39 protein-coding genes (1 of these 39 running past the window's edge) are annotated in these 57671 nt (G+C 66.8%); 12 read left to right on the forward strand and 27 right to left on the reverse strand.

Annotated elements, in window-relative coordinates:
* Nucleotides 1–291: 291 nt before the first annotated feature.
* The 3 genes from ACTOWK_RS11120 to ACTOWK_RS11130 form a co-directional block, all read right to left on the reverse strand.
* Nucleotides 292–483, reverse strand: a complete 192-nt coding sequence (locus tag ACTOWK_RS11120; protein ID WP_441330237.1) for a hypothetical protein — start codon at nucleotides 481–483, stop codon at nucleotides 292–294.
* A 478-nt stretch (nucleotides 484–961) separates the two neighbouring features.
* Nucleotides 962–4531 (reverse strand): ABC transporter permease/M1 family aminopeptidase, encoded by a 3570-nt coding sequence (locus ACTOWK_RS11125; protein ID WP_441330238.1) that lies wholly within the window; start codon nucleotides 4529–4531, stop codon nucleotides 962–964.
* A gap of 13 nt (nucleotides 4532–4544) precedes the next feature.
* Entirely contained in the window at nucleotides 4545–5441 is an 897-nt protein-coding gene (locus tag ACTOWK_RS11130; protein WP_441330239.1) for an ABC transporter ATP-binding protein, read from the reverse strand.
* A gap of 352 nt (nucleotides 5442–5793) precedes the next feature.
* Between ACTOWK_RS11130 and ACTOWK_RS11135 the strand changes: the two genes are divergently transcribed.
* The 3 genes from ACTOWK_RS11135 to ACTOWK_RS11145 all read left to right on the forward strand — a co-directional run bounded on the left by ACTOWK_RS11135 (nucleotide 5794) and on the right by ACTOWK_RS11145 (nucleotide 11045).
* Nucleotides 5794–6066: a hypothetical protein gene (locus ACTOWK_RS11135; RefSeq protein ID WP_441330240.1), complete on the forward strand. Its 273-nt coding sequence runs from the start codon at nucleotides 5794–5796 to the stop codon at nucleotides 6064–6066.
* Between the two features lie 28 nt (nucleotides 6067–6094).
* On the forward strand, nucleotides 6095–7303 hold the full coding sequence (locus tag ACTOWK_RS11140) for a low temperature requirement protein A (protein ID WP_441330241.1): 1209 nt from the start codon (nucleotides 6095–6097) through the stop codon (nucleotides 7301–7303).
* Between the two features lie 1360 nt (nucleotides 7304–8663).
* Nucleotides 8664–11045 (forward strand): prealbumin-like fold domain-containing protein, encoded by a 2382-nt coding sequence (locus ACTOWK_RS11145; RefSeq protein WP_441330242.1) that lies wholly within the window; start codon nucleotides 8664–8666, stop codon nucleotides 11043–11045.
* Between the two features lie 186 nt (nucleotides 11046–11231).
* On the opposite strand, the gene ACTOWK_RS11150 is transcribed toward ACTOWK_RS11145, so the two are convergent.
* From ACTOWK_RS11150 to ACTOWK_RS11165, 4 genes are all read right to left on the reverse strand, one after another.
* Nucleotides 11232–13598 carry a prealbumin-like fold domain-containing protein gene (locus ACTOWK_RS11150; protein ID WP_441330243.1) on the reverse strand — a complete coding sequence of 789 codons (2367 nt, stop codon included), beginning with the start codon at nucleotides 13596–13598 and terminating at the stop codon, nucleotides 11232–11234.
* Nucleotides 13599–14172: 574 nt separating this feature from the next.
* The gene (locus tag ACTOWK_RS11155) at nucleotides 14173–16407 is read right to left on the reverse strand and encodes a prealbumin-like fold domain-containing protein (protein WP_441330244.1); all 2235 of its coding nucleotides are present in this window, start codon (nucleotides 16405–16407) and stop codon (nucleotides 14173–14175) included.
* A 626-nt stretch (nucleotides 16408–17033) separates the two neighbouring features.
* A complete protein-coding gene (locus tag ACTOWK_RS11160; RefSeq protein WP_441330245.1) occupies nucleotides 17034–19433 on the reverse strand; it encodes a prealbumin-like fold domain-containing protein in 2400 nt (799 codons plus the stop codon).
* Between the two features lie 405 nt (nucleotides 19434–19838).
* The gene (locus ACTOWK_RS11165; RefSeq protein ID WP_441330246.1) at nucleotides 19839–21212 is read right to left on the reverse strand and encodes an MBL fold metallo-hydrolase; all 1374 of its coding nucleotides are present in this window, start codon (nucleotides 21210–21212) and stop codon (nucleotides 19839–19841) included.
* A 350-nt stretch (nucleotides 21213–21562) separates the two neighbouring features.
* Between ACTOWK_RS11165 and ACTOWK_RS11170 the strand changes: the two genes are divergently transcribed.
* Nucleotides 21563–23671 (forward strand): M13 family metallopeptidase, encoded by a 2109-nt coding sequence (locus ACTOWK_RS11170; RefSeq protein ID WP_441330247.1) that lies wholly within the window; start codon nucleotides 21563–21565, stop codon nucleotides 23669–23671.
* A gap of 371 nt (nucleotides 23672–24042) precedes the next feature.
* Nucleotides 24043–26058, forward strand: coding sequence for a M13 family metallopeptidase (locus ACTOWK_RS11175; RefSeq protein ID WP_441330248.1), 2016 nt, complete (start codon nucleotides 24043–24045; stop codon nucleotides 26056–26058).
* Nucleotides 26059–26176: 118 nt separating this feature from the next.
* On the opposite strand, the gene ACTOWK_RS11180 is transcribed toward ACTOWK_RS11175, so the two are convergent.
* From ACTOWK_RS11180 to ACTOWK_RS11195, 4 genes are read right to left on the reverse strand one after another with little or no spacing between them, the layout of a single operon-like run.
* Entirely contained in the window at nucleotides 26177–28909 is a 2733-nt protein-coding gene (locus ACTOWK_RS11180) for a bpX6 domain-containing protein (protein WP_441330249.1), read from the reverse strand.
* Nucleotides 28902–30722, reverse strand: a complete 1821-nt coding sequence (locus ACTOWK_RS11185; RefSeq protein ID WP_441330250.1) for a hypothetical protein — start codon at nucleotides 30720–30722, stop codon at nucleotides 28902–28904. The genes ACTOWK_RS11180 and ACTOWK_RS11185 overlap by 8 nt, the downstream gene beginning before the upstream one ends.
* 4 nt (nucleotides 30723–30726) lie before the next feature.
* The gene (locus ACTOWK_RS11190) at nucleotides 30727–31143 is read right to left on the reverse strand and encodes a bpX5 domain-containing protein (protein ID WP_441330251.1); all 417 of its coding nucleotides are present in this window, start codon (nucleotides 31141–31143) and stop codon (nucleotides 30727–30729) included.
* Complete coding sequence (locus tag ACTOWK_RS11195; protein ID WP_441330252.1) at nucleotides 31140–32282, reverse strand: AAA family ATPase; 1143 nt, start codon at nucleotides 32280–32282, stop codon at nucleotides 31140–31142. Before ACTOWK_RS11195 ends, ACTOWK_RS11190 begins: the two co-directional genes overlap by 4 nt.
* A 248-nt stretch (nucleotides 32283–32530) precedes the next feature.
* On the opposite strand from ACTOWK_RS11195, the gene ACTOWK_RS11200 reads away from it, so the two are divergent.
* Genes ACTOWK_RS11200 through ACTOWK_RS11210 form a run of 3 tightly spaced genes read left to right on the forward strand, consistent with a single transcriptional unit; the run spans nucleotide 32531 to nucleotide 35291 of the window.
* Nucleotides 32531–33886: an AAA family ATPase gene (locus ACTOWK_RS11200; RefSeq protein ID WP_441330253.1), complete on the forward strand. Its 1356-nt coding sequence runs from the start codon at nucleotides 32531–32533 to the stop codon at nucleotides 33884–33886.
* On the forward strand, nucleotides 33886–34362 hold the full coding sequence (locus tag ACTOWK_RS11205; protein ID WP_441330254.1) for a hypothetical protein: 477 nt from the start codon (nucleotides 33886–33888) through the stop codon (nucleotides 34360–34362). The genes ACTOWK_RS11200 and ACTOWK_RS11205 overlap by 1 nt, the downstream gene beginning before the upstream one ends.
* Nucleotides 34359–35291, forward strand: a complete 933-nt coding sequence (locus ACTOWK_RS11210) for a tetratricopeptide repeat protein (protein WP_441330255.1) — start codon at nucleotides 34359–34361, stop codon at nucleotides 35289–35291. The genes ACTOWK_RS11205 and ACTOWK_RS11210 overlap by 4 nt, the downstream gene beginning before the upstream one ends.
* A gap of 135 nt (nucleotides 35292–35426) precedes the next feature.
* On the opposite strand, the gene ACTOWK_RS11215 is transcribed toward ACTOWK_RS11210, so the two are convergent.
* Nucleotides 35427–36140 carry a rhomboid family intramembrane serine protease gene (locus ACTOWK_RS11215; protein WP_441330256.1) on the reverse strand — a complete coding sequence of 238 codons (714 nt, stop codon included), beginning with the start codon at nucleotides 36138–36140 and terminating at the stop codon, nucleotides 35427–35429.
* A gap of 92 nt (nucleotides 36141–36232) precedes the next feature.
* Nucleotides 36233–36568, reverse strand: a complete 336-nt coding sequence (locus tag ACTOWK_RS11220) for an MGMT family protein (protein WP_223619300.1) — start codon at nucleotides 36566–36568, stop codon at nucleotides 36233–36235.
* A 38-nt stretch (nucleotides 36569–36606) separates the two neighbouring features.
* Between ACTOWK_RS11220 and ACTOWK_RS11225 the strand changes: the two genes are divergently transcribed.
* Complete coding sequence (locus ACTOWK_RS11225; RefSeq protein WP_441330257.1) at nucleotides 36607–37014, forward strand: hypothetical protein; 408 nt, start codon at nucleotides 36607–36609, stop codon at nucleotides 37012–37014.
* Nucleotides 37015–37318: 304 nt separating this feature from the next.
* Here ACTOWK_RS11225 and ACTOWK_RS11230 read toward each other — a convergent pair whose 3' ends face one another.
* Together ACTOWK_RS11230 and ACTOWK_RS11235 are read right to left on the reverse strand one after the other, a co-directional pair.
* Nucleotides 37319–38446, reverse strand: coding sequence for an anion permease (locus ACTOWK_RS11230; protein WP_441330258.1), 1128 nt, complete (start codon nucleotides 38444–38446; stop codon nucleotides 37319–37321).
* Nucleotides 38447–38456: 10 nt separating this feature from the next.
* Nucleotides 38457–39083, reverse strand: a complete 627-nt coding sequence (locus tag ACTOWK_RS11235; RefSeq protein ID WP_441330259.1) for a DUF47 domain-containing protein — start codon at nucleotides 39081–39083, stop codon at nucleotides 38457–38459.
* 351 nt (nucleotides 39084–39434) lie between these two features.
* Between ACTOWK_RS11235 and ACTOWK_RS11240 the strand changes: the two genes are divergently transcribed.
* Nucleotides 39435–40775, forward strand: a complete 1341-nt coding sequence (locus ACTOWK_RS11240) for a hemolysin family protein (protein ID WP_441330260.1) — start codon at nucleotides 39435–39437, stop codon at nucleotides 40773–40775.
* Nucleotides 40759–41454, forward strand: a complete 696-nt coding sequence (locus ACTOWK_RS11245) for an exopolysaccharide biosynthesis protein (RefSeq protein WP_441330261.1) — start codon at nucleotides 40759–40761, stop codon at nucleotides 41452–41454. The genes ACTOWK_RS11240 and ACTOWK_RS11245 overlap by 17 nt, the downstream gene beginning before the upstream one ends.
* Before the next feature lie 238 nt (nucleotides 41455–41692).
* Here the strand turns inward: ACTOWK_RS11245 and ACTOWK_RS11250 are convergent, their stop codons facing one another.
* From ACTOWK_RS11250 to ACTOWK_RS11260, 3 genes are all read right to left on the reverse strand, one after another.
* A complete protein-coding gene (locus ACTOWK_RS11250) occupies nucleotides 41693–43828 on the reverse strand; it encodes a putative bifunctional diguanylate cyclase/phosphodiesterase (RefSeq protein WP_441330262.1) in 2136 nt (711 codons plus the stop codon).
* On the reverse strand, nucleotides 43825–44787 hold the full coding sequence (locus ACTOWK_RS11255; protein WP_441330263.1) for a phosphate/phosphite/phosphonate ABC transporter substrate-binding protein: 963 nt from the start codon (nucleotides 44785–44787) through the stop codon (nucleotides 43825–43827). Before ACTOWK_RS11255 ends, ACTOWK_RS11250 begins: the two co-directional genes overlap by 4 nt.
* Nucleotides 44788–44932: 145 nt before the next feature.
* Nucleotides 44933–45802, reverse strand: coding sequence for an RNA methyltransferase (locus ACTOWK_RS11260; RefSeq protein ID WP_441330264.1), 870 nt, complete (start codon nucleotides 45800–45802; stop codon nucleotides 44933–44935).
* A gap of 95 nt (nucleotides 45803–45897) precedes the next feature.
* Between ACTOWK_RS11260 and ACTOWK_RS11265 the strand changes: the two genes are divergently transcribed.
* Entirely contained in the window at nucleotides 45898–46716 is an 819-nt protein-coding gene (locus tag ACTOWK_RS11265; protein WP_031372947.1) for an inositol monophosphatase family protein, read from the forward strand.
* A gap of 129 nt (nucleotides 46717–46845) precedes the next feature.
* Here ACTOWK_RS11265 and asnB read toward each other — a convergent pair whose 3' ends face one another.
* The 9 genes from asnB to tgt all read right to left on the reverse strand — a co-directional run.
* The gene (asnB, locus tag ACTOWK_RS11270; RefSeq protein ID WP_441330265.1) at nucleotides 46846–48849 is read right to left on the reverse strand and encodes an asparagine synthase (glutamine-hydrolyzing); all 2004 of its coding nucleotides are present in this window, start codon (nucleotides 48847–48849) and stop codon (nucleotides 46846–46848) included.
* A gap of 165 nt (nucleotides 48850–49014) precedes the next feature.
* Nucleotides 49015–49632, reverse strand: coding sequence for a porin family protein (locus ACTOWK_RS11275; RefSeq protein WP_441330266.1), 618 nt, complete (start codon nucleotides 49630–49632; stop codon nucleotides 49015–49017).
* Between the two features lie 265 nt (nucleotides 49633–49897).
* Nucleotides 49898–51175, reverse strand: coding sequence for an ATP-binding protein (locus ACTOWK_RS11280; RefSeq protein WP_441330267.1), 1278 nt, complete (start codon nucleotides 51173–51175; stop codon nucleotides 49898–49900).
* A gap of 128 nt (nucleotides 51176–51303) precedes the next feature.
* Nucleotides 51304–51993: a winged helix-turn-helix domain-containing protein gene (locus ACTOWK_RS11285; protein ID WP_441330337.1), complete on the reverse strand. Its 690-nt coding sequence runs from the start codon at nucleotides 51991–51993 to the stop codon at nucleotides 51304–51306.
* Nucleotides 51994–52578: 585 nt separating this feature from the next.
* Nucleotides 52579–53436 carry a class I SAM-dependent methyltransferase gene (locus ACTOWK_RS11290; RefSeq protein WP_441330268.1) on the reverse strand — a complete coding sequence of 286 codons (858 nt, stop codon included), beginning with the start codon at nucleotides 53434–53436 and terminating at the stop codon, nucleotides 52579–52581.
* Nucleotides 53437–53597: 161 nt separating this feature from the next.
* Nucleotides 53598–54563 carry a protein translocase subunit SecF gene (gene secF / locus ACTOWK_RS11295; RefSeq protein WP_441330269.1) on the reverse strand — a complete coding sequence of 322 codons (966 nt, stop codon included), beginning with the start codon at nucleotides 54561–54563 and terminating at the stop codon, nucleotides 53598–53600.
* 15 nt (nucleotides 54564–54578) lie between these two features.
* Nucleotides 54579–56441 (reverse strand): protein translocase subunit SecD, encoded by a 1863-nt coding sequence (gene secD, locus ACTOWK_RS11300; protein ID WP_441330270.1) that lies wholly within the window; start codon nucleotides 56439–56441, stop codon nucleotides 54579–54581.
* A 63-nt stretch (nucleotides 56442–56504) separates the two neighbouring features.
* Nucleotides 56505–56855 carry a preprotein translocase subunit YajC gene (gene yajC, locus ACTOWK_RS11305; protein ID WP_031372943.1) on the reverse strand — a complete coding sequence of 117 codons (351 nt, stop codon included), beginning with the start codon at nucleotides 56853–56855 and terminating at the stop codon, nucleotides 56505–56507.
* Nucleotides 56856–57150: 295 nt separating this feature from the next.
* Nucleotides 57151–57671, reverse strand: partial view of a tRNA guanosine(34) transglycosylase Tgt gene (tgt, locus tag ACTOWK_RS11310; protein WP_441330271.1) — the 3' end only. 586 nt of this gene lie beyond the right edge of the window; 521 of the gene's 1107 nt are visible here — the last part of the coding sequence; its start codon lies off the right edge, out of view; the stop codon is at nucleotides 57151–57153.

Here is a 57671-nt window from a genome sequence, read left to right on the forward strand (position 1 = left end):
CGCGGGTAAGCCTGGACATCCGTATGCCGGCGGAGGTGTTTCTGGAGAAGCTTTACAGGCGGCCGGTGAACTTCTCTATTGAGGACGTGCTTGCGGTGGGGTGATGCACTTGGATGTTGACTCCGCCAACAAAAGAAAGCTAACCAAAGAAAAATGCTTTGTTTTGAATCACAGGCCCGCACGAGCGGTGCCGACGCAGGGATTTTTCATACGGGACATCCCTGTCCCGATGAAAAACGGCCCGCATCCCTGCGGGCCGCCCTCTGGGTCTTCTTTGGCCTTCGCTAGTGCTCAGCTACGCACAGCAACAGCAACAGCAACAGCAATGCCGCCGTTGCCGTTGCCGTTGCCGTTGCCGTTGCCGTTGCCGTTGCCGTTGCCGTTGCCGTTGCCGTGATGAGCTTGGCGCAGTACCGAACTCGCGATGCGATCGTAGACCCGGAGGGCGGCGCACAGGACGTGCGCCGTTTTTCGATAGGACATGGATGTCCTATCGAAAAATCCCGGCGACAGCTGCGACCTCGCAAGGGGGCTTCGTCAAGGAAGGCCTTTTCTTTGGTTAGCTTTCTTTTGGGCCAGCAAAAGAAAGTAACCCGGCCGCGTCAGCGGACGGAAGCTTTGCTCTTGCTGTGGCTTATGGCTTCTTGCTAAGCAAGATCAAGATCAAACGCTAAAAGCTTCCGCCACTAAAGCGGCGGGTTACTTTCTTTTGTCTAAAGCAACAAAAGAAAGCTAACCAAAGAAGTTGCTTTTCTTTGAATCACAGGCCCGCACGAGCGGTGCCAACGCAGGGATTTTTCATACGGGACATCCCTGTCCCGATGAAAAACGGCCCGCATCCCTGCGGGCCGCCCTCTGGGTCTTCTTTAGCCTTCGCTAGTGCTCGGCAACGCACAGCAACAACCAGGGCAAGGGCTCAGCAACACCAACGGCAACGGCAAAAACAATCCCCCTCGCCCACCTACAACCGCTGGCGATTGTCCGCCGACACCCGGTCGATCAACTTGTTGTAAGGATCGAACCCCACCTCGTACGGCGCTTCGCCGACGACGACCTTGATGGTCGATTCGCCTTCGGTGATGCGGCGACGCTCCAGCAGCAGCGGTTTTTCGTCGGCTTCCTCGCCCGAAGGGCCGCGCGCGAATACGCCGATCTCGATCCAGTCGTCGAGGCGGGCCGGGCTTTCCTTGCCTTTGCCGTCGACATAGACCTTGCCGGCGTGCAGCTGCATCGTCACTTCGTACTTGCCGTCGGCGCGCTCGGTGCTGCTCGCGCTGACCACGCGGTTGTCGTAGAAGGTGATCTTCTCGAACAGATCGGTGATCAGCGCCTGCTGCTCTGGCCTGGCTTCGGCGCGCAGGTAGTCGAGCAGTTCGGCCGAGGTCGTGTACGGCGGCGGCTGGAAGCCCTTGTCCTGCAGGAAGCGTTTCAGCGCGCGGTTGACCGCGGCTTCGCCTAGATCTTCGCGCAGGCGGTAGAACACCAGCGAACCCTTTCGGTAGTGCACGTAGGGTTGGTTCTCGACCCGGTACAACGGCAGTTCCTCGACCCGCTCGGCGCTGCGTTCGGACAGGTAGTTGTCCAGTTCGTACTTGAGGAAGCGGCGCATCTTGGCGCGTCCGTAGGCCTTCTCCATCACCATCAGCGCCGAGTACTGCGACAACGACTCCGACAGCATCGTAGAACCCTGCAGGTCGGCGCCGATCACCTGGTGCGCCCACCACTGGTGCGCGACTTCGTGCGCGGTCACGTAGAACACGTAGTCGATCGCGCTGGTGTCGCGCAGGTCGGCGATGAAGCCGATCGATTCGGAGAACGGAATCGTGTTGGCGAAGCTCTGGGCGAAGCGGGCATAGCCGGGGAACTCGATGATGCGCACCTGGCGATGCTGGTAGGGGGTGAACTGGGCCTGGAAGTAGTCCAGCGATTGCTTGACGCCGTCGATCATGCGGTCGACGTTGTAGGCATGCTTCGGGTCGTAATAAACCTCGACCGGGATGCCGTCGTGTTCGACGCGCTTGACCTGCCACTTCGCCGACAGATAGGCGTAGAACGGCAGCATCGGCTGGTCCATCGCATAGTCGAAGCAACGGCGGCCGTCGCGGCGGTACTCGCGCTTGAGGTAACCCGGGGCCAGCGCGATCTGGTCGGGCGCGGTGCACACCGTGGTCTTGAAGTCGATCCAGTCGGCATCGCCGCCGATGTAGTGGTTGGCGCGCGCCGTCCGGTCTTCGAGTTTCGCCATGCGCTGCACCTCGGCGACGCCGCGCTTGCGGCGCTCGTTGCGGTCGGCGAGCTGGCGGTTCTCGTTGTAGCCGAAGTGCGGGAACGCCGCGGAGTTGAAGAAACTGCCGTTGGCGACGATGGCCTTGTTGTCGGGCTCGTTGCTGAAACCGCGCTGCGCATACGACTGGGCGAAATGCAGTTCGCGCTGCTCGCCGGGCTGCATCGGCCGGTCCAGCGTGTAGATGCGATAGCCCAGGCGCTCGTCGTCGTGGCTCAGCTTGGCGCCGCCGAACTCCAGGGCGCTGATGCGCTGTTCGGGGTCGACGGTGATGTGGAACTCGCTGATCGGCTGCGCATGCGGGTTGACGATGCGATAGCGGCCCTTGCTGGCCACGCTCAGGGTTTCCGGATGCAGGTCGACGTCGACCTCGACGGCGAGGATGCGCGGCTGGGCCAGGCCCTTGTACTTGCGGTACTCCTTTTCGTAGCGCACCTGCTCGTCCATCGCCACGTCGGAGGGGACATATCGGTTGAGCAGATTGGTGTTCCAGAAGATGTAGCTGCCGGTGCCGACCCAGGCCAGCGCAAACGCCGCCAGGACGATGCCGGGCGCGCCGCGCAGGCGGCTGCGCGCCAGGGCGAGGCGATCGCGCAGGCTGGGCGACACGCCGCGCACCCACAAAGCCGCGGCGAGGGTCAGCAAAGCCGCGACGAACAAGCCCCAATACGCCTGGAACCACAGTCGTGCGCCGAGGAACTGGCCGTAACCGTTCATGTCCGAGTACGGCGCTTCGGAGGCGCGGCTGAAGTTGTACAGGTTGTGCTCGAAGTGCAACAGGCCGAATGCGGTCTGCAACACCACCACCAGGATCAGCGCGCCGTAGCCGATGAACTTGTTGTTGGTCAGGACCTGCAGCACCAGCGCCAGGCCGCCCATCAGCACGAACGGAATCGAATCGAGCAACAAGGCCTTGGCGTACAGCAGCGGTTCGAGCTGGTGATAGCCCTTGGCGAGCTGGTAGCCGATCGCGCCGAGGCTGCCGATGGCCTGGAAGATCACCACCACCAACACCAGGGTGGCGACCTTGCTCAACAGCGGCACCCAGTTCGGCACCGGCATGGCATCGGTGACCTCGGCCAGCTTGACCCCGCGTTCCTTGAACACCAGGTCGCCGGCGTAGAACATCACGATGAACACGACCATGAAGCCGAAGGTGTCCTGCAGCGCGCCGATCATCACCGAGGTGGTCGGATAGGTTTCGGTGCCGAACAGGCTGCGCATGGCGCCGGCGCTGCCGAGCAGGTTGGCGACCGCGAACGCCAGCATGATCAGGAACGGCACGCTCTTGAGCACGCCGACGGTGTCGAAGCGCAAGGCGTGCAGGAACTGGGCGACGGCGGTGCCGGCACCGAAGGCGGGCTGCACGCGCGGTGCGACCACGGTCGAGGGCGTGGTCGTGGCCGGCGCGGAACGTTTTTTACGCCGGAACCAGCCCTTGCCGGTGGCGGTGCGCTGCGGTTTGAACAGAGCGAACGCGGTCGCCGCCAGCGCCACGCCGATGCTGCTCCAGACCAGGCGATTGGCCAGCAGGAAACGGTCGAGGCTCGGGATCGCGGTATTGAGTTCGTTGGAAGACCAATAACGCAGGGTGCGCCGCAACGCGGTGATGCCGAACGGGTCCATCATCACCGCCAGCCACTCGTTGTCGAGGTCGGTGGCCAGGCCCCGGCCGACGCGGTACAGGATGAAGAATGCGATCACCCCGAGGTAGACCACCAGCAGGTTGCGCGCGGTCACCGCCAGCAAGGCCAGCAGCGCGCCGATGAACAGCAGGTTCGGCAGCACCACCACGCATAGGCCCCATACGTAGGGCACCAGCGAGAACGGCCCGAGCCGCTCGGGATCGATCCACGGCATCAGCGGAGCGATCATCAGCCCGGCCGCGACCATCGCGAACACCAGCAGACAGGCGACCAGGGCGGCGGAGAAGCGGCCGATCAGGAAATCGCGCTTGCGCATCGGGCTGGAGAAAAACAGATCTGCGGTGCCGAGCTCGAAGTCGCGCAGCAACGCACCGGCGATGAAACTGGCGATCGCGAACAGGCCGAGCAGGCTGAAGTAGCTCAGCGCCATGATCACGGTGGACGGCGCATTGCGATTGACGTTGCCGATGGCACCGCCGATCTGCACCGCGTCGGAGCTGGTCATCGCGAAGGCGAGCAGCCCGAACAACAGGGAAATAAGCCACAACAGCGGCGCACGCAGCTGTTGGCGCAACTCGAAACGAAAGAATTCGGCGATCATCGGCGCGCCCCGCTCAAGCCGCGACGCGCGCGTGCTGGCGCAGGCGCTGGAAGTACACGTCTTCCAAATCCGGCGCCACCGGCTCGAAGCCCTCCTCCGGGCGATCCTTGCTGAACACATGGATCACCGGCTGGCTGGCGACCAGGCGCGTGGACAACACGATGTAGCGCGTTTCGTAGCTGGCCAAGGTGGCCTTGGTCACCTGCTTGCGCCAGACCTGATCGCTCAGCGCGGCGATCGCCGCATTCGGCTCGCCGGTCAGCAAGACCTTGCCCTTGTTGACGATCGCCATGGTCGGGCAGAGGTCGGTCACGTCGGCGACGATATGGGTCGACAGGATCACCGCGACGTTCTCGCCGATTTCGGCCAACAGATTCAGGAAACGATTGCGCTCCTCGGGGTCGAGGCCGGCGGTGGGCTCGTCGACGATCACCAGGCGCGGGTCGCCGAGCAGGGCCTGGGCGATGCCGAAACGCTGGCGCATGCCGCCGGAAAAGGTGCCGAGCTTCTGCTTGCGCGCGTTCCACAGATTGACCTGATGCAGCAGACCGTCGACCACCTCGCGCCGCTGCTTGCGCTGGGTCAGACCCTTGAGCACGGCGAAATGTTCGAGCAGGTCCTCGGCGCTGACCTTCGGGTACACGCCGAAGTCCTGCGGCAGATAGCCCAGTTGGCGCCGCACCGTGTCCTTGTCGCGCAGCACGTCGATCGGGCGGCCATCGGCGCCCTCGAGCGTGGCGCTGCCGGCGTCGGCCTCCTGCAGGGTCGCCAGGGTGCGCATCAGCGAGGACTTGCCGGCGCCGTTCGGGCCGAGCAGGCCGAACATGCCGCGCGGGATATCCAGCGAGATGCCGTCCAGCGCACGCACGCCATTGGCATAGGTCTTGGTGAGGTCGCGAATGGTGAGCATCGATGGGGTCCCGTGCGGAGGGAAGACGGCGCGACGCGGATCGCCGGGCCTTTCCTGACAGGATCGATGCTAGCGGTCGCGACGCTTACACCCATGGGCGTTTCGTCGTCATGACCGATGGCAGGGGCGGCGGCACGGGCGCGAATGCCCGGCCATCGACCGCGAGTGGTCAGCGGCCGGCCCCTCCGCCAGCGTCGGCAGCCTCATCCGCCGAGACCCGCGGCGCAACGCCTGCACGTTGCCTGCACGCGCCGCCGCGAACCATGGGCCGACACAGCCTGTCGTGGGCCTTCGCGGAGGCGGCGACGGGGACGGGACGGCACTTTCGGGCAGCACTTTCAGAGGGAATACGATGCATACGGTCATGGTGATACTCGGCGGCCTGATGGTGTTGGTGCTGTGCCTGCTCGCCGCACGGGTGATCGGCGGCGCCGGGCCGGGGCCGATGCTGACCGCAGTCAAGCTGTTCCTGCCGCTGTGGTTCGTCGGTGCTGCGATCAACCTGTGGATCGGCGTCGCGCGCGCCGGCTACAGCGTGGCCGAAGAGCTGCCCATCTTCCTGGTGGTGTTCGGCGGCCCGGCCGCGGTCGCGCTGTTGCTATGGTGGAAGCTGTCGCGCGGCTAAGCTGCACGCCCGAATCGCAGACGCCGCCATGACTCCTGCCCGCACCACCCTGCTGCGCATCCGCGAAGGCCACGCCAAGGTCGGCTTCAGCGAGCTGTTCTTCGACTTGGTGTTCGTGTTCGCGATCACCCAGCTGTCCCACACCTTGCTCGAAAACCTCACCGCGCTCGGCGCGCTGCGCACCGGCCTGCTGTTCCTGGGCGTGTGGTGGCTGTGGATCTTCACCTCCTGGGTCACCAATTGGCTCGACCCGGACAAGGTGCCGGTGCGGTTGATGATCTTCGCCCTGATGTTCGGCGGCCTGCTGTTGTCGTCGTCGCTGCCGCAGGCCTTCGCCGAACGCGGGCTCGCCTACGGCCTCGTGTTCGCGGCGATGCAGGTCGGGCGCACCGCGTTCATGCTGTGGGCGCTGCGCGGCGGGCGCAGCCCGGGCAATTTCCGCAACTTCGTGCGCATCCTGATCTGGCTGTCGGTATCGGCGCTGTTCTGGGTGCACGGCGGCCTGGCCGAACCGGAGTCGCGGATCGGCTGGTGGCTGGTCGCGGTGGCAATCGAATACCTCGGCCCGCTCGCCTATTTCCGCGTGCCCGGCCTGGGCCGGTCCTCGCTGTCGGACTGGGACGTCGAAGGCGCGCACCTGTCCGAACGCTGCGGCTTGTTCATCATCATCGCCCTCGGCGAATCCATCCTCATCACCGGCGCCACCTTCGCCAAGCTCGACTGGAACCCGACCACCGTGGCCGCGTTCTGCGTCGCCTTCCTCGGCAGCGTGGCGATGTGGTGGATCTATTTCGACAGCGGCGCCGAACGTGCGACCCACCGCATGCTGCAGCAGACCGACCAGACCCGGCAGGCCCGGCAAGCGCGCAACGCCTACACCTACCTGCACCTGCCGATCGTCGGCGGGATCGTGGTGTGCGCGGTCGCCGACGAACTGGTACTGGTCCATCCCGACCATGCCGACGGCGCCGGCATCGCCGCGATCATCGGTGGGCCGGCGCTGTACCTGCTCGGTTGTGCCCTGTTCAAATGGGTCACCAACAGCCGCGCGTTCCCGCCGTTCTCGCATTGCGCCGGCCTGCTGATGCTGGCGGCGCTGGCATTCGCAAGCGCGCCGTTGCATCTATCGCCGCTGGTCCTGGGCGCGGCGACCAGTGCGGTGCTGATGATCGTCGCGGGCTGGGAAACCATCGCGCTGCGCAAGTCGCCGCTGCCGGCCGCGCCGGCAGTGCATTGATCGCCGCGACCACGGGACGCGCAGCGGGCGCATCGTTGCCGTCATCGATTGAAGCGACGTGCTGTCGCGAAGGGTAGGAGCGGCGCGAGCCGCGACCGCGCTGCGTCGGTCTTGCGGCGTATCGATCAAGCAAGGTCTAGATCTAGATCTAGATCAAACGCCAAAAGCTTCCGCCACTAAAGCGGCGGGTTACTTTCTTTTATCTAAAGCAACAAAAGAAAGGTAACCAAAGAAGTTGCTTTTCTTTGAGTCAAGGGCCCGCACGAGCGATGCCTTCGCAAGGATTTTTCATACGGGACATCCCTGTCCCGATGAAAAACGGCCCGCATCCATGCGGGCCGCCCTCCGAGTCTTCTTTTGCCTTCGCTAGTGCTCGGCGACGCACAGCCAAAGCCACACCTACAGCGGGCATCGCAGTAGCAGCGACGCCATCCCCTGTAGGAGCGGCGTGAGCCGCGACCGCGGGACGCACGGAGTCAGCAAGGCCAATGCCGTCCATCGAAGCGGCGTGCTCGCGCCAGGGGTAGGAGCGGCGCAAGCCGCGACCGCGAATCTGCGGCCGCCGACGCGGGCGATCGGGGTTGCGCGGTCGCGGCTTGCGCCGCTCCTACCCAAGAGCAGGCGCGACCCGGCGACCGTTGCCGTTGCCGTTGCCGTTGCCGTTGCCGTGAGAGCTTGGCGCAGTGCCGATCTCGCGATGCGATCGTAGACCCGGAGGGTGGCGCACAGGACGTGCGCCCGGCTTCTAAATTGAATGCTCCGATAGGACAGGGACGTCTTATCGAAAAATCCCGGCGACAGCTGCGTACTCGCAGGGGAGCTTCGTCAAGGAAGGCCTCCCTTTGGTTAGCTTTGACCGAAGGAACTCCCTGTGGGACTTTTGGGCCAGCAAAAGAAAGTAACCCGGCCGCGTCAGCGGACGGAAGCTTTGCTCTTGATTTAAAAGCTTTGCTCTTCATCTAAAAGATACGCCGCGAGGCCGCCAAGACGCGGTCGCGGCTTACGCCGCTCCTACCAGCGGGCGCACGCGGCCTCGCTCGTTCACGACGACCCCGTAATCGCTGCGCGTCCGGTGACGCAACACCGAAGTCGCGACGGAATCGTTCGATCGAGCCGCCGACAGTGCCGTCGCCTACTCTCCGGCTGCCCCCGGGACCGGCCCACGCCAAACGGCTGCGATTCCGGCCACGGTCGCGCCGTGACCATCGTTTTGCGCAAAGACCGCACGAAAGCTTTGACTTCGTCGCCGCGTCCGGATAATTTGCGCCAGCCAGTGTGACTTGAGTCACATATATGACGAGAACCGGCGCCCGATCGACTCGGACGCTGGCTCATCGGCGATGACCATCCAGGGGACCGTATGCGAAGTCAGCAAAACACCGTGCCGCGTCAGCGGCTCGGTGAGCACGCTTATGCCACCGTTTTCGCTGCCGGCCAGGATGGCGCGATACTTTCCCCGATCGGGCGCCCGGCCATCGGCCCACCGCCCCGCCACCGCTACGCTGCGCGCGCACTGGCCTGGTTATCGGCCGTGTTGGTCCTGGGCAGCGGCTTGCCGGTGTCGGCATCGGAACAGAACGATGCCATCGACACCGCCTTGAACCGCGCGAGCTATGCCTCGCAGCTGACAGTCACCGCGGTGACCGCCGGCGGCACGCCGGGCTCGACCTCGACCAATATCGGCGCGGCCACGTTCGACGGCAATCCGCCGACCGCCTACGACCCGCGCATCAACCTCAGCTCGAACACCTTCAATTTCATGACCCCCTCGCCCTCGGGCTCCACGGTCAACGTGGTGGGCGGCGGACAGGAAGCGGCCGGCACGCTGACCTTCAATTTCAGCCGGCCGGTGGTCAACCCGCGCTTCCACTTCGCCCGCCTCGGCGGCACCGGCGGCAGCGCGGGCAACAGCACGACCTTTTTGACCGCCACCGGCGGCGCGACCTGGACGGTGATCGGCGGCGCGTTGTCGACGGCCCTGGGCAACACGCGCTTGCGCGCCTCGTCGACCGCGCCTTCGGTGACTTGTACCGACCCGGCCTCGACTTCGGGCTGCGGCACCGCGCAGCTCAACGGCAGCTTCACCTCGGCCGCCTTCAACATCGGTCTCGGCAATCCGACCACCTTCACCGGCACCATAACGGCGGATGGCTATGGGGTGTCCATCACCGTCGACGAAGATTTCAGCGATGCGCCGGTGAGCTACGGCATGGCCGGCCACGTCAACTCGGGCCTCACCCTGGGTGCGAGCCTGAGCATCGACCCCACTGCGCCGTTGACGATTCCGAACGGCACCGCCTACATCGCGCCGGCACCGGCGACCAGCCCGCGCGCCAGCACCAACGCCGCCGGCGATACCGACAATGCCTTCGCGTCCTTGCCGATCGTGGGCGTCGGCACCTACAGCCTGTCGGTGCCGGTGGCCGGCTTCCAGACCGTCGCCGGCGCGACACCGCAATTGTGCGGCTGGATCGACTTCAACCGCAACGGCACGTTCGAAACCGGCGAGCGCGCCTGCGCCAACGTCAGCGGTAACGGCAATGTGGCCTTGAACTGGACGATCCCGACCGGCGCGACTTATGTCGCCGGCGAAAGCTATGCGCGCCTACGCCTGGGTTACACGACGGCGCAAGTGCAGAGCGCGACCGGCCTGGCCGACAGCGGCGAGGTCGAGGACTACCCGATCACCCTGTTGCCGCGCGTGCGCCTGACCAAAGCCTTGGTGCCGACTTCGGACCCGGGCTTGTTCAATCTGTCGGTGGCGCCGGCGTCGGCAACCGCGGTGCAGACCAATAGCGGCACCGTCGCGAATGTCGGCAACGGCGGCACCACCGGCTGGGTGCCGGTGCCGCTCGGCACGCTCATCACCGTCAGCGAAACCGCCGGCACCGGCACCAGCCTGAGCAACTACACCTCGAGCATCGCCTGTACCGACCGTTCCGGCGCCGCGGTGACGCTCGGCGCCGCCGGCACTACGCGCACCTTTTTCAGCCTGATCGGCGCACCGGTCGGGCCGCCGACCACGCCGAACAGCGCCAACGCCGAGCTCAGCGAGGTCAGCTGCACCGCGACCAATGCGCGCTTGCCTACGTTGCAGGTCGTCAAGCTCACCCAGAACGGTGTCGGCACGTTTTCGTTCAGCGGCAGCAACGGCATCGCCAATCACGACATCACCACCGTCACCGCCGGCACCGGCGCCGCCGGGCCGGTGCAGTTGTTGACCGCCGCGGGCACCACGACCGCGGTCACCGAGGCGCCGTTGCCAGCGGGCTATCTGCTCGGCGGTATTTCCTGCAGCGGACTCGGCGCCGGCGGCAATGCCGTGGTCGATCTGCCGAACCGCAGCGTCAGCCTCGATGCGGCGGCGACCGCGGCCGGCAGTGCCATCGTCTGTACCTTCACCAATGTCGCCCAGGTCGCCGACCTGGCCATCACCAAGACCAACACGCCCTTGGCCGGCGACAACGACCAGGCCAACGACACCGTGGTGCGCGGCGCGACCACGCAATACACCTTGCGCGTCACCAACAACGGACCGGTGTCGGTCACCGGTGCGGTGGTGCGCGACACGCCCGGTGCCGGCTTGAATTGCCCGACCGGCAACCTGGTCAGCTGCAACAGCGTGCCCGCCGGCGCCTGCCCGGGCCCGATCCTGATGAGCGACCTGATCGCGGGCGTGCCGCTGGGCACGCTGTCGGTCGGAACCATAGCGACCCTGACCTTCTCGTGCACCGTGTTGTGAGGACACGCAGGAAGAGCTTCCGCCTCGTTCGATAAGCGCCGTTCGACAAACGCCGTTCGCACGGCATAGCGCGATCGGCTGCGGATTTCGCTATCGCGCAGTGCTCTCGCTGCGCTTATCTCATGGCCGTGCGCGGCCGCTGCCTACGATGACGCGATCGAAGCGGCGCATGGACACCCTGTTCGCTCACAACACCGTGCACGAGAAGCTCAGGGTTACCGCAGTGCCCAAGGGCATGGTGCCGAGGCTCACCCCGGCGCTCAGATCGCTCATCAGGATCGGGTTCGGCGCACCCGGGCAAGCGCCGACGGTCGCACTGCTGCAACTCACTACGTTGCCGCTCGGGCAATTCAGTCCGGTACCGGGCGTATCGCGCACCACCGCGCCGGTCACCGACACCGGTCCGTTGTTGATCACCCGCACGCTGTATTGCGTGGTCGCGCCGCGCACCACGGTGTCGTTGGCCTGATCGCTGTCGCCGGCCAGCGGTGTATTGGTCTTGGTGATGGCCAGGTCGGCGACCTGGGCGACATTGGTGAAGGTACAGACGATGGCACTGCCCGACGCCGTCGCCGCTGCATTCAAGCTCACGCTGCGGTTGGCCAGATCGTTGCTCGCGGCTCCGCCGGCACCCAGCCCCGTGCAGGAAATACTGCCGAGCAGATAGCCGGCCGGTAACGGCGCTTCGGCGACCGTGGTCGCGGTGCTCGCGACGGTCAGCACCTGCACCGGCCCGGCCACGCCGGTGCCCGCGGTGACGGTGGTGATGTCGTGATTGGCGATGCCGTTCGTGCCGCTGAACGAAAACGTGCCGACACCGTTCTGGGTGACCTTCACGACCTGCACGGTCGGTAGCCGCGCATTGGTCGCGGTGCAGTTGATCTCGCTGAGGTTCGCGTTGGCGCTGTTCGGCGTGGTCGGCGGCCCGACCGGCGCACTGACCAGGCTGAAGAAGGTTCGGGTGGTGCCGGCAGCGCCGAGCGTCACCGCAGCGCCTGAGCGGTCGGTACAGGCGATGCTCGAGGTGTAATTGCTCAGGCTGGTGCCGGTGCCGGCGGTTTCGCTGACGGTGATGAGCGTGCCGAGCGGCACCGGCACCCAATCGGTGGTGCCGCCGTTGCCGACATTCGCGACGGTGCCGCTATTGGTCTGCACCGCGGTCGCCGAGGCCGGCGCCACCGACAGATTGAACAGCCCCGGGTCGGAAGTAGGAACCAACGCTTTGGTCAGACGCACGCGCGGCAACAGAGTGATCGGGTAGTCCTCGACTTCGCCGCTGTCGGCCGAAGCGGTCGGAACCTGCACCTCCGCGGTGGTATAGCCCAGGCGCAGGCGCGCATAGCTTTCGCCAGCGACATAGGTCGCGCCGGTGGGAATGGTCCAGGCCAGCGCCAGAACGCCGCTGCCGCTCGGCGTCGCGCAGGCGCGCTCGGCCGTTTCGAAGGCACCGTTGCGATTGAAGTCGATCCAGCCGCACAACTGCGGCGACGCACCGGGCACGGTTTGGAAACCCGAAATCGGTACCGACAACGTATAGCTGCCGACACCGACCGCGGGTAAGGACGCAAACGCGTTGTCGCTGTCGCCGCCGGCATTCGCGCTGGTCAAGGGATTGGACGCATCCAGCAAGGCCGACGTCGTATGCACGGTATTCACCGCATCGGCCTCGGCGGCATGCGCGCCTGCCGCCGGTGTCGTGGTCGAACCGAGAAACAAGCCACCGACCGCATGTTGCGCAGCGCCGTAACTGCTCGGCGCATCGCTGACGTCCTCGTCGAGCGTGATCGACAGCCCATAGCCGTCGGGAGTCAGATTATTGCTGCCGCCGCCACCGACCTGGTTCATGCGGTTGGCGACGAAGAAGGTGATGACCCGGTAGCTGCCGTTGACCTGGAAGCTGCCGCAACCACTGGTCGCGCTCGTGCAATCGACGTTGCCGGCGTTGAAGCCGCCGCGCACGCGCGGCATGCCCGCACCGGGCACGCCGACCGGCGCGTTGGCGACGATGAGGCGGGTGCCGGCCCCGGCACCGAGCGCGGTCAGGGTCGCTCCTGGCGTTACCGCGGTATCGATGGTCCAAGCCGTGGTGTTGCGTGAGTTACCGGTGGCGGCCGCCCATTCGCTGACATGGAAGCGCGGGTTGGTCACCGGACGACTGAAGGTAAAAGTGAGCGTGCCCGCTGCCTGTTCGCCGCCGACCGCGACGACCGCCGAACCGGGCGTCAACAATCGATAAGTAACCTGGGCGATATTGATCGGCGGATCGAAGTAACTGTTGGTCGTAGCGACTTGCCCGCCGGTGCCGTTGAAGGTGGTCGGCCCGGTGCCGGCCGCGGTCAGGTTGACCGTGACGCCGGAAGGGAAGCTCGTATTGCTGCCGAAGCCGGTCGGCACGCCGTTGCTTTCCGCGGCGAGCACTGCTGTCGCCGAAACGCCCCACAGCAAGGCGCAAGCCAACAAGGCGACGACCTGGCGCATCCGACAGCGGCCGCGGGCGGCCGAGGATTCGCAGGGCCGAATCAATGCAGATCGTTCGTCCGTCGTCGTGTTCATGATCCACCTCGTTGCAACCGCATTCGCGTTGCGCGGATTCGGGATGCGACCTTCGGTGTTGCGGACGACGTCGCACGCCAATACTCGGCAGCGCTACGGTCTGGCGACCGGCGATTCGGGCAGTCGACGCCCGCAGTCGATCCCCGCGCGGTCGTTCACGGCCGCGTAGGCCTTACGCCAGGTTCATCCCCGAACGATGTCTCCCCTGCCCCGTGGAAGCGCCTGCTCCGGCCGTTGTCCATTTCCACATATATGTGAGTTACGTCACAAATACCGTGCCAAGAGCGAACCCAAACCAATACGGGGCCGATGGCTTGGCCGGGGGTTAGCGCGTTTGACGTGCAGGGCAGATCACTGACGTAAAGCGTCAGATATATGCATTCAGCTTGGGCAGCGAAACGGCAGGAATGGGGCGGGTCGCCCGCCCGGGGTCATCGAGAATCGAAGCCTTCGAACCCGCCGGTCGGCAGGTGGACGAACGCCGAGGCCGACAACCCGCCAGCGACGGCGACACGGCCTTGGGCCGCGGATCCTATTGCGCAGTTCCGCGCTATGCGGCGATGAGCAAACGCGCTTACGGCACCGTGCACGAGAAGCTGAGCGTCGCCACCGCACCGACCGGCAAGGTGCCCAAGGCCACGCCGGCCGTCAGATCGCTCATCAGGATCGGACTCGGAGCGGCCGGGCACGCGCCTGCGGTGGCACTGCTGCAGCTCACCACGTTGCCGGCCGGGCAGTTCAAGCCATTGACCGGCGTGTCCTGGACGATGGCACCCGTGACCGACACCGGCCCGTTGTTGGCGACGCGCAGGCTGTACAGGGTGGTCGCGCCGCGCACCACGGTGTCGTTGGCCTGGTCGCTGTCGCCGGCCAAGGGCGTGTTGGTCTTGGTGATGGCCAGGTCCGCGACCTGGGCGACGTTGGTGAAGGTGCAGACGATGACGCTGCCCGATGCGGTCGCCGCGGCATCGAGGGCCACGCTGCGGTTCGGCAGATCGACGCTGGCATTGCCGCCGGCGCCGAGTCCGCTGCAGGAAATGCCGCCGAGCAGATAGCCCGCTGGCAACGGCGCCTCGGTGACCGCGGTCGTGGTGCCCGCGGCGGTCAACAACTGCACCGGCCCGGCGGCGCCGGTGCCGGCGGTGACGGTGGTGATGTCGTGATTGGCGATGCCGTTGCTGCCGCTGAACGAAAACGTGCCGACACCGTTCTGGGTGAGCTTGACGACCTGCAACGTGGGCAAGCGCGCATTGGTCGCGGTACAGCTGACCTCGCTGAGGTTCGCGTTGGCGCTGTTCGGCGTGGTCGGCGGCCCGACCGGTGCGCTGATCAGGCTGAAAAAGGTGCGCGTAGTGCCGGCGGCGCCGAGCGTCACCGCGGCGCCGGAGCGGTCGGTACAGGCGATGCTCGAGGTGTAGTTGCTCAGGCTGGTGCCGGTGCCTGCAGTTTCGCTGACGGTGATGAGGGTGCCGAGCGGCACCGGCACCCAATCGGTGGTGCCGCCGTTGCCGACATTCGCGACCGTGCCACTGTTGGTCTGCACCGCGGTCGCCGACGCCGGCGCCACCGACAGATTGAACAGGCCCGGGTCGGAGGTCGGCACCAAGGCCTTGGTCAGGCGCACCCGCGGCAACAGCGTGATCGGGTAGTCCTCGACCTCGCCGCTGTCGGACAGGCCGGTCGCGCTCTGCACTTGCGCCGTCGTGTAACCCAGGCGCAGGCGCGCATAGCTTTCGCCGGCGACATAGGTCGCGCCGGTGGGGATCGTCCAGTTCAAGGCCACGTTGCCGTTGCCGGTCACCGCCGCGCAGGCGCGCTCGCCGGTTTCGAACGTGCCGTTGCGGTTGAAGTCGATCCAGCCGCACAACTGCGGCGTCGCGCCGGCGACGGTCTGGAAGCCGGCCACCGGCACCGACAAGCTGTAAGTACCGACGCCGATGATCGGCAAGGACGCGAAGGCATTGTCGGTATCGCCGGCGGCGTTGGTGCTGGCGCGCGGGCTGGTCGCCGGTGCCGGCGTGATATAGGCCGTGCCGTTCGGAATCGTCAACGGCAGGGTCGGGTCGATCGTCAGGCTGGCGCCGAGGGTAAGGCCCGAATTGACGTGGCCGGCCATGCCGTAGCTGGTCGGCGCGTCGCTGAAGTCTTCGTCGACGGTGATCGTAACGGTGTAGCCATCCGCTCCCAGATCGCCGGGCGTGGCCGCAGTGGGGTTGCCGATGCCGATTCCGAGCGGGATGGAAGTGAACGTGCCGTTGAGTTGCGCAGTGCCGCAACCCGAGGTGGTCGCCGGGTCGCCGCAGGCGATCGTGGGCGCATTCGACGAGCCGCGCAAACGCGTATTGGCGAGCGTGGTGGTCAACAAACCGCCGATCACGGTCCAGGTCGAACCCGCGGGCGCGGTCATGAAGGTCGAGGCAAAACCAGCGCCGGCACCGGTGCCGCCGAGGCGGGCGAAATGGAAGCGCGGGTTCACCACCGGACGGCTGAAGCTATAGGTCAGCGTACCCATGGCCTGTTGCCCGCCCGCAGCCACGACGACCAAGGTGCCGGGGGTAAGGAAATTGAAGGTCTCGGAAACCAGGTCGATGCGCGGATCGTAGGCGGTGGGAGGATTGCCGCCGAAAGACAATCCGCCTGCGGTGATCGAGGTGGCCGACGTCCCGGGCACGCCGCCGCCGGTCGCGGCAGTCAGCACCAGTCCGGAGAGATAGGTCGTCTGGGTGCCCGTCGCTGCATCGACATCGGGGTTCTGTTCCGAAGCCAGCGCCGGTCCGGCCGCGGCGACGCCGACGATGGCAGCCGCCAATGCGGCTCGAAGGCAGGCGATGCGGTTCCCGGTATGCCGGAATCCCGGACTCGAGCTCGCCTGGCCCGGATTGCGCACGCGCAAACGGTTCCCCATCGCTCCCCCTTGTTCCCACCCCGTGCCCGACGGCTGTGCTCACTCGGCGAGCGGCCCCTAATGGAACATGAAGCACAATCAAGTGGAAGCTAAGCGCATGCAGGCTGCATGTCAAAGCGCAAGTCGGGGTTACCAGGCAGATTTGGCAGTCGGCTCAGGCATCGCCTGAACGGACTGAATGGGACGCCGCGGCGACCGCGGCCCGCAACGCCCTAGGCGCACCTAGCCCGGCCCTCGCTGAGCGAGCGGAGCGTGGCCGCGGGTTTCGGCACCCTGCCGCTCGTAACGTTCGCGCCCCTGCCGTTCTCGTGCACCGCACTGTGACTCTACGGCGGAAGCAACCCGCTGGATGTCCGATCGCGTGGCGGCTACGCGCGGCCGGCTCTCTCAGCCTCGGCGACGATGAGTCGCCGGCTATGGATTTCGCAGTCGCGCAGCGCGTTCGCTATGCGAATCTCACGGCCGGGCCAAGTCAGGCCCTGCCATCCGGTGCTCGCGCAGTCCCGTACATTGCCCGGCGGGCGAGCCCGCTACAGCACCGTGCACGAGAAACTGAACGTCGCGACTGCACCTACCGGCATAGCGCCCATGGCCACGCCCGTCGCCAGATCGCTGATGAGGATCGGACTCGGCGAAGTCGGACAGGCACCGGCGGTTGCACTGCTGCAGGTAACCACATTGCCAGCCGGGCAATTCAAACCGCTGCCCGGCGCGTCGCGCACGATGGCGCCGGTTACCGATACTGGGCCGTTGTTGGTGACGCGCAAGCTGTATTGCGTAGTGGCTCCGCGCACCAAGCTATCGTTGGCCTGATCGTTGTCGCCGGCCAGCGGCGTATTGGTCTTGGCGATGACGAGGTCGGCGACCTGGGCGATGTTGGTGTAGGTGCAGACGATGGCGCTGCCCGCAACGGTCGCGGCGGCATTCAATGTCACGCTGCGATTGGGCAGATCGTTGCTCGCCGTACCACCGGCACCGAGTCCGCTGCAGGAAATGCCGCCGAGCAGATAACCGGCCGGCAACGGCGCCTCGGTGACAGTGGTCGCGGTGCCTGCGGTGGTCAACACCTGGACCGGTCCGGCCACGCCGGTGCCTGCCGTGACGGTGGTGATGTCGTGATTGGCGATACCGTTCGTACCGCTGAACGAAAACGTGCCGACGCCGTTCTGGGTGACTTTCACGACCTGCACGGTCGGCAGCCGCGTATTGGTCGCGATGCAGCTGATTTCGCTGAGGCTGGCGTTGGCGCTGTTCGGCGTGGTCGGCGGCCCGACCGGCGCGCTGATCAGACTGAAGAAAGTGCGAGTGGTGCCGGCAGCGCCGAGCGTCACCGTGGCACCGGAGCGGTCGGTACAGGCGATGCTCGAGCTGTAATTGCTCAGGCTGGTGCCGGTGCCTGCAATTTCGCTGACGGTGATGAGCGTCGCGAGCGGCACCGGTACCCAGTCGGTGGTGCCGCCGTTACCGACATTGGCGACCGCACCGCTGTTGGTCTGCACCGCGGTCGCCGAGGCCGGCGCCACCGACAGATTGAACAAGCCCGGGTCGGAGGCAGGAGCCAACGTCTTGGTCAAACGCACGCGCGGCAGCAGGGTGATCGGGTAATCCTCGACTTCGCCGCTGTCGGCGGAAACGGTCGGAATTTGAACCTCGGTGGTGGTGTAGCCCAGGCGCAAGCGCGCATAGCTTTCGCCGGCGATATAGGTCGCGCCAGTCGGAATCGTCCAGCTCAAGGCCACGTTGCCGTTGCCGATCACCGCCGCGCAGGCGCGCTCGCCGGTTTCGAACGCACCGTTGCGGTTGAAGTCGATCCAGCCGCATAACTGCGGCGTCGCCCCGGGCACGGTCTGAAATCCTGAAACCGGTACCGACAGCGTATACGTGCCGACACCGACCGGCGGCAAGGACGCGAACGCATTGTCGCCGTCGCTGTTGGCCGTCGTGCTGGCTAGCGGATTCGAGGCATCGAGCGCCGCGGTCGTGTAGTGCACGGTATTGACTGTATCGGCTTCTCCCGGGTGCGCGCCGGCCGCTGGCGTCGATGCAGTACCCATGAATAATCCGCTGATCGCATGCTGGGCTGCGCCGTAACTGGCAGGCGCATCACTCACGTCGTCGTCGATGGTGATCGACAGGCCGTATCCATCCGGACCGAGAGTTTCTGTCGCCCCGGCGCCGATGGCATTCATCCGGTTGGCGACGAAAAAAGTGATGACCCGATAGGTCCCGTTGACTTGGAACGTGCCACAACCGGCGCTTGCGGAGGTCAGGCAATCTACTACTCCTCCTCCGCTGTTGAAATTCGAGCGTACCCGCGGCATACCCTGACCAGGCACACCGGTCGGCGCGGTACCCACAACCAAGCGAGTGCCTGCGCCCGGCCCCAGTGCGGTTAAAGTCGCGCCCGGGGTTACCGCCGTGTCGACAGTCCAGGCCGTGGTGCTCCTCCCGTTGTTACCAGCAGACCATTCGGTGACGTGAAAACGCGGATTGGTGACCGGGCGACTGAAGGTGAAGGTCAAGGTTCCCGCCTGTTGCTCGCTACCGACAGCGAGGACCGCCGAGCCGGGCGTAATCAATCGATAGGTGAGCTGGGCGATGTTGATCGGCGGATCGAAGTAGCTGTTGGTCGTCGCCGAGTGCCCACCGGTGCCACTGTAAGTGGTCGGCCCGGTGCCGCCCGCGGTCACGTTGACCGTGACCCCGGAAGGAAACGGCGTATTGCTGCCGAACCCGGTCGGCACGCCATTGCTTTCCGCGGCGAACACTCCGGTTGCGGAGCCGCCCCACAGCGAAAAGCAAACCAACAGTGCGACGACATGACGCATCGACTTGCTGCGGGCGATCGAGCTTTGTGCCGTTGTCGTGTTCATCATCCACCTAGTTGTGATCGCGTGCGAAGTACCCGAACCGACATCGGAAACGGTCATTCAGTGTTTCGACGAGGCCGTCCGCCCCGTACTCGGGCTGTCCATGCCCGCGCCAGTGCACGCAGCCGGTCATGGCTGCGTAAAACCTTCACCACGCCAGGGCCATCGTGACGATATCTCCCCAACCCCGGGGCAACCGGCCTCTTCTTGGCCGACCCCATATTATGCGAACACCGTCACAAATATCGTGCCAGGGGCGAACCTCAGTCAATACGTCCTATTTGGCCTGGCCGGGACCCACATCTTTGACGTGCAGGGCAGATCACTGACGCACAGCGTCAGATGTGGGTAATCGGCTGGAGACATCGAACGACGGACATCGGTATGAGCCATTCCGCGCGGGGTCATCGAAACTCAAGGCCGCATGGCAAGCAGGCGCCCGGTGAATGGAAGACCTTGGCGCCTTCACACTTCCAACGTCATCCCCGGCCGCGCCAGCTGCACCTCGACCCCGAAACGCTCGCCGATCTCGCCGGCCAGCGCTTCGCGCGCCTTGTCTTCGCCGTGGACCAAGGCCAACGCCGGATGGCCGGCGATCTGGCCGTACCACTCGATCAGGCCTTTCTGGTCGGTGTGCGCCGACAGCCCGCCGATGGTGTGGCGCTGGGCGTTGGCGCGGACGTCCTTGCCGTGGATGCGCACCCATTGCGCGCCGTCGACCAGGCGCCGGCCGATCGTGCCTTCGGCCTGGTAGCCGACGAATACGACATGGGTCTGCGGCTTGCCGAGGTTGTGCTTGAAGTGATGCAGGATGCGCCCGGCATTGGCCATGCCGGAACCGGCGATGACGATGGCGCCGCGTTCGATGCGGTTGATCGCCATCGACTCCTCGGCGCTCGCGGTCAGGCGCAGGTTCGGCAACTGGAACGGGTTGGGTTTTTCCTTCCACACCCGCAGCGCGTCTTCGTCGAACAATTCGGCGTGGCGGTCGTAGACCGCGACCACCTTGGCCGCCATCGGGCTGTCGAGAAAGATCTGCCAGCGCGACAGGTTCCACTCGTCCCAGTACTTGGCGAACCAGTACAACAGCTCCTGGCTGCGGCCGACCGCGAACGCGGGGATCAATACATTGCCGCCGTCGTTCCAGGCCCGTTCGAGGATGCGGCCGAGTTCGAGGATGGTTTCGGCGCGGTCCTTGTGCAGGCGGTCGCCGTAAGTCGATTCCATCAGCACCAGGTCGGCCTGCGCGATCGGCGCGGGGTCGCGCAGGATCGGCGTGCCCTTCGGCCCGATATCGCCGGAAAACACCAAGGTGCGTCCTTCGGCGCGCAACTCGACCACCGACGAACCGAGGATATGGCCGGCCTCGCGGAACTCGATTTCGACGCCCGGCAGGATGCTGCGGCGACTGTCGTAGGGCAACGGCTCGACGCGTTGCATGGTCGCCTCGACGTCTTCGCGCGTGTACAGCGGCAAGGCCTCGGCTTGGCCCTGCGCGCGCCGGCGGTTGCTGCGCTCGGCTTCGCTCTCGGCGATCGACGCCGAGTCCAGCAGCATGATCCGCATCAACTCGGCGGTCGCGGCCTGGGCGTAGATCGGCCCGCGGAAACCGCGCCGCACCAGCAAGGGCACGCGGCCGATGTGATCGATGTGGGCGTGGCTGATCACCAGCGCGTCGAGCGCGGCGACCTCGAACGCGAAGGGATCGAAGTTGCGCCGTTCCGCTTCGGGGCTGCCCTGGATCATGCCGCAGTCGAGCAAGATGCGATGGCCGCCGGCCTCGACCTCGTGCAGGGAACCGGTGACTTCGCCGGCCGCGCCGTGGAAATGGACTCGCATGCAATGAACTCCGCCGGTGCGCCGGTCTCGATCGACAAAGCCGCACGCTAGCACGGCCCCCGCGAAGGTCTGCGCCCACGCCTGCGGGCGAGTCCGGCGCGCCGCCGGGCGGCCGTGCCTCGACGCGGCAAGCCGCTGCGGCGCGAACCGCTGAACTCGGCGCAGCGGCTGCGCACACCGGGCAAAACTGAACGGATTCGCGCCACCCCACATGACCTTCGACACCTTTCCCGGCCCCGGAACGGGACTATCGTCCGCCCGTGATCCGGGAAAGACCGAGCCGAGCCGCTCCGAAATCCGCCACACTCCCGATTCGTATTTCGCCAACGCCTCTCCGGCTGGAGTCCGCTGTGACCTTCAAAAAACCGCAAGTCCTGCTGTTGTCCCTCGCCATCGCCACGGTCGTGGCCGCCTGCGGCAAGCAGGAAACCCCTGCCCCGACCGCGCCGGCCGCCGCCGACAAGCCGGCCGAAACCAGCGCGCTGACGCTCGACGAGAGCAAGCTGCCGCCGGTCAACCGTTTCGTCGTCGCCGACCTGGACACCGCCAAGGACGCCTGCACCGACTTCGGCGGATACGTCAACGGCAAGTGGCTCGCCGCCAACGCCATCCCGGGCGACCGCACCTCGTGGGGCGCGTTCGAAATGCTCGATGAGCGTTCCACCGCGGTGCAGCGCCAGATCGCCGAACAGGCGGCGGCCGACAGCAAGGCCAGCGGCGTGGAGAAGATCGTCGGCGACCTGTGGTCGACCGGCATGGACGCGGCCAAGATCAACGCCCAGGGCCTGGAACCGCTGAAGGGCGACCTGGCCAAGATCGACACGCTCGACAGCGCCGAGAAGATCTCCGACTACCTGCGCACGTCCGCCGCCACCGGCGACAACCCGCTGTTCGGCTTCGGCGCCGAAGCCGACTTCAAGGATTCGGCCAACAACATCGCCTACGCCTCGCAGGGCGGCCTGGGCCTGCCGGACACGCCGTACTACTCCGACGCCAAGCACAAGGACAAGCTCGCCGCGTACGAGGCCCACATCGCCAAGGTGCTCGAACTCGGCGGCACCCCGGCGGCCGACGCCGCCAAGCAGGCCAAGGACGTGATCTCGTTCGAGACCCGCCTGGCCAAGGCCTCGAAGTCGCGCGAAGACCTGTCGCGCGACGTCTCGCTGTACTACAACCCGGTCAGCCCGGCCGACGCCGACAAGCTGACCCCGAATTTCTCCTGGACCAAGTTCTTCGAATCGCAGGGCGTGGCCCTGCCGAAGATGTTCTCGCTCGCCGTGCCGGCCTTCCACCAGGAAGTCAGCAAGATGATCGGCGAAGTCCCGGCCGAGCAGTGGAAGGCCTACCTGCGCTTCCACGCCATCGACGGCGCCTCGCCGTATCTGTCGGACGCTTTCGTCGAAGAGAACTTCAACTTCTACAGCAAGACCCTGCGCGGCCAGAAGGAACTGAAGGAACGCGGCAAGCGCGTGCTCGACACCATCGAAGGCCAGGCCGGCGAAGCGCTGGGCCAGATGTACGTCAAGGTCGCCTTCACTCCGGAATCCAAGGAGCGCATGCAGACCCTGGTCAAGAACCTCAGCGAGGCCCTCAAGGTTCGCATCGAAAACCTGACCTGGATGAGCGCCGACACCAAGAAGAAGGCGATCGAGAAGTGGGCCAGCTTCACGCCCAAGATCGGTTACCCGGACAAGTGGCGCGACTGGAACGGCCTGGCCACCAGCCGCGACAGCTACTACGCCAACATCAAGGCGGCCAACGAGTTCAACTACAAGTGGAACCTGGGCAAGGTCGGCAAGCCGGTCGACAAGACCGAATGGGGCATGCCGCCGCAGATGGTCAATGCCTACTACAACCCGTTGCAGAACGAGATCGTGTTCCCGGCCGCGATCCTGCAGCCGCCGTTCTTCGATCCGAAGGCCGACGACGCCACCAACTACGGCGGCATCGGCGCGGTGATCGGCCACGAGATGACCCACGGCTACGACGACCAGGGTTCGCGTTTCGGGCCGACCGGCAACATGGAAGTGTGGTGGGCGCCGAGCGACGCCAAGGCGTTCTCCGGCCTCACCGACAAGCTGATCCAGCAGTTCAACGGCTATGAAGCCGCACCCGGCCAGCACGTCAACGGCAAGCACACGCTCGGCGAGAACATCGCCGACCTCGGTGGCCTCGCCACCGCCTACGACGCGATGAAGAAGGCCGCCGGCGACACCCCGGACCCGAAGACCGACGGTTTCACCCGCGACCAGCGCTTCTTCCTCAACTGGGGCACCGTGTGGCGCCGCAACTTCACCGCCGAGGAAATGAAGGTGCGTCTGCAGACCGACGAGCACGCCCTGGCCAACTTCCGCGCGATCGGTGCGCCGTCGAACCTGCCGGCCTTCGCCGCGGCGTTCTCGTGCAAGCCGGGCCAGCCGATGGTCCGCGAGGGCGACAAGCAGGTCGTGATCTGGTGATCCATCGCGGCGCGGCCCCCGGGCCGCGCCGCAGCCAAGCAGTGGAACGAAAGGCCCGGGTTTCCCGGGCCTTTTCTATTCCCGCTGCGCCCTCATCCGGCCTGCGGCCACCTTCTCCCGCCAGCGGGAGAAGGAACAACAAGAGCTCGCTTTTACGCGCCCTCTCCCGCTTGCGGGGTGAGCGAACGCCGCTTGCGAGCCACTGGCTCGCGCGTTCGCGAACGCCCGAACGCCATGCGTTCGGGCCGGGGCCCTGGTTGGGCTGAGAGCCTGGCGAATCTGTCCCCTCCCCGTCCCCCAACCGCCAAACCCGTTCATCGCCGCCCCCGGGGCTGTTGTTAAACTCCCGCATCCCCAGGATGGAATACGCGATGTCGACCCTACGCCCGCTTGCCTGCGCCCTCGCCCTCAGCCTGATCGCCGGTCTGGCCTCGCCGAACGCCGATGCCGCCAAGAAGAAGGCGGCCGCCAAGCCGAAGGCGCCCGCCGCCGCATCGGCCTGCAGCGACTTCTACGCCAGCGCCAACGCCGACTGGCTGCGCAGCAATCCCTTGTCCGGCGCCGGTTCGGTGTCCTCGCTCGAAACCCTTGCCGCCAATGCGCGCAAGCAGCAGTTGGAACTGCTCAACAGCGCGATGACCGCGCCGCAGGGCAACGTGCAGAAGCTGCTCGGCGACTTCTGGGCCAGCGGCCTGGACGAGGCCGCGGTCGAACGCGACGGCTCGCAGCCGATCGCTCCGCTGCTGGGCCGCATCAACGCGATCAAGAAGGCCAAGGAAATCCCGGCCTCGATCGCCGCGCTGCACCAGGTCGGCATCCCGGTCGCCTTCAACTTCGGCGCCGACATCGACCTGCAGGACCTGGAACGCCACATCGGCTATTTCAGCCAGGGCGGCCTCGGCCTGCCCGACCCGGCCTATTACACGCGTAGCGACGCCGATACCCGCCAGCTGCTCGGCCACTACAACAACTACGTGCAGAAGATCCTGACCCTGACCGGCACGTCCAAGGACAAGCTGGCGGCCGAGTCGCTGTTCGTGATCGATCTGGAAACCCGCATCGCCCGCGCCTCCAAGTCGCTGCCGGACCTGCGCGACCCGCGCGCCAACTACGCCCCGGTCGCGGTCGCGACCCTGGCCAAGCAGTACAAGAACCTGCAGCTGGATGCCTTCCTCAAGGCCCAGGGCGTCACCGACGACAGCGTCTCGCTGGCCAACCCGCAGTTGTTCGCCGAACTCGACAAGCTGCTCGGCAGCCTCAAGCCCGACCAGTGGAAGACCTATCTGCGCTGGCGCGTCGGCGATTCGATGGCGCCGTACCTGGCCAAGCCGTTCCGCGACGCCGAGTTCGAATTCCGCGGCCGCGTGCTGCGCGGCCAGGCCGCACCGGCGCCGCGCCAGCAGGCCGTGCTCGACGCGATCACCCTCGCCGCCGGCCCGATGGTCGGCCACGAATACGCCGCGCGCTATCTGCCGGCCGCGACCGATGCGCGCGCCGAACAGATCGCCGCCCAGCTGCGCGACGCCGTGGGCAAGGCCATCGACGCCGACACCCGCTTCAGCGACGCGGTCAAGCAGGAAGCGCGCGCCAAGCTCGGCAAGCTCAAGATCGAAGTCGGCACGCCCAAGCGCGATCTCGACTACAGCGTGCAGCCGATGGGCCGCGGCAGCTTCGGCAGCAACATGCTGATCGCCTCGACCTGGCGCCACCGCGAGGAAATGAAGCGGATCGGCCGCGGCAACGCCGACCGTCGCTGGGACGTGCTGCCGCAGGAGCCGTCGCTGGCCTACGACATCGCCCAGAACCGTCTGATCGTGACCGCGGCGATGCTGCAGGCGCCGGTCCTCGACCTGAGCAAGCCCGAGGCCGCGCAGTACGGTTCCTACGGCGCCCTGGTCGGCGCCGAGCTGACCCACGGCTTCGACAGCCGCGGCCGCTACGTCAACGCCAAGCAGGAAGTGCGCGACTGGTGGACCCCGGCCGAAGTCTCGGCCTGGGACTCGCTGGCCAGCCGCGTCGCCACGCAGTACAGCGCCGAGCCCTATCCGGGCCTCAGCGGGGTCAAGGTCAACGGCAACCAGGTCCGCGAAGTCGCCATCGCCGACCAGGCCGGCGTCGAACTGGCGTGGTCGGCGTTCCGCGCCGCCTCGCCGGCGGCGACCAAGGACGCCAACCAGGCCTTCTTCCGCGCCTGGGCCGGCCTGTGGGCGCAGCAGTTGAGCCCGGAAGTCGCCGCGCAGCGTTCGGCCGCCGGCATCCACGCCCCGGGCCAGTGGCGTACCAACGTGCCGCTGTCGAACCTGGCCGCGTTCGGCGAGACCTTCGGCTGCAAGGCCGGCACTGCGATGCAGCGCAAGCCCGATCAGCAGATCAAGGTGTTTCCCTGATTCAAGCGGGCTGATCAACGCAAGTCGATCGCAGCGAGCTGATCGCAGCGACGCATAGCGATAACGAAAAGCCCGGCGCAAGCCGGGCTTTTTCGTTGCCTGCCTCCACCGCGCAAGCTCAGAGCAAGGACAGTGCGTGCACCTGCGTGCGCTGGGTGTCGATGTCCAAGACCCGGCCCTGGTCGTCGTACAGCAGCAAGCGACCGTCCTGTTCGCGCATCGACACCGCCGCGCCGTAGGGCCAATCGATCGCCGCGAGCGAGGCCGCGTCGTTGAAGCGGACCAGGTGGAAGCGCATCGCCTCTTCGCCGTACAAACCGACCAGAAAGCCGTTGGCGAGCGACTTGATGCTGCAGTCGCGCAGCTTGCCCAGCCCGTGCGCCGGCAAGCGCAGGCTGCGCCGATGGTTCGCCCACGAATACGCCAACAACATGCCGTCCTCGTCGGCCGAAACGTCCAGCAATTGCGCGCCGGTGATCGGGTGCAGACGCAGGCGTTGTTCGAGGCTCTCGGGCACCGCATCGCGCGAGCGCAACGCACGCCGCGGTAGCCGGTAATGCCAGCAACTCGCGCCGCGCACGTCCTGGATCAGGAACAACTCGTCGGCGGCGAAATACTCCGCCGCGATCACCCGGCTGTTGGGCTCGCTGACGCTCCACAACACGTCGAGCGAGGGCCGCGCCGCGTCGACCACCAGCAGGCGGTCGTTCGACACCAGCGACCAGGCGATGCCGTCGTAGCGATCGGCCGCGAACTGGATCGGCATCACCCCGAGGTCGACGATCTCGTGATGGGCGAGGTCGAGGCGGGCGATACGCGACACCGCCTCGCGCGGCGCGATCGCCAGCGCGACCTGCAGGCTGTCGGCGATCGCCAGTTTGTAGGCCGGCACCGCGTAACGGCGGATGCTGCGGCCGTGGCGATCGATCATCGCGACGCCGGCTTCGCCGAGCGCGGCGAGATAACGGCCCTCGCCGATGGCGACGATATCGTGCGCGGTGTGCAACCCGGCCGCAGGCGCCTGCCAGCGTTGCTCGTCCTGGCTCTCCCACAGTCTGCGCCCGGCCATCGCCGGCACGTCCCACGCCGGCAGATCGGCGCGCAGCCAGGGGTCGCCGGACAACTTCAGCAAGCGCTCCAATTGCGGGCGGTCGAGGGCGTTCGCGCAGGCGGCGCGGTCGGCCGCGAGCGCCGGCAACACACGGGTGGCCAGCATGCGCACGGCCTTGCCCTTGCCCTTGTCCTGGCTGGCGAGCAAGGCTTCGGCCATTGCCGCGCGCGGCAACGGCGGCGAGGCCGGGTCGGCCAGGGTCGCGATGCGTTCGGCGTAGTGTTCGATCGTGTCGGGCAGCAGGCTGGCGCGTTGCACCAGCGCGCGCGCCGACAATTCGTCGCCGGCCGCTTCGGCCGCGAGCAACCAGCGACCGGCCTGCTCGCGCAGCTCCGGGGCGGGCCAGACCGCGTCGACCGCGGCCAGCCATTGGCCCCGCTCGACCAGCGCCTGGCCCCACTCGCGACGCAGCCTGCCGGCGTGTTCGGGGTGGTCTTTTTCCAACATCGCGATGGCCGCGGCGAAGGCATTGTCGCGGCGCGCGACCAGGATCGCGCGCGCGCTGTCGCCGGACAGCATCAGCAAGCGGATGATGGTTTCCGCCGGCATGTCCCAGCCCAGCGCGAGTTCGGCCGCCTGCGCATGGCGCTGGTGGCGGACCAGATAATCCAACGCTTCCTGACGTGCGTTGAGCAGCTCGGCGAGCACGAACACGGCTTCGTCGACCCGGCCCTGGCGGTCGAGTTTGTCGAAGGCCTGGCGATAGAGTTTGCGCAGATGCTCGCGCTCGTAATCGCCGAGACCGATGTCGGTCGCGGCCTGGCGCTCGCCGCCGAGGCTGAGGTCGCCGCGTCGGCCCGGCGTGCCGAAGGCCTGGCCCAGCGAGTCGCCGCGGCCGTCGATCGGCAAGGCATTGCGCAGCGCCTCGCCGAGATCGCCTTTTTCGAACTGCGCCATCATCCGGCGCAGGTAGGCGCCCTGGCGCATGCCGATCAGTTTCGAGGCGCGGCTCGCCATCGCGAAACGCACCAGGGCCTGTCGCCACGGTTGCGGCGCGCGCGGCGCCGCGCGTGCACGCAGGGTGCCGGCGGCGCCGTTGCGCGCTTGCGTGCCGCTGCGCGAGGGTGCCGGCTCGCCCGACAAACCCGGAAAACGCCGCAACAGCCAATCGGCCATGCCGTCGCGTCCGCCGGTGACGCGTTCGCGCAAGCTCGGCGGCACCTCGCCGACTGCACCGCCGCGCGCACGCCGCAGGAACTCGCCCTGCTCCTTGCTCGGCGGTGGAATGCGGTCGCTCAGCACTTCGCGCACGCGCTTGCCGGCGAGCCGGTCGTGGCGCGGCGCACGCAGGCTGAGGCGGCCGTCATAAGTGTCGTGCAGGGCGTAGTCGTCGATGTCGATGACCAACGAAGGGTCCAGCGCCTGCGCTTGAGCGAAATGCAGCGGCTGCAAGCGCCCGCCGACCACCAGTTGCACGTCGGCCGGCGCCAGCGCGGCGAGCTCGTCGGCGGTCAACGGCCCCGCGTACAGGCCGTGTGCGCCGATGCGGCACAAAGGCACGCCGGGCGCTTGCCTGCATTGCATCGGCCGCGCTTGCTCGAAGCAGAGCACGTCGCCGTCGTCGAAACGCCAGGCGCGGCAGCCCATCGTCCACGCGTGCAGAATGCGTTCGGCGCGCCGTTCCGGCGCCAGCCAGTCGGCGCCGAACCACAGCCCCGCCACCGGCTGCCAGCCGCGCCAGACCGGGTAGCGGACCGTCGCATCGGCCCCCTCGCCCGCCTTGTTATTCGTTTCAGCCATCGTCTCCCCCTGTGTAGACGAGCATCTTTCGCGCGCCGTCGCGCAGCACCACCAAACGGCCTTGCAGGTCGACCAAGGCGATCAGGTCGGCGTCGACGGCGACGCTGACCGTACTGATCGGACTCGGCGATTCGTACAGCACCGAGCGCTCTTGCGCACCGATGCGCAGCAGCGCCTTGCGGTCCGGACGCAAGGCGATCAAACCGATGTCGTCGCCGTCGGGCTGGCCCAGCCCGACCACTTTCCAGTCGGCCGGCAGGACGATTTCGTGCTCGGTAAACGGGCGCTCGGCGGTGCGCATGAAGACCCGCCAGATGCTGGAGCGTTCGCCGCCGTGCCCGCCGACGACCTGCTCGACGCAGCAGCCGCCCTGCCAGCTGTCGAGAGAACAGCGGCCGCTCAGGAAAGCGCTACGGGCTTGGCCTTGGAACGCAGCGCAATCCAGAGCCTCGGCGTGAAGACTCGAGTGCAGATGCAGGTGGCCATCATGGCAGCGCAAGTACACCACCTGCGCGACACTGGTCCGCGCGATCGCCAAGACTTGCTCGGCCACGACCTCGCACGCGCTCGGGCCGGACCTCTGCAACGTCCACGACAGCAGCTTGCGTTGACCGGAAAGCAGCAACAAACGCCGATGGCCGGAGCCCTGTTTCAACCAGACACAAGGCAACAGACGCGCCTTGCCGGTGGTGACATCGAGATCCCCGGGCGGCGGCAGCGGCATCCTGCTCATGCCATCGAGCTGCCAGCCTTCCAGCCATTCCTCTTGCGCAATCACTCCCGCGAAATGACGCTCATTGAGGGTCGCGGCGAGCAGCGACTTGCCTTTGCCCCAGCGCGCGGTCTTCGGCGCCTGCAAGCGCATCGCCTCGTTCGACGGCAAACGATAGACGTTGGCGGCGTTTTCGCCGGCGAGCGGCACGGCGAGGTAGCGGCCGCCGCAGGAGATCAACGGTGGCTGCTTCAGCGACAACTTGCCGCCGCCGTGTGCGCCGGTCGTCACCTCGGTCAGGCGCGACACCGCAACCCGCTCGAATTCGCCGCGCAGCAAGGCGCTCGAACGCTCCGGCGGCGGCAGCGACAGGCGCAGTTCGCGCCGTGCCTGACGCGAGGCGATGGTCACCGCGAGCTGCTGTTCGGCTGCGCGCGCGACATCGACCCGGTGTCCTAGGCCATAACCGGCTGCATGCGCACCGATCGACCAGCGCTCGCCCGGGCTCGGATCGGCGTCGTCGAGCGCACACCGCCATTCGCGTTCGTGTCGATCGCGTGCGTCCTGTGCATTGCCCTCGCCGCCCGGCACCAGGCTGCGCGCCTGCAACAATTGCTTGAGCCGTTCCGGCGCATCGGCCGGATGCAGTACCCCGGGCGCGCCGAGCACGCCCCAGGCGAAGCGCGCCTTCGCCGCCTGCGCGCGCTCGGCCAGCAAGATCCACATCGCCACGTGCACCAGGCGCGGCGCACCGAGTTGGCCCGGGCCGGTGTCGAACACAGCGGCGGTCAGCGCGTCGGCTTCGCGCGCGACCAGTTTCGGCGACAGGAACAGATGCTCGCCGCCGGCGGCGCGGCGGTCGAATTCTTCCGGCACCTCGTCGGCCAGCGCCCACTCGCTCAACAACAGGCGTTCGTAGTGGCCGCGCCGGCGCAGATCGTCGATGCCCTCGGGCTCGGCCACGCCGTGCTGGGCGCGCATCCGGAACGCGCCGAGCATCGGGTGCAGGCGCAGCAGCAGCTCGCCGAGCAGGTCGACGATGTCGGCATCGAACCAGTCCAGCCACGGCCGCCAGGGTTTCAGCGCCTCGGGTACGCGCATCGGCTCAGCTCCGCCAATGCGCGCGGATCTGCGCGATCAGCTCGTCGCTCGCCGGCAGCGCCCGATGCAGCGGCACGATCTGCATCGGCTCGGGCCACAGCAGCAAGGGCGATTGCCGATGCCGGCGCGCGACCGCGCGCAGCAGCAGGTCCAGCGGCAAGTCCGGGCGTTGCGTGGTCGGCAGCCACAATGCTGGCGCCTCCTGGCACGGCGCGATATAGGCCACGCCGTCGCTCCACGGCAGCGCATCGCCGGCTCCGGTGACGATGACGGCATCGGCGTTCGCGGTCAGCATCAGCGCCTCGCGCTTGCGCGCCTCGATGCGCGCGAGCGCGTCGAGCAAGCCCTGCGCCGCCGCGCCGATCCCGATCGCGCCTTGCGGCGCGGGCGGGTCGGCCTGTGCCCGCCAGCGCCACTTCATGTCGGCGCGGCGACCCGTTCGACCAGCCGCGCGCGTTCGGCGGCGAGCTCGGGCGGAATCGAATGCGGGTCGAAGTTGGCGTCGATCTCGCGCAACAAGGCTTCGGCGATGGTCGCCGAGCCCGGCGCGTCGGCCGCGGCGTGCAGGCAGCTGCGTGCGGCTTCGATCAGCCGCGCGGCGCGCGACACCGGCTGCAGCACCGCGTGTTCGACCGCGGCGCGCAGGGTCGGGTTGGCCGCCGCCGACAGCGAATCGCGCAAGGCGTCCTGGGCCGCGGCCTGGGCCTCGCGGGTCGGCATCACGTAGAACAGCGGCCACAGGTCGGCGGCGGTCGCGGTATCGCGGCCTGCAAGCACCGTCGCCGCGGCGATCAGGCGTTGGACCTTGACGATGCGTCGGTCCGACAGGCTCAGGCCGGCGCTGCGCAATCGGCGGATCGCATCGGCCAGCAAGCCGCGCGCCGGGCCCATGCTCACCTGCGGCACGCGCCGGCTCAGCAGGTCGATGTCGGCCAGCTCGGTGCGGTGCTCGACCGCGGCGCGCTCGGACTGCCAACCGCCTTCGAGCAGCGCTTCGAGTTGGTGGTCCGGCACCGGCTCGACGAACAGATGCAACAGGAAACGGTCGGCGAACGCCGCCAGCGACTCGTCGTCGGGCAGAGCGTTCGCGGCGCCCACGCAGACCCGCAGCGGGCAGTCGAGCTGGGTATGGCCACGACGGAAGCGGCGCTCGTTGAGCACGCCGAGCAAGGTGTTGAGGATCGCGGTCGAACCAAGGAAGACCTCGTCGAGGAAAGCGACTTCCGCCTCCGGCAACATGCCGGTGACGTCGGTCTCGACCACGCCCTCGCGCAGCCGGCGAAGATCGACCGGGCCGAACAACTCGGCCGGCTCGGTGAAGCGCCCGAGCAAGTATTCGAAGTAACGCCCGCCGAGCGCGGCGGCGACGCGCCGCACCACCGCGCTCTTGGCGGTGCCGGGCGGGCCGATGATCAGCAAATGTTCCTGGGCGACCGCGGCGAGCACGATCAGCTCGGCGAGTTGCTCGCGCTCGACCAGGCCGGTCGTGGCGGAATGGACGGCATCGCGGACGCGGGCCGCGGCCTGCTCTGCGGCGGAAGGTTCGGGCGAAAAAGTCATCGACGGACGGCCTGGATCCTTGGCGTCGCCACCGGCGGACGGCGCACTGGCGGCGCGCGGTCCTGCGGCGGCGGGCTTGCTGACGGGGCGTGGTTCGCGGCCCGGAAACGGACCTGCGCCACAGTTCGCACTGTAGGCGCAGCACTCCTCGAACCGCAACCGGCACCGCGGTACGGTCGAGATCGCGGACCTATCCTGCGCGGTTTTTCTTTACGCTATATGCCGCCACGCCCGGCCAGGATGCCGTCATGCCCGATACCTCTCTCGACGATCTGCTCGCCGCGCTGGCCGCCAGCCCGCACAACCCGGCGCTCGGCATGCTGGTCGTCAACGCCTGCCTGAACGAGTCCGACCCGGACGCGCTGATCCGTGCGATCGAACTCGGCGGCGACGCCCTGCTGGCCGACCCGACCCAGCGCGACGCCGCGCTGCGCCTGCTGCTGGAGCACCGCCACGATGAACGCGTGGTGCGGATCGCCCCGGAGAATTCGGCGGCGTCGCTGTTCGCGCGTTCGCGCTTGCTGCTCGGCGAAGGCCGCCGCGAAGACGCCCGCAGCCTGTACCAGCAGGCCATCGCCCTCAACCCGGCGCTCGAAGACGCCGCCCTGGCGACCGAGCTGGCCGGCAAGGTGATCTCGCTGGCCAACGCGCGACGCATGCAATCGGGCAGCCTGCAGACCAGCATCGCCAACGACGACACCGATGCCGAAGACGTGTCGCGGCTGTTGCAGCCGCCGGAGGCGCGGATCGGTTTCGCCGACGTCGGCGGCCTGGACGAGGTCAAGCACCAGATCCGCCGCCGCATCATCACCCCCTTCCTCAAGCCTTCGCTGTTCGAGCGCTTCAAGCGCCGCTCCGGCGGCGGCATCCTGCTGTACGGGCCGCCCGGCTGCGGCAAGACCCTGCTCGCCCGCGCCACCGCCGGCGAGTGCGGCGCGCGCTTCTACAACGTGGCCATCACCGACGTACTGGACATGTATATCGGCGAGTCCGAGCGCAAGCTGCATGCGATCTTCGAGACCGCGCGGCGCACCGCCCCGGCGGTGGTGTTCTTCGACGAGATCGAGGCCATCGGCGGCAAGCGCCAATACTCGCGCGAGGCCACTTCGGCCAAGCTGGTCAGCCAGTTCCTGACCGAACTCGACGGCTTCGGCCAGAACAACCAGGGCGTGCTGATCCTCGGCGCGACCAACGTGCCGTGGGCGGTCGACGCCGCGTTCCGCCGCCCCGGCCGCTTCGACCGGGTGCTGTTCGTGCCGCCGCCGGACGACCCGGCGCGGCGCGCCATCCTCGATCTGCTGCTGCGCGAGCGCCCGCTCGGCGACGACATCGACAGCGCCGAGATCGCGCGCCTGAGCTCGGGCTATTCCGGCGCCGACTTGCGCAACCTGGTCGAGACCGCGATCGACGAGGCCATCGAAGCCTCGATCGACCAGGGCCGGGAAATACCGCTGACCATGAGCCACCTGCGCGCGGCCTTGAAGGACACCCGTTCGACCACCCTGGAATGGCTGACCACGGCGCGCAATCACGCCCGTTACGCCAACCAGGGCGGCCAGTACGACGAGGTACTGGAATTCCTCAAGCGCCACGGAGGCGGCTGATGGCGGCCTCGGTCTATCGTTTGCCCGACGAGCCCTTGCCGTCGGGCCTGTCGCGCTACGCGGTCGACCCGGTCTGGCCGCTGCTCAGCGTGATGCTGGCCGGCAGCGGTTTCGGCCTGCTCTGGTTCGGCTTCAACGCGCTCGCGCTCGGCAGCCCGACGCGCCGACGCGAATGGCTGTGCATCGGCCTGAGCGCACTCGGCAGTCCGCTGCTGCTGTTCGCCCTGCTGCTGTGCGAGCAGAACGGTTGGTTGCAGGATGCGCAGCTGCGCTACGCGTTTCTGAGCATCCTGCTGCTCAAGCTCGGCATGGCCTATGCCGTGTACCTGATGCAGCAACGCTGCTTCGAGATCTGGGAGTACTACGGCGGCCAGCCGCGCAACGGCCTGCCGTTGACGATTCTGTTGGCGGTGGTCGGGCGCGGCGCGCTCGGCGCCGTACCGCTGCCCGCCTTGTTGTCGGTGATCCTGCAATGAACGACGCCAGCCAAAGCCATTGGTTGCAGATGGCCGAGCGCTACTACGCACACGGCCAGATCGACGAAGCCATCGACGTGTTGCTGCGCCTGCTCGGCGAGGACCCCGATCAGGCCGGCGCGCACGCCTTCCTGGCCCTGTGCCTGGTCAAGCGCAAGCGCCTGCATGCGGCCGCGCTGGAAGCCGCGCGCGCGCTCGAGCTCGAACCCGATTCGCCGTTCGCGCATCTGGCCGCGGCGATCGTGGCGACCGCGGGCCGGCGTTTCCGCGAAGCCGAAACCCATCTGCAATCGGCGCGCGAACTCGACCCGGACTCGGCCTCGATCGCCGATGCCTTCGCCCGCCTCTACAACGCCTGGGGCCGCGATGCGCAGGCCCTGGACGAAGCGCGCCGCGCCTGCGAGCTCGACCCGGCCGATGTCGACTACCAGGCCTTGCTGGCCTCGCTGGAACTGCGCCGCGGCGAACGCCAGAAAGCCGAAGCCCTCGCCCGCGAAGTGCTCGCAGCGCATCCCGAGCATGTCGAAGCCTTGTGCGTGCTCGGCCATTGCGAACTCGCCGCCGGACGCACCGACAGCGCCCGCGACCACGCCGCTTGGGCGCTGCAGATCGACCCGATGGACGGCGAAGCGCTGACCTTGATGGCGGCGGTGAAGGCGCGCCGCAGTTGGCTGCTCGGGCTGTGGTGGCGATTCCAGAGCTATATCAGCGCCGGTTCGCGCACCCGCGCCGTGGTGCTGCTGCTCGGCATCTTCCTGCTCTACCGCATCGCCCTGATCGCCCTGCCCGAGCACGGGTTGTCGCACTGGGCCGGGCCGCTGTCCTACCTGTGGCTGGCGTTCTGCGCCTACACCTGGATCGCACCGGGTCTGTTCTGGCGCTCGATCAAGCGCGAACTGGAACAGGTCAAGCTGCGCCCGGGGTTCTGAGCAGACGGCGGCTCCGCTCCCAAGGGTAGGAGCGGCGCGAGCCGCGACCGCGAATCCGCAACGACGTCGTCACCGCAAAGACACGTCAGCGGCTCGTAACCGCAGGAGCCCGCGGGACAGCGCCGGCATATCGCCTTACTTGACCACGCGCAATTTGCTGGTGCGACGACGCTCGCGCAGCGCTTCCACGCGCGGATCGCGGCGGCGGCCGCCGTTGCCGCCGCCCGGCGGGCGCTTGCGCCAATACATAATCACCAGCCAGCCGACCAGCATGCCGCCGAGATGGGCGAAATGGGCGACGCCGGTGCCCTGGGTGAACACGCCGTAGAACACCGCGGCGACCGCATAGATGATCACCAGGGTGCGCGCCTTGAGCACGATCGGGAACGGCAGCAAGGTCACGCGGCGATTCGGGAACAGCATGCCGTAGGCCAGCAACAGGCCGTAGACCGCGCCGGAAGCGCCGAGGGTCAGGTAGATGTCGCCCTGGCGCGCGGCGATCGACGCGATCAGCAACTGCAGCAGCGCCGAACCGATCAGGCAGGTGAAGTAATAGATCGCGAAACGCTTGGCGCCCCATTCGTATTCGAGCGAGGCGCCGAACATCACCAGCGCGAGCATGTTGAACACGAGGTGGCCGATGCCACCGTGCATGAAGCCCGAGCTCAGCAACTGCCACGGCATGAAATTGCCGGCGGCCGGAACATCCGACGGCAGCCACGGCCACAACTCGAACCACAGCACCCAACCGCGTGTCGCATCGCTTTGACTCAACAGCGCTTGCAGGATGAATACGACGACATTGGCGATCAGCAGCTTCCTGACGACCGGCGGGATACTGGAAAACATCGCGGCTCCTCGAATCGGGCGCTATGGTAGCCGCTGCTCCGGCCGCGCACCGTGAGCGCGGCGTGGATGCATCGCCCGCGCGCAGCCGGCGTTCAGTCGGCCGGGCCCCAGATCTGCGAATCCAGGGTCGGCGCCGCGCGCTGGCCGCGCACGCGCCCGTTCACCACCGCCACGCCCTCGGCGCGCAGGCGCTGGCATTGCTCGCGATAGCCGGCCGAGCCTTCCGGCAACGCGATGCGCCCGTCCGAACGCAGCACCCGATGCCAGGGCAGTTTGGCGTCGTCGTTCTCGCTGAGCAGGCGCGCGACCAGACGCGCCCGTCCGGGCAGTCCGGCGCGACGCGCGACCTCGCCGTAACCCGCGACTTCGCCCTTGGGGATGGCGCGGATCGCGGCCCGGATGCGTTTTGCGGCAGTTTCGCTGTCCATCGCGGTAGCATATGCCCTGCAACGCGCAGGAGTCGCCCATGCATTTCGAACAGATCCGTACCCATCTGACCCGAGCCGGGTTCCATCTCACCGTCCACGACGAAAACGTGATCTGCATCGAGCTCTCGCTCGAACAGGGCACCCGCCATCAGGCGATTTTCCTGTCGGAACTCGAGGACGACGACGGCCGCCCGTTCCTGCGCGTGAGCACCGCGATCGCTCCGACCACCGGTCTGGACACGCGCCGCGCCCTCGCCTTCAACTGGGAAAGCCACGTCGGCTATCTCGCCATCGGCAACCTCGACGGCGTGCCCTATCTGCAGCTGTGCGAAAACCGCCCCGCCGAGACCCTGGACGCCGCCGAGCTGCAGCGCCTGGTGATGGAAATCGGCGGCGTCGGCGACCGCATGGAACGCGTGCTGTCGGCGGACGGCGATCTGCTGTAAGGCGGCGCTTGGGGTTTCCAATCGCCCCGGCATCCGGGGTGGTCGTGGTCGAGGCTGCGGGCCGACGTCATCACTGAGAATTCGCGGTCGCGGCTTGCGCCGCTCCTACCCTTTGCAGCGCGGCTTCTGGGTAGGGGCGGCGTCCCACAGGGATTTCCTACGGTCACAAGCCGCGACCGCGCCATCGCAACGACGGCGCCATCCGCATGGCATTCGCAACCAACAAACACCGCAACAAAAAGGCCCGCATCGCTGCGGGCCTTTTCGTATGCACTGACTGGTGGCATTGCCCCGGCCGAGCGACTCAGATCCAGCCGAAGAACCGCATCGCCTCGAACAGCGCATAAGCGATGCCGCCGGCGGCCGGAATGGTCAGTATCCAGGCCCAGATCATCTTCTCGACCACGGTCCACTTGATCGAATTGAAACGCTTGGCCGTGCCCACGCCCATGATCGCGGCGGAGATGTTGTGGGTGGTCGAGACCGGGATGCCCAGCGACGAGGCGAACATGATCACCGAGGCGGCGCTGGTCTCGGCGGCGAAGCCGTGGATCGGGTGCAGCTTGACCAGCTTGTGGCCGAGGGTCTTGATGATGCGCCAGCCGCCGGCGGCGGTACCGGCGGCCATCACCACCGCGCAGGTCAGCTTGATCCAGGTGTCGATGTCGTTGTGGGCGATCGCGTCGGCCGAAGGATGCAGGAAGGCCAGCCACACCGGCAGGTTGTCGAGGGTGCCGGCCTGCTGTGCGCTCATCAGCGCCAGGGCGATGATGCCCATGGTCTTCTGCGCGTCGTTCATGCCGTGGGCGAAGCCCATGCCGGCGGCGCTGAGCAACTGCGCCTTGCCGAAGAAGCTGTTGACCCAGCGCGGCCGTGCGATCCGCGCCAACACGCCGCCGCTGCGCGCCATGAACGAGATGATCGCGAACAACACGCCCATTACCAGGAAGCCGGCGGTGAAGCCCAACACCGGCGAGGTGAACATCGGCACGATCACCTTCCACAACACGCCGGCGCTTTTCCAGATCGGCTCGGCCGGATGTGACCAGACCACTGCGTGCCAGTTGTTCGAGGCGGCCGCGATGGCGGCGCCGCACAGGCCGCCGATCAAGGCGTGCGAGGACGAGGACGGCAGGCCCAGCCACCAGGTGATCAGGTTCCAGATGATGCCGCCGAGCAGCGCGCACAGGATCAGCTGCGAGCCGACCTCGACCACGCCGGCGTCGATCAGGCCCGAGGCGATGGTCTTGGCGACCGCCGTGCCCCACAGGGCGCCGATCAGATTGGTCGAAGCGGCCAGGATCACCGCCTGCATCGGCGACAGCACCTTGGTCGCGACCACGGTCGCGATCGAGTTGGCGGTGTCGTGGAAGCCGTTGACGTACTCGAAGACCAGAGCCGCGAGTATCACCACCAGGACGAGCGTTAGCATCGCGCGCGCCTCAGGAGTTTTTCAGGACGATCTGGTAGGCGACCACGCCGGCCTCGCGGCAGCGGTCGATCGCCTTTTCCAGGATCTCGAAGAACTCCTTGAGCAGGAACATCTGCAGGTTGTCGAGCTGGCCGGAATAAATGTCGCGGTACAGCTCGAGCATCAGCCGGTCGGCCTCGTTCTCGAGCGCGCGCAGCTGGTCGTTGAGGGCCTTCATCGGCTCCAGCTTGAGCTGGCGCAGCTGATGGACCATCTTCACCACCACCTCGGCGGCCTGTTCGAGCATCGCCGCGCGCGGCGCGAAATCGATGTGCTCCAGGTGGCGGGTCGCCAGCGAATAGCGGTCGGCGAACTTCTCCACCTGCTTGGGGATCTTGTACAGGGCCGAGCTCAGCGACTCGATGTCCTCGCGCTCGATCGGGGTGATGAAGCTGTCGACCAGCTCCTGGCTGATCTTGTCGGAGGTCTCGCGCTCGCGCTGGCGGGCCAGCTTGAACGCGTCCAGCGCCGGCTGGCGGTCGGACTCCTTGAGCATGGCGTGCAGGGCCTTGGTGCTGTCGTGGGCAGCGACGGCGGCCTCCTCCAGCAGGGTGTAGAACTGGTTGCCTTGGCCGAAAATGGTCTGCAGGGAAAACATGCTGGGGTGCCTCTGGGCTGGGCCGATACGTGCCGGCCGCGCCGGGCCGAAGGGTTTGCGGGCGCGATTATGACGGTTTGCCGACCCCGCGCCCACCTTGTCGGCCGCCGCGGGCGCCCCCAAGACCTGGAAACATGCGCCGATCAGGCGTTCCGCCCCGCCCGGCGCTTTCACGAGGGGCGGTCGTGAAGGCCTGCTAAGATCGTCCCCCGGCTCCCTACAGTACGTTTCCCCCAAAACCTCTTCCATGGACGACGACCCAAAACCGCCGCCCGGCCGCGCCTCGACGGCCCCCTCCCATCGCGTTACGCGCTCCTTCCGTGAACCCACCGGCCACAGGAGGCTTTGCCGATGCTGGAACTTCTGATCGTCATGGCCCTGATCGTCCTCAACGCCTTCTTCGCGATGTCGGAGATGGCGCTGATGACCTCGCGCAAGCTGCGCCTGAAGCAGATGGCCGAAGACCCCGCGCACCCCAGCCGGGGCGCCCGCATGGCTCTGCAGCTCGCCGAACACCCGGACAACCTGCTCTCGACCGTGCAGGTCGGTATCACCGCGATCGGCGTGCTGACCGGCACCTTCGGCGGCGAGTCGATCGGCCTGGCGATCGCCGGCTGGCTCAGCGGCGTGCTGCCCGGCGCGGCCGAGTACGCGCGCAGCATCGGCATCGGCACCGCGGTCACTCTGATCACCGCGTCCAGCGTGATCTTCGGCGAGCTGATCCCCAAGCGCCTGGCGCTGACCAATCCGGAAAAGATCGCCAGTTCGGTGGCGATCGTCCTGGCCGGGCTGGCCCGTTTCGCCAAGCCGGTGGTCGGCGCGCTCGGCGCGATCAACCGCCTGGTGCTGCGCCTGCTCGGGATCAAGGACGACGCCCGCAGCGAGATCAGTGAAGAAGAGATCCGCCTGCTGGTGAGCGAAAGCCACGAGCAGGGCGTGATCGACGCCGACGAGCGCAAGATGATGAACCGCGTGCTCAGCCTGGGCGATCGCACTGCCGAAAGCCTGATGACCCCGCGCACCCGCATCGCCTGGCTCGACGCCGGCGCGAGCATCGAGGACAACCTCGCGGCAATGCGCGAATCGCCGTTCTCGCGCTTCCCGGTCTACCGCGGCAGCGACCAGGACGTGATGGGCGTGCTGGAAGCCAAGACCCTGCTGCGCAACCTCGGCGTCGGCAGCCTGCCCGACCTGTTCGGCCAGCTCACCGAGGCCTTGTTCGTGTCCGAGTCGACCCACGCCCTCAAGTTGCTGGAAATCTTCCGCGAAGAGCAGCAATCGCTGGCCCTGGTGGTCGACGAATACGGCGACGTCACCGGCCTGGTCACGGTCAACGACCTGATGGGCGCGGTGATCGGCCGCATCCAGACCGCCGAGTCCGACGACCAGCCCGGCCCGGTGGTGCAACGCGAGGACGGCTCCTACCTGATCGACGGCGCGCTGCCGGTGGAAGAACTGCGCGAAGTGATCGGCGGCGGGCGCCTGCCCGACGAGGACGAGCACGATTTCCACACCGCCGCGGGCATGGTGATCGCCCACTTCGGCCGTATCCCGCACGTCGGCGAGCACTTCAGCTGGCTGGGCTGGCGGGTCGAGGTGATCGACCTCGACGGCCCGCGCATCGACAAGCTGCTGCTGCACCGCCATCTGCCGAAACCGCCGGAGTCCAGCGACGATGACAGCAGCGGCTGACAACGGCCCCGACGGCGAAGAGCGCAAGCCGTCGCCGGGCCGGCGCCACGAACGCAAGCCGCACGAAGCCGGCACGCGCGCCCTGCTCGATGCGATCGTCGCCGGCGACCCGGATGAAGTGGTCAAGTTCGGCGACGTCATCGCCGGGCTCGGCAACCGCTCCTTCGGCATGCTGCTGTTCGTCTCCACCCTGCCCGCCTTCATCCCGATCCCGGGCGTCGGCGGCGCGATCAGCGGGCCGCTGGTGGTGCTGGTCGGACTGCAATTGCTGATCGGCCTGCGCAAGCCGTGGTTGCCGGGTTTCATCGCCCGCCGCGGCCCGCACCGCAAGGCCATGGGCAAGTTCCGCAACCTGCTGGCGCCGTGGCTGACCCGCCTGGAGCGGGTCGTCAGCCCGCGCGCGCCGGTCATGCTCGACCACCGCGCCGCCAACGCCTTCACCGGCTTGCTGCTGGTGCTGCTCGGCATCCTGTTGTCGCTGCCGATCCCGCTGACCAACTTCCTGTTCGGCGCCCTGCTGCTGTTGTTCGCGTTCGCGCTGCTGGAACGCGACGGCAAGCTCATGGGCGTGGCCTGGGTCGCCGGTTCGATCGCGGTGGCGGTGTTCGGGGTTTTGTCCGGCAGCCTGGCCCAGGCCCTGGCCGAATGGATCGCGCTGGCGCAGGACAAGATCGGCTGAGCTCGGATCGGTTGAGCCCAAGCTCGACTGAGGCAGGCTCGACCGAGGCAGGCTCGACTGAGGCAGCTTCGCTTCGAACTGCGGCGATGCATCGGCGAGGCTGCGCAATGCATCGATAAGACGCGGCGGCGGGTGGTCGCGGCTTGCGCCGCTCCTACCCCGGATCGACGGGCTTCGGCCCAAAGCGGCGCCTTTACGCTCACCAGCGCACGAGTGCGCTCGATCCGCTCGCGCTGCCTCAACTCATCAACAGCGCCAGGAACTCCTGGGTATTGACCGGATGGCCGAGCCAATAGCCCTGAGCGAGATCGCAGCCGCGCTCGCGCAGCACCGCGTACTGGCCTTCCTTTTCCACGCCCTCGGCGACCACGATGATGCCGAGCGAATGGGCCATGGCGATGATCGCCGTGGTCAGCGCCAGATCATCGGGATCGCGCAACACGTCGGCGATGAAACTGCGGTCGATCTTGACCCCGTCGACCGGCACCCGGCGCAGATGGCTCAGGCCGGAGAAGCCGGTGCCGAAATCGTCGAGCCAGACCTTGACCCCACTCGCGCGCAACCGCGCCAACAGGCTGCTGGCATGGATTTCGTCGCCGATCACCGCGGTCTCGGTGAGTTCCAGATGCAGCTGCGCGGCCGGCAGGCCGGTCTCGTGCAGGCAGGCCGCAACCACGTTCGGCAGGTCGCCGCTGCGCAACTGGCGCGGCGAGACGTTGACCGACACGAACAAGGGATCGGCGCCTGGCCGCGCGCGCTGCCAGACGACCGCGTCTTCGCAGGCCGCGCGCAGCACCTGCGGGCCCAGGGTCTCGATCAGGCCGCTCTGCTCGGCCACGTCGATGAACACCGACGGCGCGATCAGGCCCTGCTCGGGATGCTTCCAACGCAGCAAGGCCTCGGCACCGACCATGGCGCCGTCGGCGAGACGGAACACCGGCTGGTAGACCAGGCTCAGTTCGCCGCGGTCCCAGGCGCCGCGCAGTTCGTGTTCCAGATGCACGCGGCGCTCGACCGCCTGGTCCATGGCCCGGCTGTAGAAGCGATAGCAATTCTTGCCGGCGACCTTGGCCTGGTACATGGCGATGTCGCCGTTCTTCATCAGCGCGGTGGCGCCGGACGCGTCTTCGGGATACAGGGTCACGCCGATCGAGGTGCCCAGGAACACCTGGCGTTCGTGGACCACGATCGGCTGGCCGAGTTCGCCGACCAGCACCTCGGCCAGATGGGTCGCGATGGTGCGCGCCTCGCCGTTGCGCTCGCGGCTGCCCTCGACCAGGATCACGAACTCATCGCCGCCGAAGCGCGCCAGCAGGGCACGCTCGCCACCGATGCGCTGCACGGTTTCCTGGATGCGGTTGGCGAACTGCAGCAGCACCTCGTCGCCGGCGTCGTGGCCGAGGGTGTCGTTGACGCGCTTGAAGTCGTCGATGTCGGCGAACAACAGGCCGAGCTGGCCGCTGTCGCCGCGCAGATGCAGCAGACGCTGGTCCAGCACTTCGCGGAAAGCGAGCCGGTTGGCCAGGCCGGTCAGGGCGTCGGTATAGGCCATGCGGCGGATGTCGCGGTCGTGCCGGGCCAGGCTCTGGCTCATGCGGCCGAAGGCCTGCATCAGGTCGCCGACCTCGTCGTTGCTATGGGCGATCGGCGGCGCGCTGTCGAACTGGCCGTTCTCGATGATGTGCGCAGCGTCGGCGAGTTCGCGTATCGGGTTGACCAGCCAACGCTGGATCAGCCACAGCATCAGGCCGCCGAGCGCGAGCAGGCCGACGCTGAGCACGCCGACCCAGAACAACTGGCGGCGGCCGAGGTCTTCCAGACGCTTGCGCACCTTGTCCAGGGCGGTGTCCTGGTAGGCGCGCATGGCCTTGAGGTCGTAGCCCACGCGCACGCCGCCGAGGCGTTGCTGGCCGACCTTGATCGGCGCGGACACGTCGAGGGTGGTCTCGCTCCACTGGGTGAACAAGGCCTGGGCGGTGATGATCTTGGCCGCCATCGCATCGTCCATGCGCTTGCCGTAGCTGGGGATTTCTTCGTTGCCGTCGTGGACGATGTTGCCTTCGTTGTCGTAGACGATGACGTAGCGCACGCCGGGATTCATCATCGCCGCGCGCCCGAGCTCGCCGATCGCGTCGAGGTCGAAGTAATACAGCGGATTGGTCAGTGAACCGGCGAGCTGGGCGACCTCGCCCTCGCCGTGCCGGCTCAGGCTTTCGGCGATGGTGTCGCGCATCGCTTCGCGGCTGATCCCGACCACTTCGCTCTGCATGCGCTCCTGGCGATTGAGCAGCATCAGGATCAGGGTCACCACGACCAGGAAGGCCACCGCCATGATCGCGAAGAACTTGACCTGCAGGCCGGCGCGCAGACTCATTCGACCTCCGCGCGTACGCGTGCGACGCCGTCGGAGATATGTTCGAGCGCGCGCTGCGAGGCCGGGTCGATCGGCATGAAGCGGGTGGTCTTGAAGAATCGCAACAGCGCTTCGCCGGCCTCCGGGTCGCCGGCGGCGTCCAGCAACACTTCCCTGAGCCGGGCGGCGACCTTCGGGTTCAAGTCGCCGCGCACCAGTTCGAGCGCGCGCGGGTACTGCTCGCTGCGGCCGATCACCACCAGGTCGCGGCGGAAAGCGTCGGGCACGCGGCGCGGGTTTTCCCAGTCCAGGTTGCTCATCACCCCGGCATCGACCAGGCGCTTGTGCACCCAGGTCGAGATGTTGAGTTCCGAGCGCGCGAACAGATAGCCGACCGCGCCGCGATTGATGCGGTCGGTCGGCGACAGCAGGATCTCCAGCGACAAGCCGCGTTCGAGCAGGGCCGCGGCCGGCACGAAATAGGCGCTGGTCGAGGACGGGCGCTGGAACGCCACGTTGTGCCCGCTGAGGTCGTCGAGCGAGCGCAGGCCGCTGTCGCGGCGGGCGAAGAACACGCTGTGGTAGTGGCTGACGCCGTCGCGTTCGGTCAGCAACAGCAGGCGCGCATCGGCGCGCTGGCGCAGCAGGACCGCGGTGCCGGCGGTCTCGGTGACCCAGTCGACCCGGCCGCGACGCATGTAGCTGCCCATCTGCTGGGCGTCCTTGGCCATCAGGATGCGGCCCTCGCGGATGCCGACGTCGGCCATGCGCGGGATCACGTAGTCCAGCAGGGGCTTGAGTTGCTCGTAGTGGGCCTTGGGATCGTCGCTGATGCGCCCCAGCACCAGGACATGGGCGTCGGCGCCGTCCTTGTGGCCGTTCTCGGTCTCGTGCGGAGCCGACCGCGCGGCCACGGGAGCCAGCGCCCCGGCCAGGACGAGCCCGAACAGCAAACCGAGAAACCGCGTACTAGCGATCAACAGCCTTCACCTGGTCGGATTGCCAGCGCAGCGTAATCGAAACCCGGGGCCGACCGATACCTCGTCGCGGCGGCCCGCAGCGGGGCCCTCGCCCGCGCCGCCGAATCGCTGTCACAGATGCGTCGCCGACACGCTCGGCCGGGCTTCAGCCGCGCTGCCCGGCCAGCATGGCCATGCGCTCGACATCGGCCAGCACGCCGCGCAGCAGGCGCACCTCGCGTTCGTCCAGGTCGGCGCGCAGGAACAACCGGCGCAACTTGCGCATCGCCGACTCGGGCGCACGACCCTTGTGGAAGTCGATCGCATCCAGGGCCTCGCCGAGCTGGCTGAAGAAGCCCTCCAGTTGCGCGTGCGAAGCCGGCGGGTCGCGCCGCTCCACGCCGCCGCCGGCCTGGGCCGCGGCCAGCGCGGCCATGCGCAGCTCGTAGCTCAGCACCTGTACTGCGGCGCCGAGGTTCAAGGAGCTGTAGTCGGGGTTGGCGGGGATATGCACGGCGGCATGGCAGAGCTGCAGTTCGTCGTTGTCCAGGCCGGTGCGCTCGCGGCCGAACACCACGGCGACCTCGCCGCCGCTGCGGGCCAGCGTGTCGACCCGGGCCGCGGCGTCGCGCGGCACCAGTTCTTCCAGGGCGATGCGGCGGCTGCGCGCGGTGCAGCCCAGCACCAGGTGGCAGTCGGCCACCGCGGTGGCCAGGTCGGGCACGATGACGGCCGATTCGAGCAGGTCGTCGGCGCCGGCGGCCATCGCGTAGGCATCGCGGTCCAGGCCCTTCTCGGGCGCGACCAGGATCAGCCGGCTCAGGCCCATGGTCTTCATCGCCCGCGCCGCCGAGCCGATGTTGCCGGGATGCTGGGTGCCGACCAGGACGATGCGGGTGTGGGCGGCGGCCGGGTCCTGCGCGGTGGCGGGGCCGGGCCGGGTGGCGGACGCCGGGACGGACGCGGAGTCGGCCGGGGAATTGATCGGATCGGGCGCCTCGGGGGGCGCCGGCTGATTGCGGAGATCGGGGTTCATGCGCAGATGGTAAACTCCCCGCCCCGGCCAAAGCGCCGGTCCGCTCTTTACCCCCGTCAGTCCTGCCCCACCTCACACGCTCGAGGCCGTACGCCATGCAGAAACCCGCCGTCACCCTCATGGTCAAGGCCGCCCGCGCCGCCGGTAACGTGTTGCTCCGCCACATGCACCGGCTGGATGCGCTGAACATCGTCGAGAAGGACCGCATGGACTACGCGAGCGAGGTCGACAACCTCGCCGAAGCGGAAATCATCAAGGAATTCCGCCGCGCCACCCCCGACTACGCCATCCTCGGCGAAGAAAGCGGCCCGATCGGCCAGGCCCGCTTCACCTGGGTCATCGACCCGCTCGACGGCACCAGCAACTACCTGCACGGCATTCCGCATTTCTGCGTGTCGATCGCCCTGTGCGAAAACGGCGAACCGATCCACGGCGTGATCTTCGACCCGCTGCGCAACGACCTGTTCACCACCAGTCGCGGCAGCGGCACCCAGCTCAACGAGAAGCGCGTGCGCATCGCCGAGCGCAAGGACCTCAACGGCGCGATGCTGATCACCGGCTTCCCGCCGCGCGAACGCGCGCGCACCAGCGCCCACCTCAAGTGCCTGGACAATCTGCTCGTCGACGCCGAGGACGTGCGCCGCACCGGCTCGGCCGCGCTCGACTTGGCCTACGTCGCCTGCGGCCGCGCCGACGCTTATTTCGAAGCCGGCGTGAAGCCTTGGGACATCGCCGCGGGCGCGCTGATGGTGCGCGAAGCCGGCGGCAAGATCTCCGACTTCAAGGGCCGCTCGACCGGGCCGATGGACAACCGCGGCCTCGCCCCGCGCCAGATCATCGCCGGCAACCTCAAGATCGCCGACGCCCTGCAGCACCGCATCGTCAACACCGGTTACGCGGCCGCGTTCGACTGAAGTTGCGCGCTATGCGGTCACGGAAAATCGCAGGCTAGGACACAGCCTCGGTCGGAACGCGATCGAAATCGACGACCGCATCGAGCCTTCGGGAGTCGCTTGACTGCGAGCGACTCCCCACTCCGCCGATCAGCTCGTAGCAGTGATCGCATAAGCGTCGCCGCCTCCACCGGCTCCGATTTCAACGCAGGCAGGATGCGGCTCACAGGATGCCCCGGTAACCGCCACAGCTTGTCGCCGCTCCAGCCAGGCCTGGAACATCAATACGCTCCACAAATGCGTGTGCCACTTGCGCTGACCCGCCAAGAACTCGCTCCACAACCCGCGGACGGCAGGAACATCGAAGTACCCTTCGCGGCGTAGCCGCGATTCGTCGAGCAAAGCCTCCGCCCAATCGCGTAAAGGGCCGCGCAGCCAAATCGCGATCGGCGCACCGAACCCCTTCTTGGTCCGATAGACCAATGCCGTGGGCAAGTAACGTTCCAGCATCTTCTTGAGGATGTATTTCTGTTCGCCGCGACGATACTTGAGGGAAAACGGCAACGACCAAGCGAACTCGACCACTGCCGAATCGAGCAACGGCGAACGCGTTTCCAGACCACAAGCCATGCCCGCCCGGTCGACCTTGGTAAGGATGCCATTGGGCAGATCCATTTGGAAATCCAGGAACTGGATGCGATCCACATCATCGCCGATCCGCAACTGGCTCTCCCGGTCGCCGAATATCGTGCCCGGCTCGCAGGCGCCAAGCACCACGGCGCCGGGGTCGCGCCAACGCGACACGCGCAGCAAATAGCTGTCTTCTACGTCATTCGCACTCAGCTCGGCGCATAACGCGCGAAATCCGCCCAAACGCGCGCGCTCCGCGCTGGCTCTGCCGCTACGGCGGGCGAGCCATCGCAGCGTTTCCGGCAACCGCGCATTCCAGCGCGCATTGCGCAGCGCACGACGATAGGCCGGATGACCGAAGAACAATTCGTCACCGCCGTCGCCGGTCATGGCCACCGACGCGCGCTCGGCAACGATCCCGCTGGCGATCAGGGTCGGCACCTGCGAGGAGTCGGCGAACGGTTCGCACCAGACCTCCGGCAGACGATCGATCATGCCCAGCACTTCGCGACCTGTGACGCGATGCTCGGTATGGCGGGTTCCCAGGGTACGCGCCACCGCGCGAGCCCAATCGCTCTCATCGTGGCGTTCATCGTCGAAGCCGATCGCATAAGTGTCCACCGGCATGGACGTCTGCGCTTGCATGATTGCCGCCACCAGCGACGAATCGGTGCCGCCGGAAAGGAACGCCGCGACCGGCGATTTCGCTTGCATCCGCGAACTTACCGCCTGCTGCAAGAGGATTTCCAGCTGATCGACCGCCTCATCCGCGACGATGTCACTGCGCAGCCTCACCGCTTCGATCAGGTGCTGGCGGGCGCACCAATGTTTCTGGGTATCGCGGACCGGATCGTGAGCAGCGTGGCCGGCACGCACCGCGACGGGATTCATGCACAGCAACGAACCCGACGCTAGCTTGAAGATTCCGCGATAAATCGAATGCGGCGCGGGGATGTAATCGTAGCGCAGCAACATGCTCAAGGCGTCGCGATCGATCGCTGCGTCGAAGCCGGAATACCGATACAACGCCTTGAGTTCGGAAGCATAGACGAAATCGCCTCCGCTCCAACCATAGTACAGCGGCCGCTTTCCTACCCGGTCGCGCGCCAGCCACAGGAGAGACTCGCTGCGGTCCCATAAACTCAGGGCGAACGCGCCGTTGCAGCGGCTGAGCGCGCGCCGCAAGCCCCAGCAGGAGATCGCAGCGAGCATCAACGCCGCATCGCAGGCATCGTTGGCTACCGCGCCCAACGCCGCAAGTTCGCGACGCAACGACTCGCAGCCATACAGCGTTCCGTCTAGACTGAGCAGGTAGCGTCCGCATGCCGATAGCATCGGCTGCTTCGGCGCGTTCGCGAAACGATGGCCGTGCCCGACTGCTAGCCCGGCCGCGACATCGCTCCAAACCGCATCGCCATGGCTGCCGCGGTGCCGCAAGGCCTGCACCATCGCGCTGACGCAGCCGTGCAGACGCTCCTCGCTCCAGCCCTCGCGTACTCTCCACAAACCGGCCAGCCCGCTCATGAGCGACCGCGCTGTTGCTTTCGGGTCGGGTTCGGACTCATCGCGTGGCTCCTACGGCGCGCGACGCACAAAAGCCGCGGCGGATGATTGGAATGACTTCGAGCGCGGACGCGGGCAGGTCCGACACCCTGCGGCAGGTGTAGCCACGCAGCGTGCCGGACAGACTCAGAAGCGGTACGCCAGACTCAGGGTGGCCTCGCTGGTCTTGATCTCGTCGGCGCCGGCCTTGCGGCGCAGGCCATTGCCGGCCTTGGTGAGGCCATCGACATCCAAACGCAGTGAGAAGCGGTCGTTGAAGTGATAGTTCGCGCCGACGCCTAGCGCAAGGATGTTGACGTCTTCACTGATCTTGCCTGCGCCGGATATCCGGTCGACCGGAGCGAACTGGTTGCGCGAACGACCCAGCGAAGCCTTACCGAAGAGCTCGAAGCGCTCGCCTATCGGCAGGATTCCGAGCGCGCTAATCTGCAACGACCGAGCATCGAAACTGCCGATACCGCGACGACTGACGTCGCCAAGTAGATCATGGTAGGAGCCTTCCAAGGCGAAATGGCGGTTGAAGCGATAGCCGCCGCCCAGCACGTAGCTGGTATTGGACTTGTGCTCGTCGCGTTTCTGTCCGGCAGGCACGCCCGAACGCTTGGCTTCCCACTGAGTGTTGGCCGCGCCGACGCCGCCAAAAATGTAGGCGCCTTCACGGTCGCCGCCATTCTGCGCATAGGCGCCGGTGGACAGGGACAATGCAAGCGCGGCGGCGCCGAGCGTAAACAAAAAACGAGACATGGGAGAACTCCGTTGTGAGGGGCAACGAAGCCATATTGCTGCAGGCGAAACCAGACTTCAGTAGAGCTTTCTCAGCGCATGCGTAACGGATGAGAGAGATCCGGTAACCGATTGTAACCGTCGCAAAATGCATGCTCGTGCCGAAAGCGCCGGCTCCAGACCCTTTGCCCCAAGTCTGCCAGCCCGCGCATTAGCGCGCGCGGCGCGAACCTGCCTGTAACTGCAGCACATAAAACAGGATGACGATCGCGCGGCGACGGCCGCTTCAGCGTATTGGCAGTCCGATACGGAAACAGGCTCCGCCCAATGGCGAATCGGCGACGGCGGCATAGCCACCGTGCTTCTGAGCGACCACCCGTACCAGCGCCAGCCCCAGGCCGAAACCTTCGGCGTGTTTGTGCAACTGTGTAAAGGGCTGGAACACCCGCCCGCGCTCGGCCTCGGGCACCCCCTCGCCGTCGTCTTCCACAAGCAGCACGTGCTGGCCAGCTTCTTCGGCGATGCTCACCGCCACGCGCACATGCGCATGGCGCAGGCCGTTGGCGATCAAGTTACACAACGCCAGCTCCAAGGCTTCGCGGTTTGCGTTGATCATCGCGACCGCGTGGCAGTTGAAACTTAGCCGCATCGGCGGCTCGGATTCGAACAGGTCGGCCAGATCGGCGAACAGCGACGCGACTTTGATCGGCCTGCGCTCGACGCTCACCACACGGCCGATCCGTGCGTAAGTCACACTTTGTTCAGCCAGATGTTCCAGGCGCTGAATGTCGCTTTCAAGCCCCTCTCGCACATGCCCACGCTCGCTAACCTTCGCCGTCGTGTCTAGCATCTCCAAGCCAAAGCGCATGCGCGCCAGCGGCGTCCGAATCTCGTGCGCCACCGCCTGCGCCAGAATGCGTTGGCTTTCCATCAACTGCTGTACCTGTCCCGCCATCTGGTTGAGCGCGTGACCGAGCGGATTGACCAGGCGCGTGGCCACTTCCGGCGCGCGCGCGCCGAGTTCCCCTGCACTGAGTGCGTCGGCAATGTCTCGCAGTTTGCGCAGATCGCGCCAGAACCGATAGACCAGAAAATACAGCGGCAACGCGACGGCGATAAAGAATATGGCGATCGTCACAATCGAGTCGATGAAAAACAGGTCGCTCCAAGGTACGCCGCGTACGCTAACGTCGTCGAAATCGCCCAGCGCGACTGCCAACATCGTACCGGGCAGACGCTGGAAGGTATGCGTCTCGTTCTCGCTTTCCATGACTAGCTCGCCGCGCAGCAGACGTTGCTGCTCCTCGGCGGTGAGCACGCTGCGCAGCGTCTCGACCTCCACCAGCTTTAGTGGATAAGCGAAGTGGCTGCGCAGTTCCTGAGTCAGCGCCGGCCAGTCTCGGTGCGGCGCCCCCAGATAACGCTGTTCGACCAGGTAATGAGTACCGCGCATCTGCGCTTCGGAATAGCCGCGGCTGTTCTCGGAGGTGACGAACATCCACACCGAAGCGATAGCGAACACAATCACGACGTAGAACAGCATCACTACCAGGTAATAGCGCACGAACAAACCGAAGTGGCCAGGGCGCGACTGACCGGCGAGTGTCTGCGACCAGGGTGGCCACCTGCAGCGCCGCTTCCTCGGGGGGGATCCGCCGTCACTCGGCGTATAGCCGCTCGGGTCGCCTGCGTTCATTCCCAGGCGGCCCGGTTGAACAGATAGCCCCTGCCGCGCACGGTCTTGATCCGTTCGGGCTCTTCGGCCAGATCTCCCAGCTTACGTCGCAGACGCGAGATACGCCCATCGATCGAACGGTCCAGACCGTCGAAGTTGATGCCACGCAAGTTGCGCAGCAGGTCGTCGCGGCTGAGGATCTGGCCGGCGCGGTCGGCCAACAGCGCTAGCAAGTCGAATTCTGCAGTGGTCAGCTCGATGCGGCGCTCGTACAAGGTCACTTCGCGCGTATCGCGCTCGATACACAATTGGCCGAAACGCAGAATGCTGCCGGTCTGGCGCGCAGCGCTGTCACGGCGCATATGCGCGCGCAACCGCGCCAGCAGCACACGCGGCTCGATCGGCTTACCGATGTAGTCGTCAGCTCCGAGCTCTAGCCCCAGCACCTGGTCGATGTCGTCGATACGCGCGGTCAGCATGCAAATGACACCGCCGTAACGCGAACGCACCGCGCGGCAAATTTCGAAACCGTCTTGCCCCGGCAGCGACAGATCCAGCAACACCACCGTCGGCGCGTGTTCGAGAATCGTGCCGACCGCCTGCGCGCCATCGGTCTCCACGACTACCAAGTACCCATGTTTGCGTAGATAGTTGGCGATCAGCGTGCCCAGGCGTTCATCGTCTTCGATGAGCAAGATGTCGGTCATAGCAAGGGCCTGGAGGAAAATAAACGGATGCACGGTCGATATCGCGGGCTTGGCTGGGATTAGCGCTATCAGTCGGACTCCGGCCATGACGGAATGTGAATTCGGTCAATTATTGACCGTCCAAGCGACTTTCAAGCCAACGCCTGACTCACTCTTCAGCTGAAAGTCGGACAATACGCTGCCTTCATTAAGCTTCGTGAATGCCTCGCCAGGCTCTGGCATCTCATCGGCGCTACACCGACAGGCACCGGGAAGTCCCGTTTCGGCGGGGCCTTCGATGATCGCCGAGGTAGAGTTCGGTTCCTGCAACTCGGCTTGGCTGCGCGGTCTCGGTCAAACCAACGACGTTATTGGCCGCCCCCCGCCGGATAGTCCCTACAGGCTCAGCGCCGCAATGGCAGCTCGACACAGCGGTGATGCATCCACGTTCGACAGAGGCCTATCGCAATAACGAGAACGCCGCGAAAGATCGCGGCGTTCTCGTTGCAGGCAGACTCATTCAGAACGCGGCCGTGTCGATGCGTATCCGTATGAAAGCAGGATCGACCAGGCGTAGGCCCCGTTCCTATCGGCGCGGACGCCGCTTCAAGGCGTCCGCGCCGTCACCACCCAGGTCGCACCGCCGACCGCGATGCCCTGATCGGTCGCGATCTCCGCCAAGGCCTCGCGGATCGCCACCGTCGCCAGCTCGCGCACTTCATCGGTCTGCGCCGCCAGCAAGCGCGCGATCGGCCCGACCCGGAACACCTGCGACAACGCGTCCTCGGTCATCGCTTCGCGACTGTCGCCGCGGCCGTAATAGAACGGCGCCTGGAACGGCTGCAGCTCCACCGCTTCGAAACCGGCCTCGCCGAGCACCCGCACCACCCGCTGCGGATCGCTGAACGCGAACGGCCCCGGCGCGTTGGCGTCGACTGCATCCTGCTCGACGATGCCGCGGATCGCATTCAAGGGCAGCACATACCAATCGTTCTCCGCCGGCGCTTGCCAACACGCGAACGCCAGGCGCCCGCCCGGCTTGAGCGCCTTGCGCAGTTCCGCGAAGGCCGCGACCGGATCGTCGAAGAACATCACCCCGAAACGCGAATACAACAGGTCGAAACTGTGCGGCGCGAACAACCGCCGGCTGGCATCGGCGAGCCGGAACTCCACCGGCAGCCCCAAGGCCTGCGCGCGCTCCTGCGCCCGCCCGACCAAGGGCTCGGACACGTCGACCCCGACCACTCGCCCGCCCGACCCGACCGCACGCGCCAGCTCGAACGAGGTCGCTCCCGCCCCGCAGCCGATGTCGAGCACCGCCTCGCCGGCTTTAGGCGCCGCCGCCGCGAACGCCGCCTGCCCATAGGCTGCGGTGCGCTCGTCCAGCCACTCGTTGTAAGTCAGCCAGCGCGCGCCGACCGGGCCGTTCCAGTCGTTGATCTGTTGTTGGTTGGTGGCGGTCAAGGTTCGCTCCGGTGTTCGGTTGCCGTTCGCTACAGGCTACGCCTGCACCGCAGCCAGTCTCAACGCCTCAGTTGAGCGCACGAGCCCCGCATCGGCATGCGTCGGGCAAAGAAAAAGGCCGCGCAATGCGCGGCCCTTTCCCTTGCTAGTGCCACGGACCGTTACGGACGGCGAGCCAGCGCCGCCTCGTCCTTGGCCTTCGGCAGCAAGTCCTGCTTGCTGACCTTGAGGATGCCCAGGGTCAACAGCGGGCAGGCGACGAAGATCGACGACAGGGTGCCGATGATGATGCCGAGCATCTGCGATTCGGCCATGCCGCGCAGCGAGCCGCCGCCGTAGATGTACAGGGCCACCACGGTCAGGAAGGCGACGAACGAGGTGATGACGGTACGCGACAGGGTCTGGTTGATCGACTTGTTGAGGATCGTCTCCGGATCGGCGCGCATCGAGCGGAAGTTCTCGCGGACGCGGTCGAACACCACGATGGTGTCGTTGATCGAGTAGCCCATCACCGACAGGATGCCGGCCAGCACGGTCAGGTCGAACTCGTGGCCGCTGATGGCGAACCAGCCGGCGACCACGATCACGTCGTGCAGGGTGGTGATGATCGCGGCGACCGCGAACTTCCATTCGAAGCGGAACGCGATGTAGATCAGGAAGCCGACGATCACGAAGATCAGCGCGTACAGGCCGTTGAGGGCCAGCTCCTTGCCGACCTGCGGGCCGACGAATTCGTTGCGCAGGATCTTGGCGTTGTTGCCTTCGCCCGACACCGCCTTCATCACCGCGGCGGCGGCGTGCGCGGTGGCCGATGCGGAGGCGTCGCCTTCGCGCGGCTGCAGGCGGATCAACAACTCGGTGCCCGAGCCGTAGGTCTGGACCTGGGCGCTGTCGTAACCGTCGACGGCCAGCTTCTCGCGCACCTGGTCCAGCGGTATCGCCTTGTCCAGGTGCACCTCGACCAGGTTGCCGCCGGTGAAGTCCAGGGCGAAGTTGAAGTTGCGGGTGAACATGGCGCCGATGGCGACGAACATGATCAGTGCGGCGACGGTGATCGACACCCAACGCAACTTCATGAAGTTGATGTTGGCGTCGTTGGGCAGCAGGGTCAGCGGGAAAATCTTCATGTCTGGGTTCTCCCGTCAGATCGCAATGGACTTGAGCTTGCGGCGCTTGCCGTAGATCAGCGTGGCGATGCCGCGCGACACGGTCACGGCGGTGAACACCGAGGTCAGGATGCCGACGATCATGGTGATCGCGAAGCCCTTGAGCGGGCCGGTGCCGAACATCAACAACGCCAGGCCCGCCAGCAAGGCGGTCATGTTGGAGTCGAAGATCGTGCCCGAAGCCTTGTCGTAACCGGTGGCGATCGCCGTTTGCGGCGGCATGCCCGCTCGCAGCTCTTCGCGGATTCGTTCGTTGATCAGCACGTTGGCGTCGACCGACATGCCGACCGACAGCGCCAGGCCGGCGAAGCCCGGCAGGCTCATGGTCGCGCCGACGATGGGCAGCGACATCACCGCGACCACCATCAGCAGGTTGAGCAGCAGCGCCAGACAGGTGATCAAGCCGAACATGCGGTAATAGATCAGGAAGAAGCTCAGCGCGAAGATGAAGGAGAACATCACCGCGGTGGTGCCGCGCTTGACGTTCTCGGCGCCGAGGCTCGGGCCGACCACGCGCTCTTCGACGAAGGTCATCGGCGCGGCCAGGGCGCCGGACTTGAGGTCGCGGGCCAGGCTGTTGGCCTCGTCGCGGCTCAGGCCGGTGGTCTGGAAGTCCTTGCCGAACACGCCCTGGATGGTCGAGGAGCTGATCACGCGCTCTTCCGAACGGGTGGTGCGCACTTCCTTGCCGTCGACGATCTGGGTGATCGGGATCTGTTCGACGTAGACGATGCCCAGGCGCTTGCCGACGTTTTCCAGGGTGTGGTTGAGCATGCGCTGGCCGCCGATGGCGTTGAGCGTGATGCTGACGCTCGGCTGGCCCTGCTGGTCGTTGCTCGGAATCGCGTTGACCAGCTGGTCGCCCGAGACCAGCAGGCGCTTGGACAGCAGCAACGGCTGCTTGGCTTCGTTGTAATAGACGCGTGCGTCCGGCGGCACGTTGCGGTCGCGCACGGCGGCCGCGGCGCTGGCTTCGTCGCCGACCACGGCGCGGAATTCGAGGGTCGCGGTGGCGCCGATGCGGCGCTTGGCTTCGGCGGTGTCCTGCAGGCCCGGCAGCTGGATCACGATGCGGTCGGTGCCCTGGCGCTGGATCACCGGCTCGGCGACGCCGAAGGCGTTGATGCGGTTGCGCAGAGTGGTCAGGTTCTGCTCGATCGCGTCGAGCGAGATGCGCTGCAGTTCCGACTGCGGAATCTCGAGGGTCAGGGTCTGGCCGTCGAGGCTCTGGGTCAGGGTCGGGAAGGCGGTGCGCAACTGCTTCTGCGCCTTGTCGGCATTCGCGCCGGAGGCGAGCGTGGCGACGATGGCCTCGTTGCCGCGACGCACCACCGAGGTATAGGACACGCTGCTGTCGCGCAGGGTCGAGCGCACGTCTTCGACATAGGCCTCAAGGCGCTTGTTGAGCGCCGCGTCCTGGTCCACCTGCATGGTGAAGTGGACACCGCCCTGCAAGTCGAGGCCGCGCGGCATCGGCTTGGCGCCGAAGGCCTGCAGCCAGTCCGGCACGGTCGGGGCCAGGCTCAGGGCCACCACATACTCGCTGCCGAGCTGCGGACGCAGCAGGTCGGCCGCGCGGGTCTGCAGGTCGGTGTCGGTCAGGCGCACCATCAGGTTGCCCTGGTTCTCGACCTGGATCGACTTCGAGGAAATCTGCGCCTTGGCGAGAATGCCTTCGACGCGCTTGGCCAAGGTCGCATCGACCGGGGTGCCGGTCGGCCGGGCCGCGGAGATCTGTACTGACGGATCCTGCGGATACGCGTTCGGCAGCGCATAAATCACGCTGAAGATCAGTACGACCAGGATGGCGAAGTATTTCCAGCGCGCGAAGGTCAGCATCGAGAACCCCTGCGGCAGCCTCCCCGGCCGCCGCGTCTATGTAAATAAAGGCGTGGCGTCGGCTCAGGCCGACTTCAAGGTGCCCTTGGGCAATACGTTGGCGATCGCGCCCTTCTGCACGCGGATGCGCACGTTGGCAGCGATTTCGACGGTGATGAAGTTCTCGCCGATGTCGGTCACGGTGCCGGCGATGCCGCCGTTGGTCAGCACTTCGTCGCCCTTGGCCAGCTTTTCGAGCATGCCGCGGTGTTCCTTCGCGCGCTTCATCTGCGGACGGAAGATCAGGAAGTACATGACGCCGATCAGGATCAGCGGCAGGACGAAGCCGCCGGCGCTGCCGAGAAAGCCGCCGGGAGCGGGCGCGCCAGCGGGCTGGGCGTAGGCGGGGGCGATCAGGAGGTCGAGCAGATTCATCGGAATGTCCTGGAGCGAAAAATAGCCGGGGATTATGCCACGGCTGGGTTGGAGTCAAGGCCGAAGCCCAAATGAGCCGCAGCGCACGCTTTACCGGGTGAGACTCCAGTCCTGCGGGGCGCTGCCCGCCGGCTTCGGTATCTCCGCCTGTTCACGCGCCTCGGGCGACCAGCCTCCGGGGCCACGGGGCCACGGGGCCACGGGTCCAGAAGTCCAGTGGTTCAGAGGTCCAGGTCTGGAGCGAGGACCGGCGTCGCCGCCGCCATGCGGCGGCGGCGGCCCGAGCCCCGCCGCTCTAGGCGCGTGCGGCGTAGAAAGACTCCCGGAAGGCGGTAAAGGTTCCCTGCTCGATCGCCTCGCGCATCTGCGCCATCAGGCGCTGGTAGTAACGCAGGTTATGCATCGTGCCGAGCATCGGCCCGAGCATCTCGTTGCAGCGGTCCAGATGGCGCAGGTAGGCGCGGCTGAAACCGTTGCTGCAGGCGTAGCAGTCGCAGCCCTCTTCGATCGGGCGCAGGTCGCGCTCGTACTTGGCGTTGCGCACGCGCACGGTGCCGCTCGGGGTGAAGTAGTGGCCGTTACGGGCGTTGCGGGTCGGCATCACGCAATCGAACATGTCGACGCCGCGTGCGACCGATTCGACCAGGTCCTCGGGGCGGCCGACGCCCATCAGATAACGCGGTCGGTCCTCGGGCAGCTGCGGGCAGGTGTGTTCGAGCATTTCGTTGCGCTCGGCCTCGGGCTCGCCGACGGCGAGGCCGCCGATCGCATAACCGTCGAAGCTCAGGCCCTTCAGGCCGGCCGCCGACTGGGTGC

It is taken from the genome of Lysobacter sp. CA196 (genome assembly GCF_052078695.1).
Classification (GTDB): domain Bacteria; phylum Pseudomonadota; class Gammaproteobacteria; order Xanthomonadales; family Xanthomonadaceae; genus Lysobacter.

Coding starts and splice junctions, on each gene's coding strand:
- ACTOWK_RS11265 (WP_031372947.1), top strand. CDS start 45,898: ATGCAGAAACCCGCCGTCACCCTCATGGTCAAGGCCGCCCGCGCCGCC.
- ACTOWK_RS11260 (WP_441330264.1), bottom strand. CDS start 45,802: ATGAACCCCGATCTCCGCAATCAGCCGGCGCCCCCCGAGGCGCCCGAT.
- asnB (WP_441330265.1), bottom strand. CDS start 48,849: ATGAGCGGGCTGGCCGGTTTGTGGAGAGTACGCGAGGGCTGGAGCGAG.
- ACTOWK_RS11205 (WP_441330254.1), top strand. CDS start 33,886: ATGGCGGCCTCGGTCTATCGTTTGCCCGACGAGCCCTTGCCGTCGGGC.
- ACTOWK_RS11120 (WP_441330237.1), bottom strand. CDS start 483: ATGTCCTATCGAAAAACGGCGCACGTCCTGTGCGCCGCCCTCCGGGTC.
- ACTOWK_RS11285 (WP_441330337.1), bottom strand. CDS start 51,993: ATGACCGACATCTTGCTCATCGAAGACGATGAACGCCTGGGCACGCTG.
- ACTOWK_RS11165 (WP_441330246.1), bottom strand. CDS start 21,212: ATGCGAGTCCATTTCCACGGCGCGGCCGGCGAAGTCACCGGTTCCCTG.
- ACTOWK_RS11175 (WP_441330248.1), top strand. CDS start 24,043: ATGTCGACCCTACGCCCGCTTGCCTGCGCCCTCGCCCTCAGCCTGATC.
- ACTOWK_RS11150 (WP_441330243.1), bottom strand. CDS start 13,598: ATGAACACGACGACGGACGAACGATCTGCATTGATTCGGCCCTGCGAA.
- ACTOWK_RS11140 (WP_441330241.1), top strand. CDS start 6,095: ATGACTCCTGCCCGCACCACCCTGCTGCGCATCCGCGAAGGCCACGCC.
- ACTOWK_RS11195 (WP_441330252.1), bottom strand. CDS start 32,282: ATGACTTTTTCGCCCGAACCTTCCGCCGCAGAGCAGGCCGCGGCCCGC.
- ACTOWK_RS11245 (WP_441330261.1), top strand. CDS start 40,759: ATGACAGCAGCGGCTGACAACGGCCCCGACGGCGAAGAGCGCAAGCCG.
- ACTOWK_RS11235 (WP_441330259.1), bottom strand. CDS start 39,083: ATGTTTTCCCTGCAGACCATTTTCGGCCAAGGCAACCAGTTCTACACC.
- ACTOWK_RS11160 (WP_441330245.1), bottom strand. CDS start 19,433: ATGACCGTTTCCGATGTCGGTTCGGGTACTTCGCACGCGATCACAACT.
- ACTOWK_RS11130 (WP_441330239.1), bottom strand. CDS start 5,441: ATGCTCACCATTCGCGACCTCACCAAGACCTATGCCAATGGCGTGCGT.
- ACTOWK_RS11135 (WP_441330240.1), top strand. CDS start 5,794: ATGCATACGGTCATGGTGATACTCGGCGGCCTGATGGTGTTGGTGCTG.
- yajC (WP_031372943.1), bottom strand. CDS start 56,855: ATGAATCTGCTCGACCTCCTGATCGCCCCCGCCTACGCCCAGCCCGCT.
- ACTOWK_RS11185 (WP_441330250.1), bottom strand. CDS start 30,722: ATGCGCGTACCCGAGGCGCTGAAACCCTGGCGGCCGTGGCTGGACTGG.
- ACTOWK_RS11145 (WP_441330242.1), top strand. CDS start 8,664: ATGCGAAGTCAGCAAAACACCGTGCCGCGTCAGCGGCTCGGTGAGCAC.
- ACTOWK_RS11220 (WP_223619300.1), bottom strand. CDS start 36,568: ATGGACAGCGAAACTGCCGCAAAACGCATCCGGGCCGCGATCCGCGCC.
- ACTOWK_RS11215 (WP_441330256.1), bottom strand. CDS start 36,140: ATGTTTTCCAGTATCCCGCCGGTCGTCAGGAAGCTGCTGATCGCCAAT.
- ACTOWK_RS11240 (WP_441330260.1), top strand. CDS start 39,435: ATGCTGGAACTTCTGATCGTCATGGCCCTGATCGTCCTCAACGCCTTC.
- ACTOWK_RS11225 (WP_441330257.1), top strand. CDS start 36,607: ATGCATTTCGAACAGATCCGTACCCATCTGACCCGAGCCGGGTTCCAT.
- ACTOWK_RS11180 (WP_441330249.1), bottom strand. CDS start 28,909: ATGGCTGAAACGAATAACAAGGCGGGCGAGGGGGCCGATGCGACGGTC.
- ACTOWK_RS11250 (WP_441330262.1), bottom strand. CDS start 43,828: ATGAGTCTGCGCGCCGGCCTGCAGGTCAAGTTCTTCGCGATCATGGCG.
- secF (WP_441330269.1), bottom strand. CDS start 54,563: ATGAAGATTTTCCCGCTGACCCTGCTGCCCAACGACGCCAACATCAAC.
- ACTOWK_RS11200 (WP_441330253.1), top strand. CDS start 32,531: ATGCCCGATACCTCTCTCGACGATCTGCTCGCCGCGCTGGCCGCCAGC.
- secD (WP_441330270.1), bottom strand. CDS start 56,441: ATGCTGACCTTCGCGCGCTGGAAATACTTCGCCATCCTGGTCGTACTG.
- ACTOWK_RS11275 (WP_441330266.1), bottom strand. CDS start 49,632: ATGTCTCGTTTTTTGTTTACGCTCGGCGCCGCCGCGCTTGCATTGTCC.
- ACTOWK_RS11230 (WP_441330258.1), bottom strand. CDS start 38,446: ATGCTAACGCTCGTCCTGGTGGTGATACTCGCGGCTCTGGTCTTCGAG.
- ACTOWK_RS11210 (WP_441330255.1), top strand. CDS start 34,359: ATGAACGACGCCAGCCAAAGCCATTGGTTGCAGATGGCCGAGCGCTAC.
- ACTOWK_RS11190 (WP_441330251.1), bottom strand. CDS start 31,143: ATGAAGTGGCGCTGGCGGGCACAGGCCGACCCGCCCGCGCCGCAAGGC.
- ACTOWK_RS11125 (WP_441330238.1), bottom strand. CDS start 4,531: ATGATCGCCGAATTCTTTCGTTTCGAGTTGCGCCAACAGCTGCGTGCG.